Below are 57,184 nucleotides of genomic sequence, written 5' to 3'. Positions count from 1 at the left end.
TGAGCAAGACAATACTTCACATAATAATAACCATGATATGCAAGAGCATCTAGGCTCTAATGATGAGGTTATCAATAAAACAAAATGGACACCTCTAGTTGGTGGTGGACAATCAAATAAAAGTCATCGTATAGTCAAAATAAGCGATGAACGTATCGCTTTTAAAATCAGTCTTTCATCCATTTTCGCTTACTCAATTTTTATCTTTGCTGGGGTAGTGGCAATAGTTAGTATAGTATTTGGTCCTGCACTTGGTTTGCATGGAACAGTAAATCATCCTGCCCTTGGTTTAGGTATGGGTGTGCTTTTTATAGGTGTTGGTATATTTCTTCTTTATAAAGGGAGTATACAAATAAGATTTGATAGTCGATTAAAGGCTATGTGGCACGGTAAAGTAGACCCCGATAGTATACTAAATAAAGGGAGTATATCTCATTACACTTCATTAAAAGAGTTACACGCTATACAAATTATTCAAGAGTTTATAAAGGGTGAATTTAATGGAGATTCTAGAAAACAATCTTTTTACAGCTATGAACTTAACCTTATCATGCATGATGGTAAACGTGTCAATGTACTCGATCATGGAAATAAAAAAGCTATTTTCAAACAAGCCAATGCTATTGCCCAGATGTTTCATGTACCCATTTGGGATGGATGTAGAAGCTTCCCATCTACTCAAAGAGGTTTAGGTGGTATAGCGGGTAAAATTTTTAGATTTGGAAACATGGTAAGGAACTTAATGTGGATAGCTAGTGCTATTTTTTTTGTATATGGATTTTATTACTTATATACTAAGTATGTTGAAGCCCAAAACGATGAGAAACAATTTAGCTCTTTAACACAAGAACAAAAATCTGCATTAGCACAAACACTAAGCTATGAGCTTGTAACAAAAGCAAAAGAGAACAAACTCTCCATGGGTATGCTTGATAACTCTATACATAAAGGTGCATATGTTAATGAAAAAGATGAGTTAGGCAGAACAGCACTTTTTTATGAAGTGATGTACAAGAATTTTGATATGATAAATTCATTGATTAAAAAGGGTGCAGATATAGATGTCGTTGACAATGAAGGAAAAGGTTTAAAAGATTTGCTAGACCCAATCAAAGATAAATTTTTATATTACTACATAGTTGATGCACAGCTGAGAAAAGATGCACAAAGTAGAGGAAAAATGCTTATCTCTGTTGATCGAAAATTTGATCCTGCGGGTAATCTGATTTCGCAACAAGTGCATGAACGGTAATTTTGCAAATTTCTATAAAAAATTGTCAATTTGTCATATTATTTTTTTAAAATGATTTTTTAGATAGAATTTGTATCTATATGGAAAAGCTAGGGAATTAAATGCACAAATACAACACCATAGATTTATTTGCAGGAATAGGTGGGATCAGATTAGGTTTTGAGCAGACAAATAGAGTTAAAAATGTATTTTCTGCTGAAATTGATCCCTATGCTTGTAAAACTTATGAAGCAAATTTCCATGAAAATCCATACTGTGATGTTACCTCTTTGGACGAAGAAAAAATAAACAATATTGATAACTTCGATATTTTACTCGCTGGTTTTCCTTGTCAAGCTTTCTCTATTGCTGGAAAAAGAGGTGGGTTTGAAGATACACGAGGGACACTTTTTTTTGATGTTGCACGTATTATAAAACAGAAACAACCTAAAGCATTTTTGCTTGAAAATGTAAAAGGGCTTATGAGCCATGATAAAGGGAAAACTTTTAATACAATTATAAATGTACTGAAAAATGAGCTTGGGTATACTGTGTACACACAGGTATTAAATGCTAAAGATTTTAATGTACCACAAAAAAGAGATAGAATTTATATAGTCGGTTTTAAAGAGAAAATCTCTTTTTCTTTCCCACAAACAAAAATACTCCAAAAAAATATACAAGATATTTTAGAAAAAAAAGAAGTTAGTAGTAAGTATTATCTCTCCAACACTTATCTAAATACATTACGAGCTCATAAGGCAAGACATCAAGAAAAAGGTAACGGTTTTGGTTATGAAGTTTTAAAATACAACGATATAGCTAACACTTTAGTTGTAGGTGGTATGGGCAGAGAGAGAAACCTTGTTGTTGATCAAAGATTAACTGATTTTACACCAAAGACAAATATTAAAGGTGAAATAAATCGAGAGTACATAAGAAAAATGACACCAAGAGAGTGGGCGAGATTGCAAGGTTTCCCAGATACATTTACTATACCTGTTTCAGATGCACAAGCGTATAAACAATTTGGTAACTCAGTGAGTGTTCCAGTCATTAATGCAATAGCTAAAGAGATAATTAACCAACTTGACATTAGATATTTTGAAAATCTAAACTATCATTTACCAGAGATAAACCTTCATCATCATGTGAACCAACAAATGACAATAGGTGCGTAATGGCATTAAATAAAGGTGAATGGAGTGAAATTTATACCTTTTTGAAGTTATTGGGAGATGGGAAACTTTATGCTGCCGATGCAAATCTCAATAAAATAGAAGATATTTATTATCCTATCATCAACATTTTAAAAGAAGAACCATCTCAAAACTTAGAATTTCACTATGGTAGTGTCATAAAAGTTTACAACCAAAACAAAGAAGAGATTTTAGCTCTGCCTATAGAGGAGTTTCAAAAACAATCATTATATTTATTGGAGCAGATTCGATCAAACAAGTCAAAAGATGGTGCTTTTGATATTCCAGAAGTTATTGATTTTTTAGAGTCTATAAAAATAACAAAACTAAAAGCAAAGTCAAAAGAAAAAAGAGACATAACACTCACTGTTCACGATATAAATACAGGGCTTAATCCAACGCTTGGTTTTAGTATAAAATCATATCTAGGTAATAGCTCTACGATCATAAATGCAAGTGGAAAAACAAACTTCCTTTTCAAGATAGAAAATACAGAAAATCTCATACAAACAGAGATACAAAGAATTAACGCTTTAGTAAATAAACGTCAAAAAGCAGATATAAAAACAAGAGTAAAAGAGCTTTATAAATTTGGATGTAAATTAGTTTATAACGATATGGATGATAATAACTTCAAGCAAAACCTTACAATGATAGATAGTTTGTTTCCAAATATAATGGGTGAAATATTGAAAATATACTATAGTGCTGAGGCAATAACCGTAAAAGATCTTTTAAATACGGTAACCACTATAAACCCATGTAACTATGATCTTTCATCCCAGCATCCATTTTATGAATACAAACTAAAATCATATCTTACAGATGCAGCACTTGGAATGACTCCAGGAACAAAGTGGAGTGGAAAATATGATGCAAATGGCGGATACATTATTGTAAAAGAGGATGGCGAACTTGTTTGTTATCATATCTATAATCGTAATGAATTTCAGGAGTATTTATTAAACAATACAAAGCTTGAAACCCCGAGTAGTTCAAGAAATGGATTTGGAACTATTTTTGAGAAAGATGGAGAGTTTTATATAAAACTAAATTTACAAGTTCGATTTCTCTAGTTCTATGCTAAGTCGCAAAATTCCAAATTTGGAAGATTAGGACACTCTAGTGAGTTGTCATTGATATAGAGATTTTTTAGTTTTGTGAGTTTTGTAAAAGAGTCTGGGTACTCTTTAATCTCATTTTCTTCAATATCCAACTCCAAAAGGTTTTCTAATTCCCCTATACACTTTGGTAACTCTTTGAGTTGATTTGCACTCACACTTAAGTGATTGAGTTTCTTGAGTTTACAGATATTATCTGGTAAATATTCAAGCTCGTTATTATCGAGTGTAAGGATTTGTAAATCCTCTAAAGCCTCCAGATCAAAGTTTATTTTTGAAATGTTATTATCGTTGAGGTTGAGTTTTATGAGCATATCATGTGCTTCAAGCGATGGAAGATCGTTGATCTCATTTCCCTCTAACAGTAAAGTCTCCAGCTCTTCAATCTGTCCTATAGAAGCAGGAAGCGTTGTAAAGTTATTGTATGAAAGATCAAGGTAATAAAGTGAACGCATATCGCCAAATATTTCAGGTAACGAATCAAGATTGTTTGTATCTAGAGAGAAGTAAAGCAATTTTTTGAGCTTTTTCATCTCAGAAGGTAACTCTTCGATCATATTTGCAGCCATTGTAAGACGAGTGATTGAAGTAAGTTTACAAAACTCTTGAGGAAGCTTTTTTAATCTGTTCCCATTAAGATTTAGGATCATGAGTGATTCTAGTCCACCTATGGAGTTTGGTAAAGCAGTGAGAAGATTGTTTTCACACTGTAAGTTTTTTAGTTTTTTTAAATTTCCTATGCTTTTTGGAAGTTCAGAAAGCCTGTTGTTTGAGAGTTTTAAAACCATCAAATTTGGTAAAAAGCCTATGCTTGGAGGAAGCTCTCTTAGTTTACATTTTGAAAGGTCTAGTATAGATAGATTTGCTAATGTATCGATATCTGTGGGAACTTTGGACTGAAGCCCTTTACTTTTAACCCACCGTGCAAAATCTTTGAGTATATCTTCCATCATCTCTCCTAATTTGCATTCATTTGATCTATGAGAAAATCTATCTCTTCGTAGTCGATCTCTCCAAACTCTATCATTTGAAATAGAGCCATGAGAGGACGTCTGCAACAGGTTTTATTACACCCAGTTACTAGTTTTTTTGCTTTTTTATAGGGAAGATCAGTAGCGCGCAAAATCTCCTCTGCTTCGATGACAGTTTTAGAACCGCACTCGCAAATAATTTTGCTTTTCATCTCTTCCAAGGACATATTATACCCCTATTTTAAAAAGTCGTGCTTCGCCTTAAAGTCAACAACGTCTTTCATTGCAACTTGAACTGATTCGCTGAGTGTTAAAAGTCTTTCATAATCAGTCCAGATTGTATCTTCAACTATATCATGAATTTCACCAGCTAATTCTACCACTTTTCTTTTGTAACCAGCATACTCTTTTTTGATCTCTTTTTCTTGTTCATTTGATGACATTTGTTTGTTCTCCTTAATTGTAAATTTAAAATCCGTACACCATCTCTAGATCGATGTTGGGTTTGTTGTTTGTATATAAAAGTGAATACTCTTCACTCAGGTCAAAATTGTACGACTTGTACAAATTTGTGATCTCATTTACATCGCTTGGCACATACGCCATGATCTTTTTAAGACCTCTATGATAGATAACACCACGTAGTATTTTTTCAGCATCTATATACGCTGCATCTTCCATAACCCATGGAGAGATTTTAATAAGCGTTTTATCGATCGCATAAGAGTGTTGGTACCCAAACTCTGTTGAGAGAACGAGTGATGACTGTTTAAAAAGCACATCTTTTATATAGTCTGATCTCGCTTCATTAAAAGCACGTTTATCTAGTTTTGTCACAGTTGGCATATAGTTCTCTTGAGCGATGCTTTTTGCTGTTGCATTTGAGAAGTTAAATGCAGGTGCTCCACCGCTATAGATTGCTTTTTTGAACTTCGCATACTCTTTAAAGCCAAAAGCCATAAGCATAGTTTTTTCATCTTTTTTACTCATAATACAGATCGATTTACTCTCATCGTTTATGTTGTTGAGTAAAAGCTTTACAAGTCTTTTTTTTATATCGTCTTTGATGTTTGGCATATAGTGAAAATTGTTAATCAAAATAGTATTTTGCATCTCATAAGCCGATATAAAAGCAACAAGTGTTTTTTCATCATACGCCCCAAAACATAAAGACTGGTCTTGATGAAAAGTTTTAAGTACAACAGATTTGTCTATTGTAACTACATTGCTAAAAGCTTCCAGATCTGCACTGAAGCTCTTAGCTCTGATCCATCCTATGAACATAAATACAACTCCACTAATTCACTTGGTTCTAAAACACTTTTTCGTCCAGTTACGATCTCACGAACTTTCGGTAAAAGGTTTTGCACTTTAGATGCAACTGGTGTGATCCCAAATGCTTTTAGGTGATAGTTGATCGTAGATGTACCAGAGTGTTTTCCGATCGGGAAAAATCTGTGAAGTCCAACCATCTCTGGCTCAAATGCTTCGTACGCGTTAAGAGATTTTATCATCCCATTTACGTGGATGCCAGACTCATGTGAGAATATATCGCGTCCAACGATCGGTCTGTTATGACCTATTTGTCTATTTGCTGCATGTGCTACGCTTTGTACTAAAGTTTGCAGTACCAAAGGATCTATATAACGCTCCTCTTTAAACTGGTGTTTTAAACTCATAAGCACCTGTTCAAACGATGCATTTCCAGCGCGCTCACCAAGACCAATAACAGTAGTGTTTGCACTGACAGCTCCAGCTTCAAATCCAACTATAGAGTTTGCAGTAGCCATGCCAAAATCGTTGTGCATGTGCATCTCAATATCAAGATCGGAGTGTGTTGTAAGGTAGCTGATCTTCTCATACGTTGTGTGTGGAGTAAGAATTCCCACTGTGTCACAGTAACGAAATCTGTCAGCTCCAAGAGAGCTTCCAAAGTTCATGATCTCAGCTAAAAAACTCTCATCTGCGCGTGATGAATCTTCACCACCGATGCACACAAAAAGACCCTCTTTTTTTGCGAGTGTTACAACCTCTTCAAGGTTTCTAAAAAGTCTCTCTTTATCACCGCCTAGTTTTACATCGATCAGAGTTTGTGAAACAGGAACTGAAAGATCAACTGCTTTTACTCCGCACTCTAAAGAGGCTTCCAAGTCACTAAGTGTAGCTCTGTTCCAAGTCATGATGCGAAGCGGAAGGTTAAGAGCTAAAATCTCTTTTATATCTTCTTGCTCTTTTGAGCCCATAGCAGGTATGCCAACTTCTAGTTCATCTGCTCCAGCGGCATATAAAAGTCTAGCAATTTCAAGTTTTTCTTGCGTATTAAATGCAACATAAGGAGCCTGCTCGCCATCACGAAGTGTAGTGTCATTGATCAACGCCATAAGAACTCCTTGCATAGTAATTGAGTATATATATACAGAAAGTGTTCCGTTATTGCATTTTTGATATATATTGAAGAAAATGTAAAGTAATCGTTAAAATGATATAATAATGTAAAAATTGTAAAGCTTTGTAGAAGTTGTAGGAAAGGTAGTAATGTTTTATTCACCGTTAAGATATCCTGGTGGGAAACACAAATTATCTGCTTTCATTGCTAGGATTTGTATTGATAATGATATAAATGGGCATTATGTTGAGCCTTATTCTGGTGGAGCATCAGTGGCATTATTTTTATTATTGGAAGGTTTTGTAAATAAAATTACCATTAACGATAGAGATAGATCTATATATGCTTTTTGGTATTCAGTGTTAAATAGAACAAACCAATTATGTGAGTTGATTGAAAAAACTGATATAACAGTTGAAGAATGGAGAATACAAAAAGAAATACAAAAAAGAAAGAAAACTGCAGATTTACTTGAACTTGGTTTTTCAACATTATTTTTAAATAGAACAAATCGTTCAGGCATTATAAATGCTGGAGTTATTGGAGGTCTTAAACAAGATGGACAATATTTGATGGATTGTAGATTTAATAAAATAGAACTTATTAAACGGATAAAAAAAATTGCAACAAGAAAACAAGATATAAGGCTTTATAAAAAAGATGCTATTAAACTAATCGAAAAGATAGAAAAAGAGTCTCAAAGTTCGAATGTTATATTTTATTTTGATCCTCCATATTTTTTAAAAGCAAATACTTTGTATATGAATCACTATAAAGAATCTGACCATCAAAAGGTAAGTAAAAAAATTCAGCAAATAAAGAGTATAAAGTGGGTTGTTTCATATGATAATGTTGAAGAAATTAAAACACTTTATTGTAATTATGAAAAAAAGGAATATTCATTTAAACACACTGCGTATAAAAGTAGAGAAGGACAAGAAGTTTTATTTTTTAGTCCTGAATTACTACAACCAAAAATTCCTGAATGGGATCCTTTGAAATTTTATTATTCTACTTCTGTAGAAACATCTAAAATTATGTATAAAAAATAACTTTTTATATTTAAACTATTTAAGATATAATAAGAAGAAAGATATATTATTTAATAAGGTAATTTATGAGTTGTAGATTTTGCAATATTGTAAAAAAACAATACACTTATGCAGAAGTTGATAAACCATTTTATGAAAATGATGACTTTATGGCATTAGCTTCAATTGGTTCAATGGTGAAAGGGTGGTCTTTGATCGTCCCGAAAAAACATACTTTATCAATGCAAAATTGTTATGCATCTCAAAACTTTCAAAATATTCTTGCAAAAGTTATACCTACGATGAAAAAAGAGTATGGAAACCTTGTAGCATTTGAACATGGTTCAAATGAAGAAGGTTCAATAACGGCTTGTGGAACAGATCACGCACATTTTCATATCGTGCCTTATAAAGCAAGTTTAATACCTTTTTTAAATGACTCAGAACTTTTTTGGGAAAAGTGTTTAGCATCAGAGATTCAAGAAAAGACACAAGGAAAAGAGTATCTTTTTTATATGGATATACATGATGAAGATATAGAATCTAAGTATGGTTTATTGCATATTTTAGAAAAACCAATTTCTCAATATTTTAGAAAATTGTTAGCAAGACTTATTGGAAAATCTAGTCAAGCGAATTATAAAGACCATCCTTTTTTAGAAAATTCTGAAAGCACTTCAAAAGTATTAAGTCGTCTTATAGCATAGAGGTATGATTATGGGAAAAGCAACTGTTGATAAAGAATGTGTTACACAAGTTGTTGATAATACAGTTGTAGATAATACTGATAATCGTTCAAGATACGAATATGAAAGTCAGTATCCTTTTAAAATAAGAATAGAAATATGGTGTGAGGCGATATTTCTATTTTTTATTATGATTCTTTCTATTTTACTTATTTTTTTAAATTGGAAAGGTGTTTTATCGAGTTGGTTCTCTTTAACACCAGAAGAAGCAAAAATCTTTAAAAAATACTTATATTATTCTGCTAGTGGAATGTTGGGTGGAATTACTTTTGGAACAAAATATTTTTATAGAGTTGTAGCAAGAGGTTGGTGGCATCAAGACCGAAGGGTATGGAGGATAACATCACCTTTTCTTGCTACTATAATAGCATTTATGACAGGTACATTAATTGAAGCACAATTAATTAACTCAACTAATTCCTTTTCAACAGCTTCAATAGTGGCAATAGGTTTTTTAGCTGGATATTTTGCTGATGAAGCAGTGGGTAAAATGTATGAAGTTGCAAATGTTATTTTTGGTACAAACAATACAAAAAAAACAAGTTGAGCAAAAAGGGTAAATAATAGAAGGTAAAAAAACTTTTCAGCCATCAAATTCTATTGTTTATGTGACTAAATCTAACATTAAGATTCTTTCTAAAGAAGATATATCTATAGATTTAGTTGGAGAAAAAGCTTATGGGCTTTCTTGTATACCAAAAAATTGGACGCTACCTTTTATCGTTTTATCCAAAGAATTTGTTTCAAGTAAAACTTTAACAAAGTTTGATATAGAAAACATTATCATAGCTCTAGAAAAAGTACATTTTGCTGGAAATGATATTATTATAAGATCTTCAGGATGTGTAGAAGGACTTGAGGAAAGAGGGCAGCTATATTCAAGTGATGGTAAGCTTGAATATATCAGTAATGTTTTTTTATCACTTTTAGAATTATTTTATAAGGATAAAAAACTTGATACTAATAATATACCATTAATAATTCAAAAACATATAGCTATATATTCTGAAAAAGGGCATTTATCAAACGAAAGAAGGGTTAAAAAAGATCCTAGAGATTGGATGTTAGAGATTGAAGATTTTAATTCACACGACACAATAAGTTCAATAGCAATAAGAAATTGGAGAGATGAGACTTCAATTGTAGCTTTTACTAATAAGCCTTTATATTGTGTTTTTGAAAATCGCTTAAAAAATGTATTAAGAATAGTTGCAAAATGGGGATTTGAATTTAATAAAAGATTACATTTTGAATGGGTATGGGATCATTATAATATATATATAGTTCAAGCAGATCAAGAAAAAAATATCAATGGTATAGACCCTACCAAACAATTTCAAAATTTTAGAAGTATGCAAAGTCAAAAACTAAACTTGATTGAACAAATTGAAGATAGGCATGCTATAAAATATCCAAAAATTGATAATGTATTAATATACAGAAAGCTTGAATTACCAAGTGTGCCATTATATATTTTAGAAGACCAAGCCATTATTAATAAGCTCTCCAAGGATGAATTACCTGAGCAACTTAAAAAAGATTTAGAAGAATTACTTCAAGAGCCTTTAATTATTAGAACAGATATAGCATCGGCTGATAAATCCAAAAGACAGATGTTACCAAGAGATGAAAAGAGAGATTTAGATAGTACAGTAAAATGGTTGCAAGAAACTTCCAAAACATTATTAGCAGATTCAAAACTTCATAATATAGATATAGCATTTATATTTCATAATTTTATTCCTGCTGTTTCATCAGCCTTTGCTTATGCAAAACCAAATGATAGAAATGTACAAGTAGAATCATTATGGGGATTGCCTGAAGGTTTATATTTCTTTGCTCATGATAAACATGTTATTGATACGAAGAATAATAATATAGATAAAATTTCGTTAGATAGTTTTGAAGTTAAATCTAAAGAATATTATAAAAATTTTTTTGTAGTTCCTAACTCCAAAGGGAAATGGAGTACTGAAAAGGTCGCTGTGCCATATGATTGGAAAGAATCTATACAAAATAATAACTGGATCAAAAAGATTGCTTTGCATTCGAGAAAAATAGCTGAGAATGTCGGTAAACCTTTAAGTATAATGTGGTTTGTAAATGTCCCTCAAGATATTTGTCCTGAATATATCTTTCCTTGGCATCATGAAACGTTTACTTTACAAAATAAGACTAAAAATAAAAAAAATAGAACTAAAACGCCACATGATGAATTATTAACAATTAGGACGAGCGAAGATCTATTAATATTAGAAAAAGAAACTAATAAAGAAAACTCATTTATTAAAAAAATAAATATACAACCAATGGATGATGCTTTGTTAAGGGATAAAGATACTTTGCAAAAAATTGGTTTATATGCAAAAAAACTTAATGCCTTTGTAATACTTGAAGGAAGTTTATTATCACATGCTTATTATCAATTAAAACAAACAGGAGCAATAGTTGAAACATATCATGGTTTTGAAAATTTTGAAGATACACAAGAGTTTAATAAATTAGTTAGAGATAAAATTCCAGAAAATATTGAAAGTGGTGGTGAATCTGTTAATGTTATAGAACTAGAACAAGAGTCTATTATAAGAGCTTTAAAAGATAAATTAATTGAAGAGTCGTATGAAGTGTTTGATGCAACACAAGAAGAATTGCTAGGAGAGCTAGCAGATGTGTATGAAGTAATGGATGGACTATTACATCATTTGAACATAAAGAAAGAAGATGTTTTAAAAAAACAAGCACAAAAAAGAGAGAAAGTTGGAGGTTTCAAAGAAGGTTTGGTATTATTAGAGACAAAAAATTTACTGCTACCTCACACAGAAAATATTCAACCAACTCTTTTTAATGAAGATGAAATTTCTCCATCAAAGAGAAAATATGAAAACATACCATCACAAGAGTTTAGCCAGTATCGAGATAAAAGAGATTTGTCTAATAGTGAACAAAATATCATTCGATTTTCTATACCATATACTACGGCTTACTGGACTACAACAATGAATGAAATGTTTATAAATAAGCAAAATTTTGATATTAAAGTCTCAGGAAAAAGAATTGATTCTAGTTATCAAATTGAAATTGATATTTTTTCAAAGAAAAATACTTCAAAGCAAAAGAAGTTTGAATTTTAATTGAATTAATAACAATTTAAATTTTATGCTGATGTAATATTACATAGAATATATTTTACATATAAAAAACATTCTGAGCTTTTATACTCTCCATATCCTCATCTTCAAGTCCGCCGTAAGCGTAGAGGTAGCACATATTTTCTGGTTTTATTTTTTTTGAGATGTTCCAAAAGTTTATGAGGTTTGTGATTATGGTTACATTCTCAGCCCGTAAAGATTTTAGTGGAAATCCGATCGCTCCGTGTGAAGTGGTTACTGGGTATAGCTCCATAAGTTCGTTGTTTATAGATATAGGACCGTATCCATTTAGTAGTACAATTTTTGGTTGTTTTTTCATTGTGAAGTAAAAAAGAGTGTAGGGGTTACCCTAACTCTTTCTCGTTAAAAAAGTATTTTTTTGCAGCTTCGTGAACTGAGATCTCGATCGGCTCATTTGCATAGCTCTCATCACAGATAAGACCTATCTCATTTAAGTCGTTCATTGGACACTCACCGATTTTTGCAGTTAAAAGAACATCTACGTCTTTTAGTGTAACTTTGATCTCGTCAATTGGGTTGTAATCTTCTGCAACTTCTGCACCAGAGTATGAACTCTCGATTTTTCTGTGCATTACAAATTTGATCGCTTTATCTCCAGCTTCGTAGATCAAGAACTCTTTAGCACTTCCAAAGTGTTGGTTGATCACACCTTGACCAGCAGTTGTAATAGCGATGAGTTTAGTCTCACCAGTTGAGCTTAGTTGATCTTTAGCAGCTTGCTCAATTTTAATGCGTTTGTTAGCCTCTTCAAGGTGACTTCTCCAACTCTCAATCATCTCGTGTTTTTTCATACGAGCATCCATGTTGTACTTCTCTTCAAGAGCAGTAAAAGTCATGTTCACAAAACTTTCTTTTGTAAACTCTTCCCCTCTATCTTCACCAATCAGACCTACAGCATCCGCGCGACATTGACGACAGTGGCTCATTAGTTTCATATCCATACCACACGCTTCTTGTGCAGCCATTGTTTCTTGGTCAGTTGCACTAGGCACTCCATCAAGTCCAAATTTTGTACCAAATTCTGGAGCTGAAAGTAAAGGCATGATGTTATGTAAAAATACATTCATTTCTTTAAGTTTTTTAGCAACATTTGGAAGTTCTTTATCGTTAACACCTGGAATTAAAACAGAGTTAGCTTTTACTAAAATACCACGATCAGTAAGCATTTTAATACCTTCAAGCTGACGCTCTAAAAGAAGTTTTGCACCCTCTTTACCCCAGATTTTTTTGTGATCCCAGTGTACCCATGGGTAGATTTTAGAACCAACTTCACCAGTTGCATCAACACTATTGATAGTAACTGTAACGTGGTCTACATTGTATTTTACGATCTCTTCGATGTAGTCAGGTAAACGAAGACCGTTTGTTGAAAGACACAGTTTAAGGTCTGGTGCTTTTTCTTGTAACATTCTAAAAGTATCAAATGTCTTTTTAGGGTTAGCTAGTGCATCACCAGGACCAGCTACACCAACAACAGAAAGCTGTTGAATGTCCCCACCAACATAGAGTACTTTTTTTACTGCCTCTTCAGGAGAAAGTTTTGAACTTGTAACTCCTGGGCGTGACTCGTTTGAACAGTCATATTTTCTATTACAGTAGTTACATTGAATATTACATGCAGGAGCAACTGCAACGTGAATCCTTGCATAGTGTTGGTGAGCGCCTTCACTATAACATGGGTGATTGTTTATTTTTTCTTGGATGGCCATAGCTTCAGGATTGTTTGGATCAAATCCCATATCGCTATGTGTACCACATCCTCCAGTCGAACAACTCATAAAAAACTCCTTTGTCGTGTTTTGTTTCTTACGACTATAGGATTCACAAAGTGTTCCTTTTGGGGATTATTTGAAGTTGATTGCGCTCTCTTTTAATACATCGTTCGCATTTACCGCGCTTCCAGCATATTTTACAATTTTAACACCACGTTTTGCCATAGCGTTTGCTGTATTTTTACAAGCACGATTTACTACAATATAGTCACAATTGTCTAACACTACACCCATTTTGTCATGTTGTGCAATGTGCTCTGCATCATCATGGTCATGATCACATACATGATCTTCATCAGCATGATCGTGATCGATGTCAGTACGAGGGTTGTTTTTGATCTCATCTAAAGTGAAAGAGCGAAACATTCCTCCACCTTGCATAGTAAAAATGGCAAATTTTGGAGTGTGTCCAGCATTACCAAAAAACGTTAATGATTCATCTTTTACAGGGATAGCTATCTTCATTTTTGTATACCTTATTTTTTAATTTTGGAAAATTGTAGCAGGAATTTTGTTTAAAAAAACTTTAGAAAAAAAAGTATAAAAAGGGCGTAAAAAGCCCTAATTTATACCTCTACAGCCATAGACTCTTCTCTTTGCGCTATAGATATAGATTCACGAAATGGACGGGGTTGATTTGCAGGTGAAAGCAAACCATTTTTCTTGTGAGTTCTAATGAGGTATGTTCCATTTTCATGACCTTGAACATAGTACTCATCAAACTCTTCAGTATAAGGCATATCCCAAACTATACATCCCTCTGTTGGACATACATCCGCACATTTTGGTATAGTTGAGTCTACACACTCTATACATTTTTCAGGTTTTACATAAGTGTACTCACCATCTGCAAGTGGAGACTCATCGGCACTCACTATTGCAGTTGCTGGACACTCTTCGATACATGCATCACAGTTAATACACAGATCAGTTATACGTACTGACATCTTATGCCCAACGACCTATATTTGCATGAGACTCTCTATCTTCCATAGATACATCAGAAATGAATGGCATCTCTTTTTGATCTGGAAGCATAAGACCTTTTTTCTTGTGCTCACGGATTTTGTAAGTACCAGATTCATTACCTTCTTTATAGTACTCGTTAAATTCCATAGTGTATGGCATATCCCACACTAAAGCACCTTCAGTTGGACAAGCTTCAACACAACGTGGAGAATCAGCGTGACCTACACACTCAACACAGCTCTCAGGTTTTACATAAAAGTAAGAACCTGTTGGATTTTTTTCATTGTTTTCATCTAAAATTGCTGCAACTGGACACTCTGGTGCACACGCGTCACAAGAGATACATTCATCTGTAATCATAACTGCCATAATAAGCTCCTTAATAAATTATAGTTTTGTATATACAGTTAATGTTCCATTCAAAGAAAATATAAAGGTATGGTATCTGTATATATAATATTAATGAATACATTATTGAGGAGAAAACTTGGAAGTTCTTGTAGATGGTAAAAAACTGGCTTTAGGAAAGAAAGAGCGTAAAGTAGGGGGTGAAGCACCCTCAGCTAGAGTAAAAATGTTAAACGGTGAGACAAAAGTTATAGGTATGATGGCAGAGAAAGTTCAATGTATGATCACACTTGCAAATTCTTACGATCTCAATGAAGCACTTTTAAATGTTATCAACAAACATAAAGAAAAAGCGAACATTTATGTAGTATCTTCAAGTGAACTTGAAACAAATTATGACGATGCAATGACATCGTACGACTTTAAAGACTTTACTTTAAAATTTGGTGTAAATATTGATGATAATGCATGTGCAAAGTCGATCTTTATCATTAACAAAGATGGTGAGATCGAGTACAAAGAGCTTTTAGCTGATCTAGTAAGTGAGTTTGATCTTGCAAAACTTGACGAAGAGTTAGATACTGCGATCAAGTTCAAAAAACAAGGGCATACGCACGAAAACTGGATGGGTGTGTAATGTTAAGCGAAACTACGATCACTTGGATGGAAGAAAACGACTACGATACAAGTGACATAAACAAAGTTGGTAAACACGGAAACTCTGCACTTATGAAAGCTGTACGTGAAGCAAAAAGCGAGATTGCATCAGAGCTTATCGCCTCAGGTGCTGACTTAGAGATTAAAAATGTAGATGGAAACACTGCACTTTGGAACGCTTGTTTTGGGCAAGATTACAAATGTGTAGAGTTGCTTGTAAAAGCTGGGATCAAACTTGATAGTATGAATGACAACGGTGTAACAGCATTGATGTACAGTGCGAGTGCTGGAAAACTTGACATGGTAAAACTTCTTTTAGAGTTTGGTGCAGATACACAGCTGGTAAATCTTGACGATTTTAAAGCGATCGATCTTGCAGCTACTCCAGCTATCTATAAGGCACTAAAAGCAAATGCTGCATAAAGCCAAACTAAAAGATTTAGAGAGTTTAGAGTTACTGCTAAAAGAGCTTTTCACGCAAGAAAAAGAGTTCAAGTACCAAAAAGGCTTACATGCTAAAGCGCTTAAAAAAATTCTCAAAGATAAAAAACTCGGACGCATTTTTGTTTATAAAATTGAGGACAAAATTGTAGGTATGGTGAGTTTGCTTTTCTCTTACTCCACAGCTTACGGAGCAAAAGTGGGGACGATCGAAGATATGATCGTTTTACGCGAGTTTCGAGGTATAGGTGTTGGCAACGCACTTTTAGATCATGTGATGAGTTATGCGAAAAAGAAAAAGCTCAAACGCCTTACTCTTTTAACAGATAGTGACAATAAAGTAGCACATAAAATGTACAAAAAATTTGGGATGAAAAAGTCAGATATGGTGGCTTTTAGAAAGGTTTTATAAAATGGGTATGATAGAAGATAAAATCAAGGAAGATTTACTACAAACTGTGTATGCAGATAGTATTGCTATTTATGAGTTTATAGAGAGTAGATTTGCTTTAAGCGAAGAAGATCGTAAAGCTGTGATCGAGAAGATTAACACTATGAACGATGGTTTAAATCTTGTACTAAAAAAAGTAAAACTCTCATGATAACACCAGCCATAGGTACACAAGAACTTTATAAACATCTTGAACTTTTGATCCAAAGCGATACGCCTGTTTTTATTCACGGAAGTCCTGGGATTGGGAAGTCTTATATAGTTAATGACATCGCACAAAAGCACAACTTTGAGATTCGCGATATTCGTCTCTCACAACTTGATGCAGTTGATCTAAGAGGTATCCCCTCGATCGAGAACTCACAAACAAAATGGATGCCGCCTGTATTTTTACCAGATGATGAAAACTCTGAGGGGATTTTATTTTTAGATGAGTTAAATTCAGCACCACTTTCTGTTCAAGCTGCTATTTACCAGCTCGTACTAGATCGCAAGATCGGAGAATATAGCTTACCAAAAGGGTGGCGTATCATCTGTGCGGGAAATAAGATAGACGATAAAGGGATCGTATTTAAACTCCCTTCACCTTTGATCAACAGAATGGTGCATATTGTTTTAGAAGCAAAGTATGATGACTTTAAGGTGTGGGCTATTCAAAACAATATCCACTCTTATATTATAGGTTTTTTAGGTTTTAGACCTGACCTTTTAAGTAGTGAGATGCCAAGTGCAACAGAAGCAAACCCTGCTTTTGCAACACCTCGTGCATGGAATATGCTCTCAAATATTTTAGATATCTCTCACGATGCTAGTGCTATAGCTCCGATCATTTACGGAACTGTTGGATATGGTGCTGGGATCGAGTTTAGCTCATTTGTACAAGTGTATAAAACCTTGCCAAATATTGATGCTATTTTAGAGGGGCAAAGTGAACAAGTACCAGAAGAACCAAGTGCTCTGTATGCACTTTGTGCAGCACTCATTGAGAAGTATAAAAAAGATGAACATGGGGAAAATATATTTACTTATGCAAAAAAACTCCCAGTTGAGTTTAACGTAATGCTAATCAAAGACCTTATAGTTAAAGATGAGTCCATAGCAGAACTGGAGAGCTTTGAAGAGTGGCTAGAGAAGTATGAAAACTTCATCTTATGAGGAACTTTTTCAAAAAGTTCGCATCCACTTTCTTTTTCATCATCCCTTTTTATCTGTTTTAGCGCTTTCAATCCCTACCGTTTTTACAACCAACGCAAAGAGTGCTTTTGAGACAAACGGAAGTGCTTTAGAGGTTGATCTGCAAAAGCTTGATCGTTACAGTGAAGATGAATTGACATATTTGTATGCCCATGCACTTTTGCACATTGTTTTAAAACACCCTTACAGACAAAAAACAAGAGAGTTAAAACTGTGGAATCAAAGCTGTGACATAGTGATCAACAACATCATGGCAACGTTTAGCGATGTTGGAGCAATGCCAGAAGATGAAACTTTTGATGAAACACTAAAAGACAAATGTGTCGAAGAGGTGTACGAGATCCTTTTCAAAGAGCAAGAGGAAGAAAACCAAGGTTCCAGCGAAGAGAAAGAGGACAATGAGGCAAAAGTAACTTCCGATGAAAAAGGGAAACTTCAAGCGCACATCTACGATGAGAGTAAGCAAGATATACAAGAAGTTGCTGATGAAAAAACTTCAAGCGGTGAGCAGGAAAAATTAAACGGCATCATCATCCAAGCACTTTCAATAGCACAAAAAAATACTACCCAATATGCAGGGATGTTGGTTGAGATCGACACGCTTGTAAAACCTGAGATCAGCTTTTATGATGTGCTCAAAGAGTACCTTGTAACTTCCGCATTTGAAAAAGAGACAACATTTTCAAAACCAAATAAACGCTTTGCACACATGGGATTGTATCTGCCAGGTACAAAGAAAAAACAAGAACAACTTGAAGTGGTTGTAGCACTTGACAGCTCTTCAAGTGTAACGATGGAGGAATACAAAAAATTCCTTGGTGTAATCGCCGAAGTTTGTGCAGGTTTTTACGAGTACAAGATCGAAGTACTCCCTTTTGATGTAGATGTCAAAAAAGAGCTTATAGTGAGTTTTGACAGTTTTGCATCGCTTGATACGATCGATTTTCACATACCAAAAAGTGACGGAGGGACAAACTTCGATGCCGTGCTGCGTTACCTAAAAACAACCGAGATCCGATCAGATGATCTGCTCTTGGTTTTAAGTGACGGAGAATTCGAGATTAGCGAACACCTAGTGTGCCAAACACTTTTTGTAATTAATGAAAAAAAGAATATGAGAAAATTTGAGCAGTTTGGTCGGGTAATTGAGTTTTCTATTTAAAGGGGTTAAATAAAGATTAAGATGAAAAATGAAATAATAACCTTTGTGGTTTTATTTTGTTTAATATAGATATGATTACTCTATGGAAGTTCTTAGAAACTAAGAGGAGTTAAAAATTGAATTATCAAATGTCTTCATCTTTTTCTAGTATTATCGCTTTACCGCCAAATATAAAATTTAATATACATTCGGTAGTACGTCCAGCTACTTGGCGAAGTAAGCCATATACACTCTCATACATTTTAATTGATCGAGAGATAGATTCAAATGAATTAATTAGTATATTACAATGGGCTTATTATCATCAAATGCCAAATCCAAGAGTCATTACTCCAAGTATTATTCAATGGTCATCTTTGTTCCATCCACGTTTTTTTAAATCAGTTCAACAAAGTTTTCCTTTATCTATTCCTTCTTTAACATGGACTAACAATAATATATCTGAAGACTTTCAAGAACTTTCGCGTCATTGGTTACAGTCTGTACTCTTTTTATCAGGAATAACATTATCAGCTGCAATTATCCAAAATCGTTTTTCATCTGGAACTATAGGCAGTAAATTCGATCGTTTATGGGATGCAGGAACATTAGCTACTACAGCAGTAGCTCCTGAACTAGAGTCTTTAAAGCTACATCTTCAAATTAATGCTTTAAATAAGGATAACTGTGATGATATTGAAAAACTTTTAGCTATTCGAAAGCTTTTTATGGAAGCTTTAAAACGAATTGCACCTACATCAGGATTGATAGAAACAATACGAAAAGAATCTACATATTTTGCAGATGGTAGATTTGAATTTATTCATAACTTACGAGAACAGTTAGGGGATGCTTTACAGGCTGTTATTGTTTATGGATCAAGTGTTTCTGGTAATCAGTTTGCAGATATTGATGCTGTAGTCATTGTAGATGATCCTGAAGCAGTGTTGTTAAAACTTGCAGGAACATCACCAACTTGGCAAGGTAAAGAGTTAAATCTTGGGATTTATTCACCATCTGAATTTTTAATAATGCAACGTTTTTCAGGCGACAATCTTTCAAATTATGGCATATGTATCTGGGGCGAAGTTGATGTTGTTCGTAAACCTCTTTCAGAATTGATGGTTCGCAATTTTAGTTTTGGCACAATTCGACAAAGACAACAATTTGGTATGTTAAGCCGAGCAATCTCAACAAAAGAACAAGCATCTACTGAAGACGATAAAAAAAATCTTTATGAGTATTTTGTAAAGATTCCTGCAAATGTTGCAAAAGGTACTTTTGGAGCTATTGGTGATCAACCATCAAAAGAAAAAATTCATGATTGGCTTTTTTCCTCTATTGGTTTTGATACTCCAAAAATGCAAAAACAAGCACTTTTAGGTGATGTTGTTAAAGCATTGGCATCATCATCTTTAGCTACAGGAAAAGTTTTATCTCAATTAAATAAAAAGTTTCAAATAGTTGAAAATTCTACTAAAAATAGGAGGTTATTAAATGAAAACAGAGTGTGATTATTTACTTGATATATGTTCAGACCTTGAACTTGATGTTAAACTGAACAAAGATGAAACTAAAGGAGATAAGATAGTTCTTTTAGGTCCAAAAAATGAATCAATAACAGTTGATTTTACAAATACTGAGAGAAGTTTGATTGAACAGGTATTATCTCAGATCGATATTGAATTTGAAACATTGCCGCTTTTTGTACAAGGGGATAGTAAAGAGATTCGTCTTTTAACACCAAAAATAGCTCTTGCAAGGTTAGTGCCAAGTGTTTATTCATACACATATAATCGCTATGGTATGGCTCCTGGAACAGATGAAGTTCGTGCTCGTTTTTCTGCAGATATTTTTCGTAAAATGAATGATGAACCCGGTCCATATCGTTTAGCATCGGCATTTTTAGGACTTATAGATACAAAAGATGGTGTACTTCTTGCAGAACAGGTAGTACAGACATGTAATCTTGAAGTACGAGTTAAACGTTTTCATATAGGTTCACCACTTCATCGTTATTTATATATTGACAACCATTCAACATCTGAAAATGGACCACCACTACAACGTTGGAGTAAGTTTGAAAAACCAGTTGTTTGTTTTGATTGGCGCCATCCTTTACATGATGAAGATGGGAAACGTTTGGCTGATGAGCCACTTCCAGATGATTATGCGGCATTATGGCTTGATAACATCGAAGCAGCAAAAAAATTGGCACGAGATACATTCTTATGGTTAGAACAAAAGTTTGCAGCAGCAGGTTTACTTTTAGTTGATATATGTTTTTTTATTGACCGTACGGGTCAAGTCCTTTATGGTGAGATAAGTCCAGACTGTATGCGGATTAGAGATGGGACATCTACAAACGCAGCAGCCTTGGATAAAGACGTATGGAGGTCTGGTGGCAAACCTGAAGAGGTTTTAGCTAACTATATGAAGCTTTATGAGCTAGTATTTGGCAAAAAGCCATATTAATTTTTTAAAAAGGAAAAAATTATGAATCAAACATCTAAACCAACAATGGTAAAAAATCGTCGACTTAAAATGTCTCCAGGAGGAATGATTACATTACCTGTTTCAGCACGAAAAGCGTTGCAAATGGAAAAAGGCGAAGGCGGAAGAGTAACAATTTCTATAGAAAACGGTTCAATTAAAATGAGCCCAACAGAAAAAACAGGTGGCTTTAGAGTTTCTCCTAAAGGGCAGTTACAATTAAGAGGAGATGCTCGTGATATACTTGCGACTAAAAGTAATAACCAGCATTATTGGATTGAATTGCAGGATGGATTGTCAGTAACATTAAAGCCTTTTGAATGACAAAGCGCTTGATTATTGCTTTAGACGGTCATGATGGTGCTGGAAAAACAACTTTAAGTGTACAACTTGCTAATGCACTTGAAGGCACTGCAATTCGACCGTTTGGAGGTTCTATTGGAACCAAGCTGATGAAAGCTGGAGAAAATCAAAAGTTTGAAGAACTTCTCAAAATTGGCACAGAAGCTATACAGACAGCTATTGCATCCGTTGAAGGGAATAATCCTATTATTCTTGATCGAGGATGGATGACAGTAGCTTCTTTGATTCCTGAAATTGATTTCTTTTTTGAAAATTGGCATCAATGGGTTCCGACAGCATTATGTTTTGCAAATATAGATACTACACTTTCTCGTTTATCTAAGCGCACTTATGAATCGGCAGAGCCAATTGCATGGCATCAACACTATTTGAGTGTTTATAAAGCACTTGCAAAACGCTCTGGTAGTTTTATTTTACATACTGATCAAATGGATGAGAAGGTTTGTGTAGAACAATTGCTTAAATGGACAAAAAATTTGTGAAGTTTAGTAAGCTAATTAGAAGTTAATTTAAATATTATAAAACTAAAAAATTATAAGACTCTACCTTCGGTACAAAACTTGTAAATACTCCTATTATTAAAGGAGTGATGATGAATCCACAAAGTGCTAAAAGAGCTATTGCCCATCTAGTTGATAGAAAGGTGCCTATGTTTGTATGGGGGCCTCCAGGGATCGGGAAGTCTTCGATCGTAAAGCAGATCGCAAAAGAAAAAGAGTTGGAGTACATCGATCTTCGTTTGTCACTGCTTGATCCGACAGATTTGCGCGGTATCCCGTTTTTTGATGCAAAAAATGACAAAGCTGTTTGGGCACCTGCCTCGTTTTTACCGACAGATGAAAACTCAGAGGGTATTTTGTTTTTAGATGAGTTAAACACGGCAGCTCCTATGGTACAAGCTTCGGCGTATCAGCTGATACTAGATCGTAAAGTTGGAGAGTACACACTTCCTGATGGTTGGGCGATAGTAGCAGCGGGAAATCGTGAGAGCGATCGCGGGGTTGTATTTCGTATGGCGGCACCCCTAGCAAACCGTTTTATACACCTAGATATGGAGTCAAACGTAGAAGACTGGAAAACATGGGCGCAAAGCTCAAACCTGCGTCACTCGATCATCGCTTTTATCTCGTATAGACCAGATGCACTTTTTACTTTTGGGATAAATGCAGAAGCAAAAGCGTTCGCAACTCCTAGAACTTGGGAATATGTGAATGAGATTCTAGAGAGTGAGCCAGAAGATGACTTGCTGTTAGCGATGCTCAGCGGTGCGATAGGCGAAGAACTTGCAGCTTCGTTTTTAGGGTTTTTATCGGTTGAGAAATCTCTACCAGACATAGAGGCTATTTTAGCAGGTGAATCAAAAGAAGTTCCTGAGGAAACATCAGCTCTGCACATCCTTTCAACTGCACTTACTATGCGTATAGATGATGAGACACGTTCACAAGAGTTAAACAATTTACTTGCATACACGCTCAACCTTCCAGCAGAGTTTGCTATCATGATCGTTCAAGACTTGCGTGGGCGTAACATAGAGCTAGATTATCTTGGTAACTGGCCTCTATGGAGTAAAAACTTTACGAAAATTCTTCATAAGTAATGTAAATAATGAATGCCGAAGAACTCCTAACAAAAGCAAAAAGTCAGCTCATAAATAAACACCCGTACTTTGGTATGTTAGCTTCACGTCTTAAACACGAGGAGAGTGAAAAAGTAAATCACTATGCGAGTAATGGAGTTCGCTTTTTATATAACTCTGAGTTTATAGAAGATTGCTCGATCGAGGAGTTGCAGTTCATACTTACAAATGCAGTAATGCACCATGTACTAGCACATAAACAAAGAAAACTTGCACGTCGCGGGGCACTTTGGCAACTGGCAACCGATTATGCGATCAACAATATGCTTGTAAAAAATAAGTTCAAACTCCCCAAAGGTGTGAACTACAACAAAGAGTTTAAAAATATGTATGCCGAAGAGATCTACGATGAGCTAAAAAAGCAACTTATAGCTGAGGGTGTGAACTTGTACGATGATCTTGATGTGCTCGATGAGGTAACAGGTGGAAAAAACGAGTACTCCTTTTTTAGTCGCATCAAGCGGATAGAACAAACTCCAAGTGAGAAAGAGGAAGAGGAGTGGGCTTATGCCGATTCACTGGCAAGTGAAGTTGCACAAAAAAAGTCACTGCTTCCCTCAGGCTTTGATCGTTTTGCAAAAAAAATGGTTGCCAATGACATAGACTGGAGGTTTGAGCTTTACAATGCGATCAACCGTCACATGAGAAATAACTACGCTTTTATGCCACCAAACAAAAAACATCTTTACCGCGGTGTAGCTTTGCCCTCACTTGCAAGTGATACACTTTCACTCATCGTTGCGATCGATACTTCTGGATCGATTAACGAGTCGCTTTTGGGTGTATTTAAGTCTGAGTTTGAGTCAATCATGCAAAACTTTCCATCAATTCGGATCGAGCTCTTAATCGCAGATGCAAAAGTGCACCACCATTACACTTTTGTAGGTGCAGATGAGTTAGACTTTAAACTCACAGGTGGTGGTGGGACTGACTACCGTGTAGTATTTGACTATGTAGAGCAAAATTTACCGATGAGTACTATGCTTTTATATTTTACAGATGGGGAAGGGATATTTCCTCGCATACCTCCAGCGTATGAAGTTTTGTGGGCGCTTTCAAGTGGACGTGCACGTATCCCTTTTGGAAGAAAACTTTTAATTCTCTAGGAAAATAGCATGGAAGAGTTGTTTAATCTCACATACAAAGATGAAGTAGAAGCACTTAAAGATGAGGAAAATTTCGAGGCTTTGGGTGATGCAAAGTATATAAACCATGAAGATTTTGAAGCAAGACTTTACTGGGCATTTTGCCGTCCATCTGGCTCACACGCTGATCAGATCAAAGATGAACACCCACTTGTCTCGATCATGGCGTTTAATCACTCACGACTTGGAGCATTTGAGCGTTTTTCTCTACTGCATAAAGAGGTGATCGAAGATGATGAACTGCGTAAAAAGATCCGAAACCGTTCCCGTATGCTTTTTCGTGATCTGGTAGATAATGATTTTAACGAATTAAACAAAGTGCTAGATATGGTGCCTATGTACATAGATGTAGCAGTCGATCAGCTGATCAATGGGCGAATGTGGAATGACATCGTTGCTAATGAATATGAAGCGACAATCTTTTTAGAAAAAGCAAAAGATTTTATAGATGATCCTTTTATGGAAGCTTTCTATGAAAAACTGCAAAAGTTTGAAGAGTTCGACATCGCAGAAGTAAAAGAGTTTTTAGAGCGCTTAGTACCACAAAAAGAGCAACTCTCATCCATAATACTAGAGTTTTACTACGATCAGGCTATGGAGTGGCTTGATGAGAGTGACCTGCATATATTACAAAAAAAGACGTTAGAAAAATTAGCTAAAAAATTAATCTAAAATTACAATATAATACTAGTTAGTAATATTTATAAGATATTAGTACTAGTTAGTAGTATAATTTTTCCAAAGGCTAAGTTATGAAATTGAAAGTTAAATCTTACGGAGAACATCAAGACAAAGTTCTTAGAACTGTTTTTCAGTTGCATCGTACACAAAGTAAGATCGCTTCTTATGAGGCAAAATTTTTCTTGGAACATGGTCTAACGTACAATCAGTTTAAGGTTTTAGAAGTTCTGTACCATCGCGGTGATCTCTCAATAGGTGAGATTACAAAATTGACGCTTTCTACACCAGGAAACATTACTGTTGTAGTGAAAAATCTCAAACGAGATGGTTGGATAAGCTCTATAGTGAATGAAAAAGATAAAAGAAGTACTTTTTTATCTATAGAACAAAAAGGGATAGACATTATAGAAGGTGTATTTTCTGATCATATTCAAAATCTCGAAGAGAAAATGAGTGTCTTGAATGATGAAGAGTTAGACACCCTTTGTAAACTCCTTAGAAAAGTTCAAAAAAATGATTAAAGGATAAGTTATGAAAAAGTTAGTTGTCGCTTTTATAGCAATGTTTTTGGGTGCAAGTGTAGTATTTGGCGGAACTTTTAAAGTTGATTCTGTGCATACGACTGTTGGTTTTAAAGTGAAACATATGATGATCTCTCATGTAACAGGAAAATTTGAGAAATTTAGTGGCACATTTGATGTTGAAGATAACAAGGTAGTAACGTTACAAGGTGTAATCGAAGCTGAATCGATCAATACAGACAAAAAAGAAAGAGACGAGCATTTACGTTCAGCAGACTTTTTTGATGTAGCAAAATATCCTCAAGTAACATTTGTGTTGGATAAAGTGGATGGTGATAAAGCGTACGGAAAACTTACTATCAAAGATGTTACGAAAAATGTAGTTTTGGACTATGAATTTGGTGGAGTTGCAAAAGACCCGTGGGGACAAACACGAGCTGGTTTAACGTTAGAGGGAAAAATCAATAGAAAAGATTTTGGTCTTAAATGGAACAAAATGCTTGAAACTGGTGGTGTCCTTGTTGGAGATATCGTAAAAATGGAAGTAAACATTGAGGGCGTATTGGAGAAATAATGCTGAGATATATTCCAAAAGAACAACTGTTCTTATCCAACAAAGGGTGGTTGCAAAGTAGATTTCATTTCTCTTTTGCAGAGTATATAAACCATGACAATGTAAACTTTGGAGTTTTACGCGTTCTTAATGATGATATGATAGCTCCCAAAAGTGGTTTTGATATGCATCCGCACCGTGATATGGAGATAGTAACTTATATCATTGATGGAGAGCTTACACATCGAGATTCGATGGGGAATGTTGAGACACTTAAACGTGGAGAGGTACAGTATATGAGTGCTGGAAGTGGAGTATTTCACTCTGAGCATAATAATCATCCAACAAAAGAACTTACACTTTTGCAAATCTGGATACTTCCTCCACAAAAAAACTTACCTCTTTTGTATGGCTCACATAGATATACAGATGAGGAGAGAAAAGATACACTTTTGCATATTGTTTCAAATGAAAATGACGATGCAAAAATAAAACTCCATCAAGATGTAAACTTTTATGTAAGCGAACTCTCAAAAAATAAAACTCTTACTTTTAATATTGCACCAAATAGACAAGTGTATTTTGTTGTGATTGAAGGGAAGTTAGAGTTAAACAATACACTTTTAAATGCACATGATGCTTGTGAGTGTGTAGATGAGAAAGTATTAGAGATCAAAGCAAAAAGTGATACACATTTTCTATTTATAGAGATGGCAAATGGCTAGGCACACTTTATGTATACATTGCATAAAATTTGCCTATAAAGAGTGATAATGAACGAGTGTTTACACAATATTTGCCAAACTTTTGAAGAAACAAGTGACTTTTTAAAAGATCGAACCCCAGAGAAAGAGAAGATAATTACAAAACTTTTTTTCGATTTTTTAGAATGTTTTTCATCATTAAAAGCTGAAAAATTAGACTTTCCAAAAGAGTTTCAACATGATGTGCAAACATACTTAAGGGGTAATCTTGCACTTCATAAAAAGTTTGAAGATGTAGAGATCAGATACTTAATGCTTAGTGACTTTTACGATTTTTGTAGACTTACAAAACGTTATATAAAAGAGAAATAGAACATGCCTTTATGCCACCAGCAAACAAAACATTCTTATATGAGTGTTCGCAAAAATGCAAACTTTTTAGATTGGAGAAGTCAGCCTACAAACTCTAAAGTGTATCCCCATTTTTATCAACGTTTTGCGATCTCAGATTATGAGGAACTTCAAGACCTTAATTTAATCGGTGGTATCACTTTTGAGAAAACCTATCCTGATGGTGTATATCATTTGCGCAGTGTTCCAAGTGCTGGTGGACTTTTTCCTTGTGAAGTTTACATCCAATCAAGAGGTATTAAAGGGCTGTTAAATGGGATATATCATTATGATCCAAAAGAAGCGTCATTAGTACTACTGCAAGAAATAGATAAAGATGGTGTAGAGCATTGCTTTGATGAGGGAAAAAAACAAAAAGGTTTAATGTTTCTGATCTCAAGTGTATATTTTCGCAGTTCTTGGAAATACAAAGATAGAGCGATCCGTTATGTGCTTTTGGATGCTGGGCATCAACTTGGAGCTATTTACGCTGGACTTTGTGTGATGGGCAGGGAGAGTGAGTTTGTTTTTGAGTTTGATAAGATAGCACTTAATGAGATGTTTGGTTTTCGCAAAGATGAGTTTTTTACATGTGCGATTAAAAGCGCTGAAGAAGTAGATACAACCGTTAATAAATTGAGACAAAATCTCTCATTTGTAAGTGGATGTGATTATTTGGAGACAAATGAGTTTATAGAGAATGCTTACACTCAAACTGTAAACTACGAAGAACAAAGTTTTAATCCAACGCCTTTTTTTGCAAATATTCCAAAAGAGCAACTTAAAAATGCGATCATAAACAGACGCTCGATCCGTGCATTTCGAGCTTTAGGGATGGAAAAATCGGAGTTTGAAACCATCCTAGATGGGATCTTTTTGTTTGCCATGAAGCACAATATAGATATATACTACACAACTCATCTAGTTAACGATGTCCAGCAGGGACTTTACAAAAATGATGAGCTACTGCAAGAGGGTGATTTTAGATCAAAATCAAGGTACCTAGCACTAGAGCAAAACCTTGGTGGACAAAGTGGTGTAACATTTTACTTTACCTCAAACGATGTCCAAAAGTATCAAAAAGTAAATATATTGAGCGGTTTTCTTGCACACATTATTTACGTAAAAAGTGAACTTTTAGGAATAGGATGTAGTGGAATAGGCGCTTATTATGATGATGAGTGTAAAGAGTTTCTGCAAACTAAAAATAATATCTTATATCTACTTGCTATTGGTCGCTAAGGAACACTATCTGCATTGTCCTTTTTATTATTTAAAAAAGGATACTAATGTCTAAAGTATTAGATTTTATCAAAGAAAATGAATTAGCATGGCAACCGTCATACACAGGTGCTGTAGGTTCTCTAGAGGGTTATCGTGGAGCACTTATCGTAGAAGAGGGAAAACAGCTTTCTCCAGATAGAAAATTACCTCCAAAAATTCAAGCAAAACAAGTTATTTTAGTTTGTGACGATGACAAAATGAAATTCTTAACTTGTGAACTTGACAGTTTCAATGACTTTGCTGTAATGTTTGCAAAATACAAAGAGTATTTTTCAGCTGATGGAATTTATGTTTTATATGTAACAGATTTAGAAGGTGAAGGAACTTTTGAATACGAAGGTGTTACATTTACTGCATATCCTCTTGATGAAAGTTCTGTATGGAATGAGATTTTAGAGTTAGTTGATCTTGAAAAAGGTGACATGAAAAAACTTGATGCTGAAGAAAAAATCGAAACACTTTATGATGAGGTACTCAGTGCAGATGTTACAGATGCTTCAAAGTCTTACGATGATATGTGTGCGCTTATCGGTGAGAGTTCAAAACAACTTATGGGTGCAGTGTAAAACACTACACTAAAAATTGAAGTAGTTCAGGGTCCAACTCTTTTTTGATACCTGCTACTTCATCTATACTTTTGAGATTGAAACCATTTTTGTCATAACAAATTATGGACTCATTAACTCCGTCTAAAAGAGCTTTCATAGCATAGTTTACAAATTTGTAAGCCATAAGTCTATCGTATGAAGTTGGATTCCCTCCACGTTGGATATGTCCAAGAACAGTTACACGAGCTTCAATACCAACTTTGTCTTCAAACCATGTAGCGATACTAGCTGAATCATCCTTAATCCCTTCCGCAACAACAGCTAAAAAATAACGTCTACCATGATGGAGTTGTGTTTGAAACTCATCAACATAATTATCTAGGTTATATGCTACTTCTGGGATAAGACAAAGTTCACTCCCTGAAGTTAAGTGTGAAACAAGCGCTAAATATCCACAATCTCTCCCCATTGTTTCAATCACAAAAGCACGTTTAAAACTCGATGCAGTATCTCTTACAGAATCTATAGCATTTCTTATCACATTTAAAGCTGTATCTACCCCAAGGCAGTACTCTGTTCCATTAATGTCATTGTCAATAGTTGATGGAATACCGCAAAATTTTACACCATGTTCTTTGTAAAAAATATCTAAACCACGAAAAGAACCATCACCACCTAAAACTACTAACATTTTTATATCATGGAGATCGAGATTTTGCTTTGCTTGTGTTCTATACTTTTTTTCCATAAAGCGTTTACTTCGTGCACTACCTATCTTTGTACCACCTTTTGTGATAATTCCAGCAACATCTGCATATGTCGCTTCTGAAATATTGTCATCGATTAAACCTTCATACCCATCATAAATAAAATAGGGTTTTAAACCATGTTTGTATGAAAATTCCACAAAATGTTTAAGTGCAGGATTCATCCCAGACACATCACCACCCGAACATAAAATACCTATATGTAACATTGAAAATCCTTGTTAATAAATATTAGAGTAATTATACTTAATTATAAGGTATTATTTATATTATAAGCTGTACTATTAAGTAAATATTTATAAAAGGGGTAGAAATGGGCATTGTTCGTATATTAATTGCATTGTCGTTAATGGCTTCTTTCGCATTTGCTGGTGGTAAAGACTTAGCGGTTCAGTTGGGTTTAAATGCTAGTTCAAAAGCTATAAAGCAGTGGGAAAAAGTGTTTCAAAAAGAGAAAAAAATGAAAAAGCTTGGTATAGACAAGCTCTCTGACGCAGATAAACAAAGTTTAAAAGAGTATTTAATAGGGCATGCAGCTGATTCTGATCATCCAGAAGCAGCAGGTATGTAATGAAAGGGGAAACAATGAATAAAACAATTAAATTAAGTCTGTTAGCTTCACTAGCAGCATTCTCTTTAAATGCAGGGACTACAAACGAAGAATTACTTAAAAAAATAGATGCTATGCAAAAGCAAATCAACGCCCTTGAAGAGGAACAATCTGATAGAAGTGATGAACTTGAAGATAAAATCGATAGAGTTGAAACAGCAACTTTGGTAGATAAAATCAATTTTGGTTTAGATTTTAGAACAAGAGTTGATGGGTACAAAAGTAAAGATGGTGCTGGAACTAAAGGGAGTGATAACAATATTTGGTCGAATCGTTTAAAACTCAATATGGGTGCAAAAATTACAGATGATATGAAGTTCACTGGTCGTTTAACGATGTATAAAAACTGGTCTGATTCTAATATCAACCAATTTTCTGGAATGGATCCAATGCAAGGTCGTCGTCCAAATGATAGTGGTTTGTTTGTAGAACGTGCGTATATTGACTGGACTGTACTCAAAGGACAGTTACCAGTTATTTTAACAGTTGGCCGTCAACCAAGTTCTGATGGACCATCACACCAATTTAAAGAAAATACGGTTCGTAAATCAACATATTCAGCACTTAGTTTTGATGGGGCAGCAGATGGTATAGTTGCAACTTTCCCATTAAATAAACTCTCTGGTATAAACGGAATGGCTTTAAGAATTGGATATGGAAAAGGGTATCAAGATAGTTCAAGTATGAGCTATGTAGGAAATCCTGCGGGTATTAAAGATTCAAATGTTTTAGGTGCTTTTTTTGATACTGGATTAGGATTAGATGGATCATTATTACAAGTAAGTGCAGTAAGTGCTAAAGATATAGTTTCAAATACTTCAGATGGAACAAGCTCAACAAATACAAATATTGGTGATATGATGCTTTACACTGCAATGGTAGAATTTACAAACTTAATGAATTCTAATGTTGATTTGTTCGCTCACATTGCATCTTCACAAGCAAAACCAAATGGTGTAGTAGCTACACAATATGGAATGGGTGATGTAGGGTTGCTTACAAGTACATCTGGTGATACAAAGACGAAAAAAGGATCAGCATACTGGTTAGGTGCTAGATATACTTTAGACCTTGAAGCACTCAATAATCCACGCATAGGTGTTGAGTATAATCATGGAACTAAATACTGGTTTAGTTTTACTCAAGGCTCAAACGATTTAACAAATAAACTTGCAACTCGTGGTGATGCTACGGAAGTGTATTATATTCAACCAATCAATCGTTATGCAGAATTACGTTTAGGTGCAACTATGATAGACTATAAATTTACTGGTTCAGGGTATCAAATTGGTGCACCTATGTTTGTAACAGATGCTGGTAGTAATGCAATTGATAAACTTACAAACTACTATTTACTATTTAACGTAGCATATTAATAACTAAATAAGGAGAGGGAGGATGATGAAGTTTTTTAGTGATTTAACGATCAAGGTGAAAATCCAAAACATAGTTTTTTGGGGACTCTTTTATTTAGCTGTCATTACTTTTATAAGCTTTCAAGCATTTAGTGCATCAAAAGGACAATTTGAGCAACTAAAGTCAAAGCAGATTCATCTAATCTCTCTTTCTAATCAAATTAGTGAAAATATTGCTTCATTGCAAAATACTTTTTTAACAGCTGCCTCTTCACAATTAAAACTTCAAAGTGACTATAAAGAGAAAAATACAAAAATCCAGCAGGAGATTCAAAAAGCTATTGAAGATTTGGAAAAACTTTCTTTAGAGCCAGAGTTTGAAGAGCTTAAAGAGGTTGTGAAAAATATTGAGCTTAGAACAAAAGCTTTGGGAACTATAGGTGTTGGAATGGTTGGAGATTTTACGGATCAAGATGCTGATATAGATGATAAAGTAGATGCAATTAGTTCTTATAACTCTGTTGCAATGAAAGCAAGAGATGAACTACAACAACTCGTTGACATTTCTAAAAAATCATTAAACGAACACATGTTACGTTTTGCAGATGATTTGAGTGGATATCAAATACAAGTTCTTTTAATTGCACTTATTGCGTTTGTTTTACAAGTACTTTTTGGATTAACTTTAGGTACATCAATTCAAAAAGCAATAAATAAACTTCAATCAAGTGTAGAACAGATTGATGAAAATAAAGATTTTACATTTCAGTGTACAAAACTTGGTAAAGATGAAGTGTCACAAGTTTATACATGCTTGAATAATCTTATTGCTTCTACATCAGAAGTTATAATCGAATCTAAAAATAGTGCAAATAACAATCAAGCTATTGTAGATAAAGTAAAACTACAATTTTCAGAAATATCAAAAGCAGTAGATAAAACATCTGAGATTATCAGTTCTACAACAGAGTATGGTGAAAAAACAGTACTTTTAGTACAAGATGCAACACATGATGCAGATGTTGTAAGAGCTGATATCCAAAAAATGGCAGATATACTTGATACAGCTACGAGAAATATTGTAGAGATGATTGAAGAGGTAAACAATAATGCAGAAGTTGAGATGGAACTTGTTGGAGATTTATCACGTTTAAGTAGTGATGCACAACAAATTACTGATGTTTTAACAGTTATTGGTGATATTGCAGACCAAACAAATTTACTTGCACTTAATGCCGCTATTGAAGCTGCACGTGCAGGTGAACATGGACGTGGTTTTGCTGTTGTTGCTGATGAAGTAAGAAAACTAGCTGAGCGTACACAAAAAAGTCTTAGTGAGATAAACGCTACAGTAAGTGTAATTGTGCAATCGATCAATGATGTAAGTAGTAAAATGGATGACAATGCTGCAAATATTCAAAAACTTACAGATATTTCATCAAATGCAAAAGAACAGATAGAACTTACTGTTGAAACTATGAATACAACTTCACAAGCGATGAATGTATCTTTAGATGCACTCTTTAAAACTGGAGATAGTACAAACTATATTATCTCTCAAATTGGAGAGATTAGTAAAGAAGTAGATAAAAATGCTACTCATACAGAGAGTATCTCAAATGAGATTCAATCCCTTTCACAAAATGCTCTCGTTTTAAGTGAAAAACTATCTCAATTTAGAACATAGTAATTTTTCTATGTTCTAAACCCTTTCATCTAATCATAATATAAGTTTTAGTACAATTCCAAAAAATTAAATTCTCTTACATCATCAATTTCTTGCCGAAAGGCAAAGCACAAGTAGAGAGGAATTTTATGAAGCTTTGCTTCAGAAAAAGGAGACAAGTATGCAAAAAAGAGCGTTAGTAAGTGTAAGCGATAAAACTGGTATAGTTGACTTTTGTCAATCATTAGTAAAAAATGGTTATGAGATTATCTCAACAGGTGGTACTTTTAAACTATTACAAGAGAGTGGTGTTGCTGCTATCGAGATCGATGAAATCACAAAATTTCCTGAGTGTTTTGAAGGGCGTGTTAAAACCCTTAACCCTTATGTTCACGGTGGTATTTTACATAGACGTGATAAACAGTCTCACTTAGATCAAGCAAAAGAGTTAGGCGTTGAACCAATTGATCTAGTGTGTGTAAATCTTTATCCATTTAAAGCGACTATTGAGCGCACAGATGATTTTGATGATATCATTGAAAACATAGACATTGGTGGACCTGCAATGGTGCGTTCAGCTGCTAAGAACTTTGACTCTGTTTTAATTGTTACAAATGTTGAAGATTATACTGTCGTAATTGATGCAATCGAAAATGAAAAAAATACAAAAGATTTCCGTCGTGGTTTCATGATTAAAGCATATGAGCATACTGCTGCGTATGATTCAATGATTGCAAATTATATGAATGAGCGTTTCAACGAAGGTTTCGGTGAGAAACAATTTATCGTTGGAGAGAAAGTTATGGATACACGTTACGGTGAAAATCCACATCAAAATGGTGCGCTTTACGAGTTTGATAAACACTTTTCAAACAACTTCAAAACGCTAAAAGGTGAAGCAAGTTTCAACAACTTAAATGACTTAAGCGGTGCAGTTAAAATTGCTTCTGCTTTTGGGGAAGATAACGCTGTTTGTATCACTAAGCATGGTAATCCATGTGGTTTTGCTATCCGTGACAATCTAGTTGACGCTTATGTTGAAGCGCTTAAATGTGATCCAGTTTCAGCATTTGGTGGTGTTGTAGCGGTAAATGGTGTTGTAACTAAAGAACTTGCAGAAAAAATGAATGAGATATTCTTAGAAGTTATTATCGCTGGTCGAATAACTCCTGAAGCTCAAGAAGTATTTGCTAGTAAAAAACGTATCAAACTTTTTGAAATGGGTTCAGATAAACTTGTTCTTAGCCATGACAAAAAAGACTTCAAACATGTTGATGGCGGTTTTGTGTACCAAGATGCTGACAAAGTAAATGACGATGAAGTTAAAAATGCAAAACTTATGTCTACAAATGCTGCAACATTAGAAGAGATGAAAGACCTTGAAATCGCTTACAAAGTGGCAAGTCTTACAAAATCTAATTGTGTAGTATATGTTAAAGATGCTGCAATGGTTGCTGTTGGTATGGGTATGACAAGCCGTGTAGATGCCGCTCAATGTGCGCTTAAAAAAGCTAAAGAGATGGGGCTTGATGTGAGTGGATGTGCGTTAGCATCTGAAGCGTTCTTCCCATTTCGCGACTCAATTGACGCTGCTGCTTCTGCTGGTGTTAAAAATGTGATCGAACCGGGTGGTTCTATACGTGATGATGAGGTTATTGCAGCTGCGAATGAGCATGGTATGAGTCTATACTTCTCAGAGATTCGCCACTTTTTACACTAACACTTCAATGATAGTTTTATCATCATAATTTCTTATGGTTGATAAACTATCAATCTTTTCTTTACTTTTTAACCTTGATTGACTTCCACTCAACTATTGTGATATAATCCTCCTAAGATAAACAAACATATTTTATAAAATAGGATAAATACAGATGAGTAAATCATTATATGATACATTAGAAATTACACAAGGTGCAAGTGAAGCAGAGATTAAAAAAGCATATAGAAAACTTGCACGTCAATACCATCCAGATGTTAACAAAGCTCCAGAAGCAGAAGAGAAATTTAAAGAGATAAATGCCGCGTATGAGATACTAAGTGATAAAGAGAAAAAAGCACAATACGATCAGTTTGGTGATAGTATGTTTGGTGGACAAAATTTCCACGATTTTTCTCGCTCTCAAGGTACAAATGTTGATCTTGATGAGATTTTACGTCAAATGTTCTCTGGTGGCGGAGGCTTTGGAGGTTTTGGCGGAAGCAGCAGCTTTGGTGGTGGCAATCCGTTTGGTGGGGGCTTCGGCGGTGGAGGTTTTCACCAAGAGCCAAATCTTGACCTTGAAACAAGTGTCACTATCCCTTTTAACGTCTCTATACTTGGAGGTAGTCATTCTGTTAGTGTACAAGGAGATCGTTTTGATATTAAAATCCCAGCTGGTGTAAAAACTGGTGAGAAGATGCGTGTACGTGGTAAAGGACATGCACAGGGTGGACGTCAAGGAGACTTGTTTTTAAAAATTACAGTAGCTCCATCGCCTGAGTATACACGTGAAGGGGACGATCTTACAAAAATGTTTGATGTACCACTCCATGCAGCACTCTTTGGGGATAAAGTAAGTATCCAAACTTTAGAAAAAGAGATTAAACTTAAAGTACCACAAAATACAAAAAACAATCAAAGTTTCCGTGTTAAAGAGATGGGAGCGATGAACAGAAAAACAAAAACTAGAGGGGATTTGTATCTTAAAGCAAACATCGTACTTCCAAAAGTTGAAGAGCTTGATAAAGAGCTTGTTAAAGCGATGCAAGAGAAACTGCCAAAACAATAGTAAGGAGAGAAGATGCACCATTATGATGAACCCGTATATCTAATAAGTATCGTGTCAAAAATGTTGGATATTCATCCACAAACTTTACGACAGTATGAGCGTGAAAACCTTATATGCCCATCACGATCAGATGGTCGTATAAGGCTTTACTCTCAACGTGATGTAGATAAAATTAAGTTAATTCTTCGACTAACTCGAGAACTCGGTGTAAATATCGCTGGAGTTGACATTATTTTACGTTTACGTGAGAGTGTTGATGGGATGGAAAAAGAGATAGCAGAATTACGCCATGAAGTACAACGTGCACAAAATGCACGCTCAGTTTCGCCAGATAAGGCACTTGTTACAAAAAGAAGTACTTACGAGATGATAATATTTGAAGAGAAGTAATATACTTCTACTCCTTTAACCTTTGAACTTTAGCTCCAGCATTTTGGAGTTTTTTCTCTAGTGAATCATACCCACGATCAAGATGATAGATACGGTGAATATCTGTCTCACCTTTTGCAATAAGTCCAGCTAAAACTAGTGCAGATGAAGCTCGTAAATCTGTTGCCATCACATCAGTACCACTAAGTTCAGTTTTGCCTTTTACAGTTGCTATATGACCATTTAAAGAGATATCTGCACCCATACGCTGTAATTCACTTACGTGCATAAAACGGTTTTCAAAAAGTCTCTCTTCAATGATGGAAGTTCCATTTGCTTGAGTCGCCAGAGCCATAAACTGTGCTTGCATATCTGTTGGAAAAGCTGGGTATTCTTGAGTGATTATTTTTACAGGTTTGATCTCATTTGCTGGATAGATAGTGATAGTATCTTTGGTAAGTGTAAAACTAAATCCCATCTCTTCAAATTTTCTAATAACTGCATCAAGATGTTTTGGTTCAACATCTGTAATAGTAAGTTCAGAGTTTGTAATCGCTGCTGCACAAAGATATGTTCCAGCTTCAATTCTATCAGGGATAATTGCAAAATCTTTTATATCTACAAGTTTTCCATTTGTACCCTTGATTTTTAAAACAGAAGTTCCAATCCCTTTGATTTTAACACCACTATTGTTTAAAATTTCACACAGTTGGACAACTTCTGGTTCACGTGCAGCATTTACTATAGTAGTAGTTCCTTTTGCTAATGCTGCTGCCATAACAATGTTTGCAGTTCCAGTTACTGTGATCTTATCGAAGATAATCTCACACCCTTTTAAACCATTTGGTGCTTTTGTTTCTACATAACCAGCTTTTATATCTATCTCTGCACCCATTTGCTCTAAAGCTTTTAGATGAAGATCGATCGGGCGCTGACCAATGGCACAACCACCAGGCAATGAAACTTCACAATGCCCAAAACGAGCTAAAATTGGGCCTAGAACTAAGATGGATGCACGCATAGTTTTGACTATATCGTATGTGGCTCTTGTTTCGTGAATATTTTTAGTATCTACAGATACGTGATGCTCTTCAAATGAACACTGTGCACCAAGATTGGTTAAGAGTTTTAAAAGAGTTTTTATATCTACAACATCTGGGAGATTTTCTATGTTTAACTTGTTCTTAGCGAGGATTGTCATCGCTATAAGAGGAAGCGAAGCGTTTTTCGCACCAGCTATTTTTATACTGCCTTGAAGGGAATCAATCCCTTTTATTTTTAAATAATCCATCTTGCTCTTTATATCTTTGGGGGAGGCCCTTTATTTAATAAAGTAATTATAGCTGAAATTAGATTAACATTAGTGAGTAATAAGTGAGTGGACATAGTTGCTAAGGAATAGATAGTGTAAGAGAGTTTTTTTTAAATACGAGGAGATATAATGGGTTTTAATCCTGATGATTTTTTTACTATCACAACTGTTGAAGATATAGTGCCTAAGTTTCCTCATTTAAGTGCGCTTGATTATTCAAAAATTAGTTTGAATGAGGAACTGATAAAAGTAAATTATGAAGTGACATCACCTGAATATAAAGATTTTATGGCGAGTGATATAAAAGAGTATTGTCATTTTGAGGTAGATACTATAGTATAATTCTACAAGAAGGAATTATACATGAGCTCAGCACTAGACAGATTAAAAGATTTATCAAATAAAATTTCTATCTCAAACTATGAGTTAGCAAGAAAAGAAAACCTCTCAAAACTCAAAGCACTTTATAAAGAGATAGGTGTAGATGCAAAAGTTGATGTGTTTGAAGAACTTTTTGAATTTAAAGCTATTAATCTTTCTGGTGCATCCCTGCAAAGTGAAAATTTAGGTGAGATTAAAGAGGGGCGTTACTTACAGATTTTAGCTATTGCTTATGATAAAGAAGCGGCTATAAAGAGTAAAAATATTTCACTAGGATATTTTGGTAGAGCCGAAAATGTAGATGTTGAGTTCAAAAACAAAGTTGTTGAGTTTATCATCCGTTACAGATTTGAGAAAAGTTTTATGACACTCGAGCATTACTATGAGATGTTAGGACAATTTTCGTAAGGGATGAAAAAGTTTTACTTACAACTTTGGTTTTTCTGGGCTTTAAGAGTTGTTCTTTGTAGTGTAATTTCAGCTGCCATTCTCTCAATTCTCATCACTGTAGTACTTTATATAAAACAGGGCTTTGTTTCATTAGACCAAGAAGTTTTTCAAGCTCTTTACTCAATCTTTAGTTTTTGGTTTATGATAACACTCAATATCACTGTTCTTTTTGCACTTTTTCGTAGTGTAAAGTACATCTTTAACAGATGCCACAATGGTTATAGTTTCAAACTGCTTACTTGCCCCAAAGAAAAAACTTATATAGAAGTGATTGGGTATGGTGATCTTGTAAAGTTCTGGCGTAAATGGTTTATGCTTTTAATTTGGCTAAGCGCTGTATTTATGATTATCGATTTTGTGTTTTTTGCTTACTACAACATCTATCTTTTATATGGAGTTATATTGGTATCTGGGTATTTTTCATTTATCTTTATAGGGGCTCGATGTAAACAAGTAAGGATTGTAAAATGTTAGTGTTTTTAGATATAAAAACAACTGGAAGTGAAATAGATGACAAAATTTGTGCACTCTCAACATTGCATGATGACACACTAAGCAGTGAACTTATAAACGATGGGAAAAAGATAGCTTCAGAAGCTTCGGCATCACACCATATAAGCAATGCAGATATTAAAGAGAAAAATAGTTTTACACAATCAAAAGGGTACAAATTTCTACAAGAGTTAAGTGTTGATGATATACTCGTCGTACATGATTACGATTTTGTTTATAAAATTTTACAAAGTTATGGTGTTACAGTTTATGCAAAAATTGTAGATACAAAAAGGGTCGTAAAGCATATAGTAGAAGATATTGAGCGGTTTGATTTGCAGTATTTACGCTATGAATTACAACTTTTAGATACAAATGATATAGTGTATAAGCCATTAGAAGATGTAGTTGTGATAAAATCCCTTTTTGAATATCTACTCCACAGTGTAAGCGAAGAGGAGATGTTTGAGCTGAGTTTTACAAATGTCTTACTTCAAAAGTTTAACTTTGGCAAGTATAATGGGCGTTATATTGAAGAGATAGTAAATATTGATCCCCAATATTTGCACTGGATGCTTTCACTAGATAATTTGGATGCAGATTTACAATATACAATACAGTACTATTTACAAGGATGACTTTATGAGAGTTGCAGTTGAGTGTTCATCACCATTATTACAAAAATCTTTAGAACTATTTTTAGGCACATATCTTGATTCAAGTAAAAAAAGCGATATTGTAATCCGCGATACTAAATGTCTTAACGATCCAAAATGTTTTTATATCTCAAATAGTGCAGAGGCTGATTTGATGAAACCCTTTTCAAAATCGCAGCTTATTTTGGCACTGGAGAAAAGATACGATTCTATAAAGCCGAAACAAGAAAAAGTAGATGAGTTTGAAGAGGGTGGACTGGACTTTTCAATCTTAGAAAAAAGAATAGAATTTTTAACAAATGAGTACAAAGAAAACGTTTTAAGAGCAGTAAAAGCATTTTATGAAAAATAATAAACTTACAAAAAAAATAATAGCTGGAAAATATAAAGGCAAAATTTTAGAACTCCCATCAAAAACTACTACAAGAAGCTCTAAAGCGATCGTACTGGAGTCGTTTTTTAATACTTTGCAGTTTGATGTAATTGATAGCAATTTCGTTGAGGTATTTAGTGGAAGCGGTTCGATCGGACTTGAAGCACTCAGCCGTGGAGCGAAAAAAATCTACTTTATGGAAAAAGATAGAGACGCTCTAAAAGTACTCAAAAAAAACATAGCCCAAACCGATCCAAGCAAGTGTGAAGTGTTTGGCGGAAACAGTTTTGAAAACATCAATGCAGTTGTAGCGTCACTTAAACGATCAAATGAAGATGCGTACATCTATATCGATCCTCCATTTAGCTACCGCGAGGGAATGGAAGATATTTATGACAATACCATGCAACTTATAGAAAACCTCCCACAAGAAGTTGTTAAGATGATTATAATAGAGCACATGAGCACTCTAAAAATCCCAGAACAAATTGGAATCTACACAACTAAAAAAACTAAAAAGTTTGGAAAAACGAGTCTGACCTATTTAATATCCCCAGATATGGAATAATCTTTGCTTTACTCCCCTTACAACTAGGGGAATAAATGAGAATATTTTTATTTTTTGTACTTTTTTTATCATCACTTTATGCTACTAAAGTAACGGAAGTCTCCAATATTGTGGGCGTTCGTGAGAATCAGCTTATCGGTTATTCTCTTGTAGTTGGTTTGAAAAAAACAGGTGATGGTACTACTTCAAAATTTACACTCCAATCAATTGCCAACATGTTAAAAGCGATGAATATTGACATGAATGCAGTAGATATCAAATCTAAAAACGTTGCAGCTGTTGTTATTACGGCAAAACTTAAACCTTTTGCACGTCAAGGGGATAAGTTTGATGTTACTGTCTCATCGATCGGGGATGCAAAAAGTTTAGAGGGTGGAACTTTACTTATGACTCCGCTTAAAGGGGTAGATGGAAAAATATACGCTTTAGCACAAGGACCATTGAGTATTGGTGGTATGAACTCAAAAGGTGCAGGTTCTGAGTCGCATCCAACTACTGGTATAGTTTTTAATGGTGGGCTTGTTGAACGTGAGATAAATATTGATCTTTTTCATCAAGAGTATGCAACACTTTCACTCAAAGAAGCAGGTTTTTCAAATGCTGTAGGTGTGCAAAATGCAATCAACCAACATTTTAATACTCAAGTTGCAGTCGCAGTTGATTCAAGAAGTGTAAAACTAAAACGACCACAAAATCGCTCTATGATTGAGTTCTTAGCGGAAGTACAAAATGTAGATATGGAGTATAAACCAAAAGATAAGATTGTTATAAATGAGCGAACAGGCACCATAGTCGCAGGTGTCGATATAGAGCTAAAACCTGTAATGCTTACTCATGGAGATATTACAGTTAAGATTGTTGAAGCAAGTGAGATAACTGCACCTGAAGGTTCTATGGCAGTTGATAAAAATATGGTGATTGGGATAAACGATAACCAACTTTACACAAAAGAGGGGACTACTACAGTAGCTAACTTAGTACGCTCTTTACAAAAACTTGGTGCGACTCCAAAAGATATCATCGCAATTTTAGAAGCGATGAAAAGTGTTGGAAGTATCTCAGCTGAGTTGGAGGTGATCTAATGAGTTATGGATTAAATACTTTACAAGCACAGTCACAACTTATCACTGACAATAAAGCTGTACCTACAATCAATACAAATGTAGAAAATGAAGCTTTAAAAAAACAAACAGATGCTTTTGAAGCTATCATTGTAAAAATGTTAATGGATAATGCAATGAAAGATGAAAAAAATCTTTTCTCATCTCAAAATGATCCAGGAGATAAGATATATAAATCTATGTACAGAGAGGAACTTTCAAAGGCAAGTGCTGGTAGTTTTGGATTTTCTCAGATGTTATACGATTATTTGTCACAAAAAAAGTAAAACTAGTGTTTAGAAAATCATAATTTTGTCGATTTGGTAGTTATGAAAATGTTTTTTAATACAAAGGAAAAGTTATGATTTCTCAAGTGAATAGTTCTGTTGCGCAAAATGTTTACGCAAATAGTGCATCAGAAAGTAAATCAAATAAAAATGTTGGTACTCAAAATGCTAAAGATACTGACAAAGTTGAACAACTCAAAGAGGCTATAAACTCTGGTGAGTATAAAGTGGATTTATCTGCATTATCTGAAAAAATGGCAGATGAACTACTTTAAAATCTAATTTTATGTAGGGGCAAGTTATGTTGACGCATCATTTACAAAGTGCTTTAGAAGATTTAAGAGATTTAATAAAAATTACAAAATCAGATATAGAAGATATCAAACAAGCGCAACATAATCCTCAGTTTGAGCGACTATCTATCAAAGATGAAAAGTTAAAAAACTTCGAGTCAAAAAAAGCAATGATCGATCATGAAATCTCTTTACTTATGACACAAAATCCAAATGCAGAGCTACCTAAATTATTAAATGATGAGCAACATCAACTTTTAGATGAGTTAAAAATTCAACTATCAGAGCTAAGAGAAGTAAACAAAGAGTACGCAAAATTAGTTGTTATAGTTAGTAATTTATATAATAATTTTTTAGAACAGATCGTTCCTGTAGAGATGCAAGGGTACAATAAAGTTGCCTCTAAAGACCCTTCAGTTTTGGAAGTGAGAGTGTAAGATGGCTAACCTTTTTAACACATTAGGTATTGGTTACTCTGGACTCTCAGCTGCACAAGTAGGGATCAATACAACAGGGCAAAATATTTCTAATGCTGAAGTAGAGGGGTATTCTCGTCAAAGGGTTATCACTTCTGCAGCAACACCATTAAGTACAAGTGTAGGTAATGTGGGCAATGGTGTACAAGTTCAAGATATAAAAAGAGTTTTTGATAATTATGTATTTAGTAGATATACAAGTGTGTCTGCGCAAAAAGAGTATAGTGATTTTGAACTTCAAACACTTGAAGAGCTTTCTAGCTACTTTCCTGAGATAGATGGGGTAGGGATTAAAGCAGATTTGGCGGAATACTATGATATGTGGCAAACTTTTGCTGATAATCCAGATAATGATGCAATTAAAATTGCTTTAGCAAATCAAACGCAAACATTAACTGCGCATATTCAAGATACACAAAATCAGATTTTAACACTACAACAAGAGGTAAACGATCAACTCTCTGTAAATATAGACCAGGTAAATGAGATAGCACAGCAAATTGCTGACTTAAATAGGAGTATAGATACTGCTGAGACTGCTGGTATGTATGAAGCAAGTGATCTAAGAGATAAAAGAAATGTGTTAGAGAAAAATTTAGCACAACTTATTGGTGCTGATGTAAATCAAGGGCAAATACAGTCAAATATTCAAATCGATAGCAATTCAAATACAAGAACAGGGAGTTATTCAATCTCTGTCAATGGTTTTAATATTGTTGATGGAACTTCATATCATCCACTTCGTATAGACAATTCTAGTAACGAATATGGTTTTTATGAAGTTTCTTATGAAAGACAAGATGGGACATTGATTCCACTGGAAGAAAAGATAACTAGTGGTAAAATAGGTGCTATACTTGATCTTCGTGGTCATGCTATAGATGAAACAACAGGGATGCCAACAGATGGTATTTTACAAACGACTGTTGCCGATCTTGATGCTTTTGCAAAAGGTTTGATTGAAACTACAAATAATTTATACGCACAAAGCAGTACTACATCTATGCAGTCAAATAGTATGACATTAAGTGCTACTGACCCAATTTTAAGTTCAAACCTCAATGTTAACGATGGTTCATTTGATATCATCATTTATGATATTGATGGAAATGAAGTTGCTCGTAGAACAATTGATGTAAATGTACAAACTACAATGTCTGGTTCAGCTGGAACAAACTCTATAGAAGGGCAAATCACACAAAATCAAGATGACAATGATGACTTAAATGCTAACAATGATATTGATGATTATTTACAATTTAACTACCAAGCATCTGCAACAGGTGATTTGCGTTTAGAGTTAAGTATGGAAGCATCAGCTAAATCACAAGGGTATACCTTTGCAATAGCAGATAATTTGACAAGTGATGATTTTGCATCAGGTACAAACTTTGCAGGTGCTCTAGGTTTACATAGATTTTTAGATGGAGAGAATGCAAGAGATATTCAACTAAATTCTGATCTAGAAAATAATCCGACAACCATAAAAGCAGGTTATTCAACTGCAAGTGGAGATAATGGAGTAGCACTTGATATGGTGCAACAACAGTTTGAAAATTATGATTTTTATGTTGGGCAAGATACGTATAATACAACTGTTTATGGGATGTTTGATATTACAGCAACATATGTTGGGATAAGTACAAACTCAGCTACATCGTATAATGAAACAGTCACTACGCAATATAATTCTACAGAATTAGAATATAACTCTATTAGTAAAGTAAGTATAGATGAAGAGTTGACAAACCTTATCAAATATCAAACATCATATGGAGCAGCTGCAAAATTGATAACGACAGTTGATCAGATGATGCAAACATTACTTGGAATAAAACAGTAGTATATATGCCAATTTTTAGTATATTGGTATTACTCTTTTTATTTCTTTTTTCTTTTTTTGGTTCATATATTTATGGTGTAGACCCTTATGAACTTGACTCTCAAGCTATTTTACTCTCTCCTTCTTTTGAGCATTTACTTGGTACAGATAGACTTGGTCGTGATCTTTTAGCACGATTGATTGAAGGTGGACAAGTCTCTTTAACTATCGGTGTTGGAAGTGCTTTAATTGCTTCATTTATTGGACTTATTTTAGGTTCAATTGCGGGATATTTTCGTGGCAGTGTAGATAAAGCTTTTGTGATAATGGTTGACTTGTTTTTAACATTTCCAACATTCTTTTTATTACTAGCTATGGTGAGTTATATGAATGCTTCTATTTTAGTTTTAATCATAATTATTTCTATAACTGGCTGGATGACAACTGCAAGACTTATCCGTGCTGAGAGTTTTAAGATAGGCTTTCAAGGATATATAAAAATCCTCAACATTGCTAAAGTATCTAAAGTAAAAATACTTTTAAAATATTATGCTCCTATTTTAGCACCAATCTATTTTGTAAGTTTTACATTTGGGGTTGGTGGTGCTATTCTTTCAGAATCAGGACTTAGCTTTTTAGGTCTAGGGATAGTTGCACCTCAAATGAGCTGGGGGACAATTCTTAGTGGTGGTAGAGATGTAGTTGAGATTGCATGGTGGGTAAGTTTTTTCCCAGGACTTATGATATTTTTAGTAACATTCTCACTTATAAATATTTCAAACTATTTGCAACAAAAAACAAATCAAAAAGATATACAGACAAATTAAAGGAAAGAAGATGAAAGAAAAACAGATAGGGTACTATTTTATTGTCCTAGCTAGTGTTGTAGTGGTTTTAGCAGGGATAAAAAGTGCATCTTCTATTGTAGTTCCTTTTTTACTCTCTATATTTATAGCTATTATTTTAGCACCTACATTTGCTTATTTAAAATCAAAAAAAATCCCTGATGCACTCTCTTTAGTTATTGTACTTGGAGTGTTTTTACTGATTGTAGTGCTTGTTGTAAAACTTATCTCAACATCAGCGTATCAATTTAGTAATAACATAGATGATTATGCAGTAAAACTTAATGTGTATTATCAAGATATAGTTGATATTGCTAATAAAGTTGGTTATACCATTACAACTCAGTCACTTTCAGATATGATGAATGCAAAACAAATCATGAAGTTTATCTCATCAATGGTACAAGGGGTAGGTGCACTCTTTACAAATGGGTTCGTTGTGATTTTAACTGTTGCATTTATGTTGCTTGAAGCGGATGTTTTTGTAAAAAAAGTTCAAATTGGATTTGCAGATTCATTAGAACATATGGATGAGATATTTGAAAAAATAAAACACTATATGGTTATAAAATCAGGTATGTCATTTGCAACTGCATTTGTAATCTATATAGCACTTGAAATTATAGGAACTGATTACGCTTTTCTTTGGGCAGTTATCGCATTTTTACTCAACTTCATCCCAAATATAGGTTCGATCCTCGCAGCAGTTCCAGCAGTGCTCATAACACTAGTTCAACTGGGTTTTGTAAGTGCAGCTTTAGTTGCTGGAGTTTATGTTATAGTAAATGTTGTAATAGGCTCAATTATAGAGCCAAAAGTGATGGGAAAAGGTTTAGGTGTTTCAACACTTATCGTCTTTTTATCATTAATTTTCTGGGGTTGGTTACTTGGCATAGTAGGGATGTTTCTCTCAATTCCACTTACGATAATGGCAAAAATCATTTTCAATGCAAATGAGAAAACAAAATGGATCGCACTTATGCTTGGGGATGGGGAGAGTTTAAAAAAGTAATTATTTTTTTAAAAACTCTTGTATATATGTATAGTATTTTGGTGCTAATTGTATATCGTTGTGTCCGTAACCCTTTAAAATTTTTTTATCGACTTTTGTTGCTTCAAAAGTATTATTAAGATTTAAACTATTTTGTTGTGGAATAATTTTGTCTTCTCTTGCTATCAATATAAGTGTTTTTGCATTTATATCTTTTACTCTTGCTATTGAATTATAAGTATCAAAGAGCATTAATTCTACAGGATAAAAAGGAAAATGTATTTTAGCAACTGCTTTTAGACTATCAAAAGGAGTAATTAATATTAGTTTATTTACTCTACGCTTAGAAGCCAAATAAGTAGCAACACCACTACCCAAACTTCTTCCAATAACAGTGATATTTTTATGTTTTGTTTTTAATGTATCATAGATAAGTAAAGCATCTTCATAAAGTGCTTTTTCAGTTGGAATTCCACTACTCCCACCATAACCGCGATAGTTGACAAGATAAAAAGTTTCATTTTTAAAATAATGAGAGAAATCATTATAATTAGCATATACAGCTTCAGCATTTCCTCCAAAGTATAAAATTGCATTTTCGAATTGTTGTTTTGATGAAATAATGTCTAAATGTTCTCCATGGTTTTGTAAAACTATTTCTTTCAAACCATGTTTTACAGCTTTTGAAGGGAAATATATAAAAGAACGTTGAAAATATGTTAAGAGCACAGCAGTTGATATGTAAACACCAATAGTTATCAAAATACTATATTTTAAAATTTTGAAAAGAGTTTGTTTATATCTCATTATTTAAATCTCCTATGTGACAATGATACCATGAAATATAAAATTAAAACTTTGATTTGGCTCGTATAACTTTATATGTTACAATGAAAAGCAAAAGGAGTTTGATATGGAGATTTCTCAAACGACGTTTGATGAAGTAAAAAATATAGCCAGAAAATGGCAAGAGAAAATAGAAACTTCCCGCGAAGCTAAAGAGCAAGAGTTTCACGATATGATGCTCAAAATGCTCAAAAATCCAATAAATAAAGTTTTTCTAATCGAACTGCTCGATCAAAGTTTTCGCTCAAATGATCCTAAGCGTGTAGCTGATCAATTAGAGTACATTTTTGAGAAATATGGTACTACCGATTTTTTCTCAGAGTTTGAACAGGTGTTAATCTGGTTATTTCGTGATGTAGGGATTTATATAAGCTCCATCTCCATCCCTTTATTTGTCAAATACTTACGTAACGATATTAGTTCGATTGTCATTCAAGGGGAAGATGAAGTTTTAGCAAAACATCTACAACGTCGTAAAAAAGAGGGTACACGTGTAAATGTAAACGTGATTGGCGAGATAGTGCTTAGTGAAGCAGAAGCACAAAAGCGTGAAGAGAAATATATAAAAATACTACAAAATCCCGACATTGACTACCTCTCCATAAAAATTTCCAATCTTTTTTCTCAATTTATTCCACATGCTCACGAGTACAATGTTGAAAAACTTTCAGCAAGACTAGAAAAAATTTACCAAACTGCTGTAGATAACGGCAACAAATTTGTTAATTTAGATATGGAGGAGTATAAAGATATTGAGACTACAATCGATCTTTTTAAAAAGCTTTTATCAACTGAAAAGTTTCATAATTTATACGCAGGGATCGTAATACAAAATTACCTTCCTGAATCGTTAGAGTACATAAAAGATTTAGCAGCTTTTGCAAAACTAAGAGTAGACAACAGTGGAGCACCGATCAAGATACGAATAGTAAAAGGTGCAAACCAAGAGATGGAAATGACTGAGGCGAGTTTAAGAGGGTGGGCAAATGTAACACTCAATACAAAAGCGCAAAGTGATGCAAACTTTAAGGTGGCTATGAATTATCTGCTTGATCCAGATGTTGCACCGTATGTACACACAGGTGTTGCTTCACATAATCTTTTTGATCAAGCACTTGCACTGATTTTAGCACGAGAGCGTGGAGTAGAGGAGTATTTAACTGCTGAGATGTTAGAGGGTATGAGTGAAGCAGCCTACCACATCTTAAAAGATGAGGGTATAAATGTTGTACTTTACGCTCCAACCGCTACGAAAGAGACATTTACAAATGCCATAGCTTATTTGGTACGCCGTTTCGATGAAAATACGGCTGATCATAACTTTTTACGCCATAGTTTTGGACTTACGGTAGACTCTCCGAAATGGGAAACACTTTTGCAAAGCTATGATGATTCGATTGCACTTTTTGGAAAACTTGATCAAAAGCCTACACGCATACAAGATAGAAATAAAGAGATCGAAAAACAAGAGATCGATCTAAATAGTTATCATTTTGAAAATGAACCAGATACTGACTTTGTTCTACCGCAAAACAGAAGATGGGCTGAAGCTATTCGCGATAAATGGATGAATATTGGTGAAAACAGAGGTGTTCATGCGTATCCTGTAGTAGCAGGTATAGAGAAAAAACATAAACTTGAACAAGTAGAAGTGATCGACAAGTCACAATACCACGAGGGTAAAAAAGTGGGTTCATTTATACGAGCTACTGAAGATGATATGAAATTAGCGATTAAAACTGCTGTAGCTGATCCTGATGGTTGGAGAAAACTTTCACATCAAGAGCGACAGAAAATTTTAATGAATGTTGCCGATGAGTTTAGAAAAGCTCGTGCAGATTTGATCGGAATTGCAGCAGCGGAAGTTGGAAAAGTGTTTACAGAAACTGACGTAGAGGTGAGTGAAGCGATCGACTTTTTAAACTTTTACCCGTATAGTGTGACAAAACTTGCAGGTTTAACAGGAGTACAAGCTACACCAAAAGGTGTAGGACTCGTTGTAAGCCCTTGGAACTTTCCAATTGCGATTCCAACAGGTAGAGTTGCCGCTTCACTTGCAGCTGGAAATACCGTCATCTTAAAACCTGCAGACGATGCAATGCTTTGTGCATATATGTTGTGTGAATGTTTCTGGAAAGCCGGAGTGAGTAAAAATACTCTGCAGCTTATAACTGCAAGTGGTAGTGAAGTTGGAAAGCACATCGTACCAAGCTCAGATATAGACTTTGCGATCTTTACAGGTGGGGAAGAAACAGCATACCGCATTATAAAATCGCGTCCGGATATAGCGCTGAGTGCTGAGACCGGAGGAAAAGATGCAACGATAGTTACAGCGATGTCCGATCGGGAACAAGCTTTAAAAAACGTAGTGATTTCAGCATTTCATAATTCAGGTCAGAAGTGTTCAGCAACTTCACTTATGGTACTAGAAAAAGAGCTGTATGACGATCCAAAATACAAACAAGCAATAAAAGAAGCAGTAGAGTCACTCGAAACCGGTTCAGTATGGGATTTTAAAAACCGAGTAGGAACACTTAGTAATCTTCCTCAGGGTAATTTGAAAAAATCACTCTCATATCTTGATGACGGCGAGGAATGGTTGGTAAAACCGACATATGCCAATCAAGGTAACCCGTATATGTTAAAACCATCTGTACGATGGGGAACAAAAGCGGGAGATTTTTGTCATATGCATGAGCTTTTTGGACCAGTACTTAGTGTTATAAGAGCTGAAAATCTTGAAGATGCCGTAAATATTGTAAATGAAACGGGATATGGACTCACATCGGGAATAGAGAGCTTGGATGATAGGGAAGTGGAGTATTGGAGGGAAAATATTATTGCAGGAAACCTTTACATTAATCGCGGAACTACAGGTGCGATTGTCATACGTCAGCCTTTTGGAGGGATGAGAAAATCGGCAATCGGAAGCGGTAAAAAAGCGGGTGGATTTAACTATGTAAGTCAGTTTATGAACCTAGAATACCACGATACAAACTTATATGAGAGTTGTTCAACCGACTTTATCGATCACATGCGTGTATTTTTCAGTAGAGATACTCTGTTTAATGAAGAGTGTGAAACAGCACTGCGTTACGGATGTCATTTTGCACACTGGTACGAAGCGGAATTTTTAAAAGATCATGATTATGCACATATTCGCGGAGAAAGCAATGTAATCAGATACCGACCTGTTAAAAGTGTATTGCTTCGTTTAGAGGATAACGATAAATTTGAAGAGGTTCTAGCGAGTATACTTGCTATTAAAATGGTTGGAGCAAAACTCCATATTTCATTACCGAAACGTTCACGAAAAGCAGAGTATATATGGCTTGAAGCAAAGAAAAGTGCTATTTTAGAAAATACTGATCTTATAGTTCGAGAAGATGAGGATGAACTAGTAGAATCAATGGCAAAATATGAACGTATACGTTTCTTGGCAAAAAAGAATGTAAGTCAAAATATTTATGAAAAAGTAGCTCCAAAAGCAATCTACATAGCGATTACACCTTTTGTAGCTCACGGTAGAGTTGAGATGATGCACTATTTTGTAGAACAAAGTGTGACAAACTCTTATCACCGTTATGGAAATTTAGGTATTCGAGGTTTAAACTTTTATACTAAACAAATTCAAGAGTAGGTATAATGTCATTATTGAACAATTATACGGGATAAATAGATGATTTTAATGATAGATAATTATGACAGCTTTACGTACAATATTGTGCAGTATTGTCGTGAACTTGGAGCTGATTTAAAAATTATTCGTAATGATGAGATGAGTGTTGCAGAGATCGAAGCATTGCATCCTGAAAAGATCATTATTTCCCCTGGTCCAGCATCACCAGATGAGGCAGGGGTGACACTAGAAGTGATCGATTATTTTAAAGATAAACTTCCAATTTTAGGGATTTGCTTAGGGCATCAAAGTATTGCGCAAGTTTTTGGCGGCGATGTAGTTCGCGCAAAAAATATGATGCATGGAAAAACTTCAACAATGAAACAACATATCTCTTGTGAGATTTTTAAAGATTTGCCAGAGGAGTTTATAGCTACACGTTATCACTCTTTGATAGTAGATAAAAACACTTTACCAGATGTAATTGAACCAACTGCTTATTCAACAGATGATAACGAGATTATGGCACTTAAAATTAAAGATAAAGATATATACGGTGTTCAGTTTCATCCAGAATCTATAATGAGTCAGTACGGACATGAGATTATAGGAAATTTCTTAAAGATATGATGCAACATCTCATCTTTTTCTTTATATTAGGGATAGATGTAATTGTACTTTTTTTTCAGATAGACAACTTGTCTATCTCCTCCTCAGAAACTCATATACTTTATGAAGAAAATTCTTTTTTGAGTTATGTTTTTAATTTTATTCTTTCAATTTTTGGCAACAATGACTACGCACTAAGAATACCTATAATAATTATTCACTTAATGAGTGCAGTACTTTTTTATTCGATTTCAAAACATTATTTAAAAACAACAAGAGATCAGCTTTGGTTATTACTTTTATTTGTAATGTTGCCAGGAACTTTAAGTGCTGCAATTGTATTTAGCCATGCTTTTTTAGTTTTATTGGGACTTTTACTTTATATTTATCTAGATCAAAAATATCCAGCCAAATATACAAATATTTTACTTCTCTTTTATACATTTATAGATGGAGGTTTTGCATATCTTTTACTAGGGATTTTAGTCTATAACATTTTTGTAAAAGATTATAGAAATATAGCGTTTAACTTTGTATTATTACTCATATCAGCTTATCTCTATAGATTACAGATTTATGGCATTCCTAGCGGACACTTTTTGGATACAATAGGTGTATATAGCGCTATTTTTACACCGATTATTTTTGTATACGTTGTTTATTCACTTTATAGAAAATATTTAGCAGATAAGATAGATAAAGTGTGGTACATCGCAACAACTACACTCATTTTCTCTCTTTTACTTTCTTTTAGACAAAGATTAGATATAGAGTATTTTGCACCGTACCTGATAATAGCTTTACCATTAGCTGCACAAACTTTTGTTCACTCTTATAGGGTTAGACTCAAAATGTTTAGAAAAAGGTATAAAACTATTTTTGTACTCTCTTTTATCTTTCTAATCTTAAATACTTTAGTAGTCCTATTCAATAAAACAATTTATGCTTATTTAGAAGATCCAAAAAAACATTTTGCGTATAATATGTATGTTGCTAAAGAGTTAGCACAGAACTTAAAAGAGATGAATATTGAGTGTGTAGATACAGATTTAAAAATGCAGCAAAGGTTACAATTTTATAATATTTCAAAGTGTGCCACTAATTTTCTAGAAGAGGTCTCATTATCACATGAAAATCACTCAGATGTAACTATAAGTTACAAGAGCCAACCAGTTTATAGAGCAAATGTTACAAAAATAAACATAAAAGACCCTAATTAAAGATTTGAACCCTTTTTGAAATAGAATTGTTAGCAACTTTATGCTACAATCACACCCAAATATCAAACATAGGGAGTTTCTATGGCTCAAAAAGCGATACGAGAATATGACGCGAAGTCGATTTTAGCGAAACATTGGAATAAGTACTTTCCAGACTTTACTTATGCATATGAAACAGTTATGGTTCAAAATGGGGCTGAACTTAATGCTGCTGCAAAAGAGAAAGCTTGGTTAAATGAAAAACCATTAGTTGCAAAACCAGATATGTTATTTGGTAAACGTGGTAAAAATGGTTTAGTTTTATTTAGAGACCAAAAACCAGGTGATGTATCTTTAGCAAAAGCTGCATCTTGGATTGATGAAAAATCAAGTGAGAAACAAGGTGTTTACTTTTCATTTGATGGTGATACTCCAACTGGTGAGCCAAAAGTTGATATGTTAACTCACTTTGTTGTTGAGCCTTTTACTCCACATGACCAATCTGAAGAGTACTATATTTCTGCTACGTGTGTTGGCGATAATGATGTTCTTTACATGTCTGCTGAAGGTGGTATGGAAGTTGAAGAAGGTTGGGATGAAAAAGTTACTGAAGTAGCATTCCCTATTACAGCTACTGAAGAAGAGATAGCTGAGAAGATTGCTGCAAATGTTCCAGCTGATGTAAAAACAGAAGATAAAGAAAACTTTGCAAAATTTGCAATTGGTTTTTTCAGAGCATACCGTGAATTAAATTTTGCTTACCTTGAAATCAACCCATTTGTTATGCAAGGGAACAAAATTGAGCTTTTAGATATGGTTGCAAAACTTGATGATACTGCAGGTTTCTTAATGGTTGAAGCTTGGGGTGATGTTGAATACCCAACTGCATTTGGTATGGAAGAAAAATCTCCAGAAGTATTAGCTATTGAAGAAGCTGACTCTAAAACTGGTGCGTCTTTAAAACTTACTCTACTTAAACCGGATGCTAGAATCTGGACTATGGTTGCTGGTGGTGGTGCTTCAGTTGTTTATGCTGATACTATTGCAGATATGGCAGGTATTGATGACCTCGCTAACTATGGTGAATACTCAGGTGGTCCAACTACTGGTGAGACTAAATTCTATGCTGAAACTCTTTTAGATTTAATGACTAGAGCTAAAGATGCTCAAGGTAGAGATAAAGTTCTTATCATTGGTGGTGCGATTGCAAACTTTACAGACGTTGCAAAAACATTTACAGGTATCATTCAAGCGTTTGAAAACTATGCAGACAAAATGAAAGAAGTTGGTGTTAAAATTTACGTTAGACGTGGTGGACCAAACTATGAAAAAGGTTTAAAAGACATCAAAGAAGCTGCTGATAGACTTGGTTTATGGATCGATGTTTACGGACCAGAAACTCACGTGACTGACATCGTAAGAATGGCTGTAGAGGCATAAGGAGAAGAAATGGCACAATTATTTACTAAAGATACACAAGCAATTTTTTGGAATAACAACTCAACTGCTATCCAAAGAATGTTAGACTATGATTACACAATCAAAAGAGAAAAACCATCAGTTGCTGCGATTGTTGCTCCAACTGCTTCTGGTAAATTTGAGAAGTTCTTCTGGGGTCCAGATGAAGTTATGATCCCAACTTACAAAAACACTACAGAAGCAAAAGCTGCTCAACCTCAAGCTGATGTACTTTTAAACTTTGCATCATTTAGAACTGCTTACGATGTAACTATGGAAGCTTTAGAGATTGGTGGATTTAAAACTATCATGATTACTGCTGAGGGTATCCCTGAAAGATTAGCACGTAAAATGAACCAAACTGCTCGTGATGCTGGTGTTGTTGTTATCGGACCTGCTACAGTTGGTGGTATCGCTCCGGGTGCATTCAAAATTGCTAACGTTGGTGGTACAATCGAGAACATCGTAAACTCTAAACTACACAGAACAGGTTCTTGTGGTTTAGTTACTCGTTCAGGTGGTTTATTCAACGAGCTTTCTAACATCATCGCTATCAACGCTGACGGTATTGCAGAGGGTGTTGCGATTGGAGGGGATCGTTTCGTAGGTTCTGTTTTCATCGATAACTTACTTCGTATGCAAGACAATCCAGATGTAAAATATATGATTCTTCTTGGTGAAGTTGGTGGTACTGAAGAGTACAAAGTGATCGAAGCAGTTAAATCTGGAAAAATCACTAAACCAATTATCGCATGGTGTATTGGTACTATCGCTAAGTACTACGATAGTGGTGTTCAATTTGGTCACGCTGGAGCTTCAGCTAATGGTGACATGGAAACTGCTGAAGCTAAAAACAAAGCTATGGCTGAAGCTGGTATTCACGTACCTGCAACTTTCAATGACTTACCAGCTAAGATCAAAGAAGTTTATGAGTCATTAAATATTGCTCCAATCCCAGAACCAGAAATGAACGTAGTACCAAAAGTTAGACGTTCTAAACAATTTATCTGTACTATCTCTGATGATAGGGGTGAAGAAGCTACTTATGCTGGTTTCCCAATTTCATCTGTTGCTTTACCAAGTACAGGTAAAGGTATCGGTGATGTTATTTCACTTCTTTGGTTCAAAAAACAATATCCAAAATGGGCTACAGACTTCATCGAGACTGTAATCAAAACTGTTGCTGATCATGGTCCAGCAGTTTCAGGGGCACATAATGCTAAAGTAACTGCTCGTGCTGGTAAATCAGTAGTTGAGTCTTTAGTAACTGGTCTTTTAACAATTGGACCAAGATTTGGTGGTGCTATTGATGGTGCTGCTGAGCATTTCAAATATGCAGATGACAATGGTTTAACTCCAGCTGAGTTTCTTAACCACATGAAAAAACAAGGTATTCCAATTCCAGGTATCGGTCACCGTATTAAATCTCTTAAAAACCCAGACCTTCGTGTTAAAGGTTTAATGGACTTTGCAGCGGAAAATTTCCCTAAAACTCCATTACTTGACTATGCTAGAACTGTTGAAGCGCTAACTACAAGTAAAAAAGAGAACTTAATTCTTAACGTTGATGGTACTATCGGTATCTTAATGGTAGATATGTGGAGAGCACTAGGTTATCCTGAAGAAGAGATCAATGAATTTATCGCTTCTGGTACACTTAACGCATTCTTCATCGCTGGGCGTACGATCGGTTTCATCGGTCACGTACTTGATGAAAAACGTCTTGCAATGCCAATGTATCGCCATCCAATGGACGATATCCTTTACGATGTACAAAAAGCAGAAGAGATTTAATCTCTTCGCTTGAACTTTCTTTAAACCCTTTTACTTTTTTTCTTCCAAATTCCAAAAATTTACGATATACTAAAGCTATGAAAAAAGCTTTTACTATGTTGGAACTCATCTTTGTACTTATTGTTGCTGGCATTTTAGCTGCCCTTATTATGCCGAGGATGGAGCGTAATCCAACTTACGAAGCAGGAGTTCAACTACTTTCTCATATACGATATGCTCAACATTTAGCAATGATAAATGACCAATATGATACTGGAGATAATCAATGGTATCTAGAAAGATGGCAAGTTTATTTTCCAGTAGGTGGACAGACTTATACTGTGTATAGTGATACAGATCATAATGGTCAAGTTGATCAAGTTGGTACTTATACTAGTGTGGAAGCAGCTATCAATCCTACAACAAAAAATACATATTTAATTGGAAGTGCAAATGGTACTTTTACAGATACAAACAGACTATCTAAAGAACTGAATTTAAATACAAAATATGGAATTACTACAATACATGTAAATGGTGGTGCAGTTGGAACAAACGCAAGAAGAATTATATTTGATAATCTAGGTAGGTTGTATCAAGGGACAACAAATGCAGGTGACCCAGGTGTAATAGTTTCACCGACTGATAGTGTAGCAACAGGAGCAATGTTTGTGAAACTATGTTCTGAAGATGCAGTATGTAACAATAATGATACACCAGCTAATAGTGATAATGAAGTTGTTATTCGGATAGATAATGAAACAGGATATGCATGTTTATTACAGCAAGGGAGCAATGTAAATTGTCTTGATTAAACGCATTTTAAGTTTAATTTCTCTATAATTCCCGTCCACAAACGAAGAGAGACTTCGAGTTGAAGTCAGAGAAGACGTTTGAGATCATTGAAAACTAAGCAAGCGGAAGCTTGAATAATACAAAAAACAACAACC

64 protein-coding genes (1 of these 64 cut by a window edge) are annotated in these 57,184 nt (G+C 34.5%); 51 read left to right on the top strand and 13 right to left on the bottom strand.

Going from position 1 to position 57,184, the window contains the following annotated elements; translation table 11 throughout:
* From ACQY56_RS10615 to ACQY56_RS10605, 3 genes are all read left to right on the top strand, one after another.
* A protein-coding gene (locus tag ACQY56_RS10615) for a hypothetical protein (RefSeq protein WP_428738231.1) crosses the window boundary here: on the top strand, positions 1–1,252 show its 3' portion. It extends 29 nt beyond the left edge of the window; 1,252 of the gene's 1,281 nt are visible here — the last part of the coding sequence; its start codon lies off the left edge, out of view; the stop codon is at positions 1,250–1,252.
* Between the two features lie 101 nt (positions 1,253–1,353).
* Positions 1,354–2,412, top strand: coding sequence for a DNA cytosine methyltransferase (locus tag ACQY56_RS10610; protein WP_428738232.1), 1,059 nt, complete (start codon positions 1,354–1,356; stop codon positions 2,410–2,412).
* A complete protein-coding gene (locus tag ACQY56_RS10605; protein WP_428738233.1) occupies positions 2,412–3,506 on the top strand; it encodes an HpaII family restriction endonuclease in 1,095 nt (364 codons plus the stop codon). Before ACQY56_RS10610 ends, ACQY56_RS10605 begins: the two co-directional genes overlap by 1 nt.
* Positions 3,507–3,508: 2 nt before the next feature.
* Here the strand turns inward: ACQY56_RS10605 and ACQY56_RS10600 are convergent, their stop codons facing one another.
* The 5 genes from ACQY56_RS10600 to nifV are packed head-to-tail and all read right to left on the bottom strand — an operon-like array spanning position 3,509 to position 6,903.
* Positions 3,509–4,501: a leucine-rich repeat domain-containing protein gene (locus ACQY56_RS10600; RefSeq protein WP_428738234.1), complete on the bottom strand. Its 993-nt coding sequence runs from the start codon at positions 4,499–4,501 to the stop codon at positions 3,509–3,511.
* An 8-nt stretch (positions 4,502–4,509) separates the two neighbouring features.
* The gene (locus tag ACQY56_RS10595; RefSeq protein ID WP_428739938.1) at positions 4,510–4,749 is read right to left on the bottom strand and encodes a hypothetical protein; all 240 of its coding nucleotides are present in this window, start codon (positions 4,747–4,749) and stop codon (positions 4,510–4,512) included.
* A 9-nt stretch (positions 4,750–4,758) separates the two neighbouring features.
* Entirely contained in the window at positions 4,759–4,965 is a 207-nt protein-coding gene (locus ACQY56_RS10590) for a CCE_0567 family metalloprotein (protein ID WP_428738235.1), read from the bottom strand.
* 25 nt (positions 4,966–4,990) lie between these two features.
* The gene (locus ACQY56_RS10585; protein ID WP_428738236.1) at positions 4,991–5,806 is read right to left on the bottom strand and encodes a hypothetical protein; all 816 of its coding nucleotides are present in this window, start codon (positions 5,804–5,806) and stop codon (positions 4,991–4,993) included.
* On the bottom strand, positions 5,797–6,903 hold the full coding sequence (gene nifV, locus ACQY56_RS10580; RefSeq protein ID WP_428738237.1) for a homocitrate synthase: 1,107 nt from the start codon (positions 6,901–6,903) through the stop codon (positions 5,797–5,799). The genes ACQY56_RS10585 and nifV overlap by 10 nt, the downstream gene beginning before the upstream one ends.
* A gap of 154 nt (positions 6,904–7,057) precedes the next feature.
* Here nifV and ACQY56_RS10575 point away from each other — a divergent pair, with 154 nt between their 5' ends.
* The 4 genes from ACQY56_RS10575 to ACQY56_RS10560 all read left to right on the top strand — a co-directional run bounded on the left by ACQY56_RS10575 (position 7,058) and on the right by ACQY56_RS10560 (position 11,816).
* Positions 7,058–7,960, top strand: a complete 903-nt coding sequence (locus ACQY56_RS10575) for a DNA adenine methylase (RefSeq protein ID WP_428738238.1) — start codon at positions 7,058–7,060, stop codon at positions 7,958–7,960.
* 65 nt (positions 7,961–8,025) lie between these two features.
* On the top strand, positions 8,026–8,646 hold the full coding sequence (locus ACQY56_RS10570; protein ID WP_428738239.1) for an HIT family protein: 621 nt from the start codon (positions 8,026–8,028) through the stop codon (positions 8,644–8,646).
* A gap of 10 nt (positions 8,647–8,656) precedes the next feature.
* Positions 8,657–9,232 carry a hypothetical protein gene (locus ACQY56_RS10565; RefSeq protein ID WP_428738240.1) on the top strand — a complete coding sequence of 192 codons (576 nt, stop codon included), beginning with the start codon at positions 8,657–8,659 and terminating at the stop codon, positions 9,230–9,232.
* Positions 9,233–9,293: 61 nt separating this feature from the next.
* Entirely contained in the window at positions 9,294–11,816 is a 2,523-nt protein-coding gene (locus tag ACQY56_RS10560) for a hypothetical protein (protein WP_428738241.1), read from the top strand.
* A 55-nt stretch (positions 11,817–11,871) separates the two neighbouring features.
* On the opposite strand, the gene ACQY56_RS10555 is transcribed toward ACQY56_RS10560, so the two are convergent.
* From ACQY56_RS10555 to ACQY56_RS10535, 5 genes are all read right to left on the bottom strand, one after another.
* Positions 11,872–12,153 carry a hypothetical protein gene (locus tag ACQY56_RS10555; protein WP_428738242.1) on the bottom strand — a complete coding sequence of 94 codons (282 nt, stop codon included), beginning with the start codon at positions 12,151–12,153 and terminating at the stop codon, positions 11,872–11,874.
* Positions 12,154–12,178: 25 nt separating this feature from the next.
* Positions 12,179–13,633: a nitrogenase cofactor biosynthesis protein NifB gene (gene nifB, locus ACQY56_RS10550; RefSeq protein WP_428738243.1), complete on the bottom strand. Its 1,455-nt coding sequence runs from the start codon at positions 13,631–13,633 to the stop codon at positions 12,179–12,181.
* A gap of 66 nt (positions 13,634–13,699) precedes the next feature.
* Positions 13,700–14,092, bottom strand: a complete 393-nt coding sequence (locus ACQY56_RS10545) for a NifB/NifX family molybdenum-iron cluster-binding protein (protein WP_428738244.1) — start codon at positions 14,090–14,092, stop codon at positions 13,700–13,702.
* Positions 14,093–14,193: 101 nt separating this feature from the next.
* Entirely contained in the window at positions 14,194–14,574 is a 381-nt protein-coding gene (locus ACQY56_RS10540; RefSeq protein WP_428738245.1) for a 4Fe-4S dicluster domain-containing protein, read from the bottom strand.
* 1 nt (position 14,575) lies between these two features.
* The gene (locus tag ACQY56_RS10535; RefSeq protein WP_428738246.1) at positions 14,576–14,965 is read right to left on the bottom strand and encodes a 4Fe-4S dicluster domain-containing protein; all 390 of its coding nucleotides are present in this window, start codon (positions 14,963–14,965) and stop codon (positions 14,576–14,578) included.
* Positions 14,966–15,083: 118 nt separating this feature from the next.
* Here ACQY56_RS10535 and ACQY56_RS10530 point away from each other — a divergent pair, with 118 nt between their 5' ends.
* The 19 genes from ACQY56_RS10530 (at position 15,084) to ACQY56_RS10440 (ending at position 29,164) form a co-directional block, all read left to right on the top strand.
* Complete coding sequence (locus ACQY56_RS10530; protein WP_428738247.1) at positions 15,084–15,581, top strand: hypothetical protein; 498 nt, start codon at positions 15,084–15,086, stop codon at positions 15,579–15,581.
* Complete coding sequence (locus ACQY56_RS10525; protein WP_428738248.1) at positions 15,581–16,024, top strand: ankyrin repeat domain-containing protein; 444 nt, start codon at positions 15,581–15,583, stop codon at positions 16,022–16,024. Before ACQY56_RS10530 ends, ACQY56_RS10525 begins: the two co-directional genes overlap by 1 nt.
* Positions 16,014–16,454, top strand: coding sequence for a GNAT family N-acetyltransferase (locus ACQY56_RS10520; protein ID WP_428738249.1), 441 nt, complete (start codon positions 16,014–16,016; stop codon positions 16,452–16,454). Before ACQY56_RS10525 ends, ACQY56_RS10520 begins: the two co-directional genes overlap by 11 nt.
* Position 16,455: 1 nt before the next feature.
* Positions 16,456–16,644 carry a hypothetical protein gene (locus ACQY56_RS10515; RefSeq protein ID WP_428738250.1) on the top strand — a complete coding sequence of 63 codons (189 nt, stop codon included), beginning with the start codon at positions 16,456–16,458 and terminating at the stop codon, positions 16,642–16,644.
* Positions 16,641–17,648: an AAA family ATPase gene (locus ACQY56_RS10510; RefSeq protein ID WP_428738251.1), complete on the top strand. Its 1,008-nt coding sequence runs from the start codon at positions 16,641–16,643 to the stop codon at positions 17,646–17,648. The genes ACQY56_RS10515 and ACQY56_RS10510 overlap by 4 nt, the downstream gene beginning before the upstream one ends.
* Positions 17,629–18,849 carry a vWA domain-containing protein gene (locus ACQY56_RS10505; protein ID WP_428738252.1) on the top strand — a complete coding sequence of 407 codons (1,221 nt, stop codon included), beginning with the start codon at positions 17,629–17,631 and terminating at the stop codon, positions 18,847–18,849. Before ACQY56_RS10510 ends, ACQY56_RS10505 begins: the two co-directional genes overlap by 20 nt.
* Before the next feature lie 116 nt (positions 18,850–18,965).
* Positions 18,966–20,342 (top strand): hypothetical protein, encoded by a 1,377-nt coding sequence (locus ACQY56_RS10500; protein WP_428738253.1) that lies wholly within the window; start codon positions 18,966–18,968, stop codon positions 20,340–20,342.
* On the top strand, positions 20,326–21,303 hold the full coding sequence (locus tag ACQY56_RS10495) for a phosphoribosylaminoimidazolesuccinocarboxamide synthase (RefSeq protein ID WP_428738254.1): 978 nt from the start codon (positions 20,326–20,328) through the stop codon (positions 21,301–21,303). The genes ACQY56_RS10500 and ACQY56_RS10495 overlap by 17 nt, the downstream gene beginning before the upstream one ends.
* 21 nt (positions 21,304–21,324) lie before the next feature.
* Complete coding sequence (locus tag ACQY56_RS10490) at positions 21,325–21,645, top strand: hypothetical protein (RefSeq protein ID WP_428738255.1); 321 nt, start codon at positions 21,325–21,327, stop codon at positions 21,643–21,645.
* The gene (locus ACQY56_RS10485) at positions 21,642–22,166 is read left to right on the top strand and encodes a hypothetical protein (RefSeq protein ID WP_428738256.1); all 525 of its coding nucleotides are present in this window, start codon (positions 21,642–21,644) and stop codon (positions 22,164–22,166) included. The genes ACQY56_RS10490 and ACQY56_RS10485 overlap by 4 nt, the downstream gene beginning before the upstream one ends.
* 110 nt (positions 22,167–22,276) lie before the next feature.
* Positions 22,277–23,281 (top strand): AAA family ATPase, encoded by a 1,005-nt coding sequence (locus ACQY56_RS10480; RefSeq protein ID WP_428738257.1) that lies wholly within the window; start codon positions 22,277–22,279, stop codon positions 23,279–23,281.
* An 8-nt stretch (positions 23,282–23,289) separates the two neighbouring features.
* A complete protein-coding gene (locus ACQY56_RS10475) occupies positions 23,290–24,426 on the top strand; it encodes a vWA domain-containing protein (protein ID WP_428738258.1) in 1,137 nt (378 codons plus the stop codon).
* Between the two features lie 9 nt (positions 24,427–24,435).
* Positions 24,436–25,137, top strand: a complete 702-nt coding sequence (locus tag ACQY56_RS10470; RefSeq protein ID WP_428738259.1) for a hypothetical protein — start codon at positions 24,436–24,438, stop codon at positions 25,135–25,137.
* An 80-nt stretch (positions 25,138–25,217) separates the two neighbouring features.
* Entirely contained in the window at positions 25,218–25,667 is a 450-nt protein-coding gene (locus ACQY56_RS10465; RefSeq protein ID WP_428738260.1) for a MarR family winged helix-turn-helix transcriptional regulator, read from the top strand.
* Between the two features lie 10 nt (positions 25,668–25,677).
* Positions 25,678–26,241 carry a YceI family protein gene (locus ACQY56_RS10460; RefSeq protein ID WP_428738261.1) on the top strand — a complete coding sequence of 188 codons (564 nt, stop codon included), beginning with the start codon at positions 25,678–25,680 and terminating at the stop codon, positions 26,239–26,241.
* Positions 26,241–26,945, top strand: a complete 705-nt coding sequence (locus ACQY56_RS10455; RefSeq protein WP_428738262.1) for a pirin family protein — start codon at positions 26,241–26,243, stop codon at positions 26,943–26,945. The genes ACQY56_RS10460 and ACQY56_RS10455 overlap by 1 nt, the downstream gene beginning before the upstream one ends.
* Before the next feature lie 48 nt (positions 26,946–26,993).
* Positions 26,994–27,296 carry a hypothetical protein gene (locus ACQY56_RS10450; RefSeq protein ID WP_428738263.1) on the top strand — a complete coding sequence of 101 codons (303 nt, stop codon included), beginning with the start codon at positions 26,994–26,996 and terminating at the stop codon, positions 27,294–27,296.
* A gap of 39 nt (positions 27,297–27,335) precedes the next feature.
* Positions 27,336–28,556 carry a SagB family peptide dehydrogenase gene (locus ACQY56_RS10445; RefSeq protein ID WP_428738264.1) on the top strand — a complete coding sequence of 407 codons (1,221 nt, stop codon included), beginning with the start codon at positions 27,336–27,338 and terminating at the stop codon, positions 28,554–28,556.
* 47 nt (positions 28,557–28,603) lie between these two features.
* Positions 28,604–29,164, top strand: coding sequence for a hypothetical protein (locus tag ACQY56_RS10440; RefSeq protein ID WP_428738265.1), 561 nt, complete (start codon positions 28,604–28,606; stop codon positions 29,162–29,164).
* Positions 29,165–29,168: 4 nt separating this feature from the next.
* On the opposite strand, the gene ACQY56_RS10435 is transcribed toward ACQY56_RS10440, so the two are convergent.
* Positions 29,169–30,122 (bottom strand): 6-phosphofructokinase, encoded by a 954-nt coding sequence (locus tag ACQY56_RS10435; protein WP_428738266.1) that lies wholly within the window; start codon positions 30,120–30,122, stop codon positions 29,169–29,171.
* A gap of 104 nt (positions 30,123–30,226) precedes the next feature.
* On the opposite strand from ACQY56_RS10435, the gene ACQY56_RS10430 reads away from it, so the two are divergent.
* The 6 genes from ACQY56_RS10430 (at position 30,227) to ACQY56_RS10405 (ending at position 36,705) form a co-directional block, all read left to right on the top strand.
* On the top strand, positions 30,227–30,484 hold the full coding sequence (locus tag ACQY56_RS10430) for a hypothetical protein (protein ID WP_428738267.1): 258 nt from the start codon (positions 30,227–30,229) through the stop codon (positions 30,482–30,484).
* A gap of 14 nt (positions 30,485–30,498) precedes the next feature.
* Positions 30,499–31,899 carry a DUF3373 family protein gene (locus ACQY56_RS10425; RefSeq protein WP_428738268.1) on the top strand — a complete coding sequence of 467 codons (1,401 nt, stop codon included), beginning with the start codon at positions 30,499–30,501 and terminating at the stop codon, positions 31,897–31,899.
* Between the two features lie 22 nt (positions 31,900–31,921).
* The gene (locus ACQY56_RS10420; protein WP_428738269.1) at positions 31,922–33,565 is read left to right on the top strand and encodes a methyl-accepting chemotaxis protein; all 1,644 of its coding nucleotides are present in this window, start codon (positions 31,922–31,924) and stop codon (positions 33,563–33,565) included.
* A gap of 160 nt (positions 33,566–33,725) precedes the next feature.
* Positions 33,726–35,264, top strand: coding sequence for a bifunctional phosphoribosylaminoimidazolecarboxamide formyltransferase/IMP cyclohydrolase (gene purH / locus ACQY56_RS10415; RefSeq protein WP_428738270.1), 1,539 nt, complete (start codon positions 33,726–33,728; stop codon positions 35,262–35,264).
* A 154-nt stretch (positions 35,265–35,418) separates the two neighbouring features.
* On the top strand, positions 35,419–36,315 hold the full coding sequence (locus tag ACQY56_RS10410) for a DnaJ C-terminal domain-containing protein (RefSeq protein WP_428738271.1): 897 nt from the start codon (positions 35,419–35,421) through the stop codon (positions 36,313–36,315).
* A gap of 12 nt (positions 36,316–36,327) precedes the next feature.
* Complete coding sequence (locus ACQY56_RS10405) at positions 36,328–36,705, top strand: heat shock protein transcriptional repressor HspR (protein WP_428738272.1); 378 nt, start codon at positions 36,328–36,330, stop codon at positions 36,703–36,705.
* Between the two features lie 7 nt (positions 36,706–36,712).
* Here the strand turns inward: ACQY56_RS10405 and murA are convergent, their stop codons facing one another.
* Positions 36,713–37,975 carry a UDP-N-acetylglucosamine 1-carboxyvinyltransferase gene (gene murA, locus ACQY56_RS10400; RefSeq protein WP_428738273.1) on the bottom strand — a complete coding sequence of 421 codons (1,263 nt, stop codon included), beginning with the start codon at positions 37,973–37,975 and terminating at the stop codon, positions 36,713–36,715.
* A 150-nt stretch (positions 37,976–38,125) separates the two neighbouring features.
* Between murA and ACQY56_RS10395 the strand changes: the two genes are divergently transcribed.
* The 13 genes from ACQY56_RS10395 to ACQY56_RS10335 all read left to right on the top strand — a co-directional run bounded on the left by ACQY56_RS10395 (position 38,126) and on the right by ACQY56_RS10335 (position 46,751).
* Positions 38,126–38,338, top strand: a complete 213-nt coding sequence (locus ACQY56_RS10395; protein ID WP_428738274.1) for a hypothetical protein — start codon at positions 38,126–38,128, stop codon at positions 38,336–38,338.
* Between the two features lie 21 nt (positions 38,339–38,359).
* The gene (locus ACQY56_RS10390) at positions 38,360–38,785 is read left to right on the top strand and encodes a hypothetical protein (RefSeq protein ID WP_428739939.1); all 426 of its coding nucleotides are present in this window, start codon (positions 38,360–38,362) and stop codon (positions 38,783–38,785) included.
* Positions 38,786–38,788: 3 nt separating this feature from the next.
* Positions 38,789–39,301 (top strand): hypothetical protein, encoded by a 513-nt coding sequence (locus ACQY56_RS10385; RefSeq protein WP_428738276.1) that lies wholly within the window; start codon positions 38,789–38,791, stop codon positions 39,299–39,301.
* On the top strand, positions 39,295–39,957 hold the full coding sequence (locus ACQY56_RS10380; RefSeq protein ID WP_428738277.1) for a 3'-5' exonuclease: 663 nt from the start codon (positions 39,295–39,297) through the stop codon (positions 39,955–39,957). Before ACQY56_RS10385 ends, ACQY56_RS10380 begins: the two co-directional genes overlap by 7 nt.
* Before the next feature lie 4 nt (positions 39,958–39,961).
* Positions 39,962–40,327: a hypothetical protein gene (locus ACQY56_RS10375; RefSeq protein WP_428738278.1), complete on the top strand. Its 366-nt coding sequence runs from the start codon at positions 39,962–39,964 to the stop codon at positions 40,325–40,327.
* Positions 40,317–40,916 carry a 16S rRNA (guanine(966)-N(2))-methyltransferase RsmD gene (gene rsmD, locus ACQY56_RS10370; RefSeq protein ID WP_428738279.1) on the top strand — a complete coding sequence of 200 codons (600 nt, stop codon included), beginning with the start codon at positions 40,317–40,319 and terminating at the stop codon, positions 40,914–40,916. The genes ACQY56_RS10375 and rsmD overlap by 11 nt, the downstream gene beginning before the upstream one ends.
* Before the next feature lie 35 nt (positions 40,917–40,951).
* Complete coding sequence (locus ACQY56_RS10365) at positions 40,952–41,998, top strand: flagellar basal body P-ring protein FlgI (RefSeq protein ID WP_428738280.1); 1,047 nt, start codon at positions 40,952–40,954, stop codon at positions 41,996–41,998.
* Positions 41,998–42,303: a rod-binding protein gene (locus ACQY56_RS10360; RefSeq protein ID WP_428738281.1), complete on the top strand. Its 306-nt coding sequence runs from the start codon at positions 41,998–42,000 to the stop codon at positions 42,301–42,303. Before ACQY56_RS10365 ends, ACQY56_RS10360 begins: the two co-directional genes overlap by 1 nt.
* Positions 42,304–42,377: 74 nt before the next feature.
* Positions 42,378–42,578, top strand: coding sequence for a flagellar biosynthesis anti-sigma factor FlgM (locus ACQY56_RS10355; protein ID WP_428738282.1), 201 nt, complete (start codon positions 42,378–42,380; stop codon positions 42,576–42,578).
* Positions 42,579–42,604: 26 nt separating this feature from the next.
* Positions 42,605–43,033 (top strand): hypothetical protein, encoded by a 429-nt coding sequence (locus tag ACQY56_RS10350; protein WP_428738283.1) that lies wholly within the window; start codon positions 42,605–42,607, stop codon positions 43,031–43,033.
* Between the two features lies 1 nt (position 43,034).
* Positions 43,035–44,915 carry a flagellar hook-associated protein FlgK gene (gene flgK, locus ACQY56_RS10345; protein WP_428738284.1) on the top strand — a complete coding sequence of 627 codons (1,881 nt, stop codon included), beginning with the start codon at positions 43,035–43,037 and terminating at the stop codon, positions 44,913–44,915.
* A 5-nt stretch (positions 44,916–44,920) separates the two neighbouring features.
* A complete protein-coding gene (locus ACQY56_RS10340) occupies positions 44,921–45,721 on the top strand; it encodes an ABC transporter permease (protein ID WP_428738285.1) in 801 nt (266 codons plus the stop codon).
* A gap of 10 nt (positions 45,722–45,731) precedes the next feature.
* Complete coding sequence (locus tag ACQY56_RS10335; protein WP_428738286.1) at positions 45,732–46,751, top strand: AI-2E family transporter; 1,020 nt, start codon at positions 45,732–45,734, stop codon at positions 46,749–46,751.
* Here ACQY56_RS10335 and ACQY56_RS10330 read toward each other — a convergent pair whose 3' ends face one another.
* On the bottom strand, positions 46,752–47,537 hold the full coding sequence (locus ACQY56_RS10330; RefSeq protein WP_428738287.1) for an alpha/beta hydrolase: 786 nt from the start codon (positions 47,535–47,537) through the stop codon (positions 46,752–46,754).
* A 106-nt stretch (positions 47,538–47,643) separates the two neighbouring features.
* On the opposite strand from ACQY56_RS10330, the gene ACQY56_RS10325 reads away from it, so the two are divergent.
* The 6 genes from ACQY56_RS10325 (at position 47,644) to ACQY56_RS10300 (ending at position 57,049) form a co-directional block, all read left to right on the top strand.
* A complete protein-coding gene (locus ACQY56_RS10325) occupies positions 47,644–51,216 on the top strand; it encodes a proline dehydrogenase family protein (RefSeq protein ID WP_428738288.1) in 3,573 nt (1,190 codons plus the stop codon).
* Positions 51,217–51,255: 39 nt separating this feature from the next.
* On the top strand, positions 51,256–51,825 hold the full coding sequence (locus ACQY56_RS10320) for an anthranilate synthase component II (protein ID WP_428738289.1): 570 nt from the start codon (positions 51,256–51,258) through the stop codon (positions 51,823–51,825).
* On the top strand, positions 51,822–53,024 hold the full coding sequence (locus ACQY56_RS10315; protein ID WP_428738290.1) for a hypothetical protein: 1,203 nt from the start codon (positions 51,822–51,824) through the stop codon (positions 53,022–53,024). Before ACQY56_RS10320 ends, ACQY56_RS10315 begins: the two co-directional genes overlap by 4 nt.
* Positions 53,025–53,105: 81 nt before the next feature.
* A complete protein-coding gene (locus tag ACQY56_RS10310; RefSeq protein WP_428738291.1) occupies positions 53,106–54,443 on the top strand; it encodes an ATP citrate lyase citrate-binding domain-containing protein in 1,338 nt (445 codons plus the stop codon).
* Positions 54,444–54,452: 9 nt separating this feature from the next.
* Positions 54,453–56,255: a citrate/2-methylcitrate synthase gene (locus ACQY56_RS10305; RefSeq protein ID WP_428738292.1), complete on the top strand. Its 1,803-nt coding sequence runs from the start codon at positions 54,453–54,455 to the stop codon at positions 56,253–56,255.
* Between the two features lie 77 nt (positions 56,256–56,332).
* Positions 56,333–57,049 (top strand): pilus assembly FimT family protein, encoded by a 717-nt coding sequence (locus tag ACQY56_RS10300; RefSeq protein WP_428738293.1) that lies wholly within the window; start codon positions 56,333–56,335, stop codon positions 57,047–57,049.
* Positions 57,050–57,184 lie beyond the last annotated feature (135 nt).

The sequence above is a fragment of the Sulfurimonas sp. genome, assembly GCF_050296975.1.
In the GTDB taxonomy this organism is placed as follows: Bacteria; Campylobacterota; Campylobacteria; order Campylobacterales; family Sulfurimonadaceae; genus Sulfurimonas.
This window is presented reverse-complemented; position numbering and strand designations above follow the sequence as displayed.

Coding starts and splice junctions, on each gene's coding strand:
- ACQY56_RS10610 (WP_428738232.1), top strand. CDS start 1,354: ATGCACAAATACAACACCATAGATTTATTTGCAGGAATAGGTGGGATC.
- ACQY56_RS10605 (WP_428738233.1), top strand. CDS start 2,412: ATGGCATTAAATAAAGGTGAATGGAGTGAAATTTATACCTTTTTGAAG.
- ACQY56_RS10600 (WP_428738234.1), bottom strand. CDS start 4,501: ATGGAAGATATACTCAAAGATTTTGCACGGTGGGTTAAAAGTAAAGGG.
- ACQY56_RS10595 (WP_428739938.1), bottom strand. CDS start 4,749: ATGTCCTTGGAAGAGATGAAAAGCAAAATTATTTGCGAGTGCGGTTCT.
- ACQY56_RS10590 (WP_428738235.1), bottom strand. CDS start 4,965: ATGTCATCAAATGAACAAGAAAAAGAGATCAAAAAAGAGTATGCTGGT.
- ACQY56_RS10585 (WP_428738236.1), bottom strand. CDS start 5,806: ATGTTCATAGGATGGATCAGAGCTAAGAGCTTCAGTGCAGATCTGGAA.
- nifV (WP_428738237.1), bottom strand. CDS start 6,903: ATGGCGTTGATCAATGACACTACACTTCGTGATGGCGAGCAGGCTCCT.
- ACQY56_RS10575 (WP_428738238.1), top strand. CDS start 7,058: ATGTTTTATTCACCGTTAAGATATCCTGGTGGGAAACACAAATTATCT.
- ACQY56_RS10570 (WP_428738239.1), top strand. CDS start 8,026: ATGAGTTGTAGATTTTGCAATATTGTAAAAAAACAATACACTTATGCA.
- ACQY56_RS10565 (WP_428738240.1), top strand. CDS start 8,657: ATGGGAAAAGCAACTGTTGATAAAGAATGTGTTACACAAGTTGTTGAT.
- ACQY56_RS10555 (WP_428738242.1), bottom strand. CDS start 12,153: ATGAAAAAACAACCAAAAATTGTACTACTAAATGGATACGGTCCTATA.
- nifB (WP_428738243.1), bottom strand. CDS start 13,633: ATGAGTTGTTCGACTGGAGGATGTGGTACACATAGCGATATGGGATTT.
- ACQY56_RS10545 (WP_428738244.1), bottom strand. CDS start 14,092: ATGAAGATAGCTATCCCTGTAAAAGATGAATCATTAACGTTTTTTGGT.
- ACQY56_RS10540 (WP_428738245.1), bottom strand. CDS start 14,574: ATGTCAGTACGTATAACTGATCTGTGTATTAACTGTGATGCATGTATC.
- ACQY56_RS10535 (WP_428738246.1), bottom strand. CDS start 14,965: ATGGCAGTTATGATTACAGATGAATGTATCTCTTGTGACGCGTGTGCA.
- ACQY56_RS10525 (WP_428738248.1), top strand. CDS start 15,581: ATGTTAAGCGAAACTACGATCACTTGGATGGAAGAAAACGACTACGAT.
- ACQY56_RS10520 (WP_428738249.1), top strand. CDS start 16,014: ATGCTGCATAAAGCCAAACTAAAAGATTTAGAGAGTTTAGAGTTACTG.
- ACQY56_RS10515 (WP_428738250.1), top strand. CDS start 16,456: ATGGGTATGATAGAAGATAAAATCAAGGAAGATTTACTACAAACTGTG.
- ACQY56_RS10510 (WP_428738251.1), top strand. CDS start 16,641: ATGATAACACCAGCCATAGGTACACAAGAACTTTATAAACATCTTGAA.
- ACQY56_RS10505 (WP_428738252.1), top strand. CDS start 17,629: ATGAAAACTTCATCTTATGAGGAACTTTTTCAAAAAGTTCGCATCCAC.
- ACQY56_RS10495 (WP_428738254.1), top strand. CDS start 20,326: ATGAAAACAGAGTGTGATTATTTACTTGATATATGTTCAGACCTTGAA.
- ACQY56_RS10490 (WP_428738255.1), top strand. CDS start 21,325: ATGAATCAAACATCTAAACCAACAATGGTAAAAAATCGTCGACTTAAA.
- ACQY56_RS10485 (WP_428738256.1), top strand. CDS start 21,642: ATGACAAAGCGCTTGATTATTGCTTTAGACGGTCATGATGGTGCTGGA.
- ACQY56_RS10480 (WP_428738257.1), top strand. CDS start 22,277: ATGAATCCACAAAGTGCTAAAAGAGCTATTGCCCATCTAGTTGATAGA.
- ACQY56_RS10475 (WP_428738258.1), top strand. CDS start 23,290: ATGAATGCCGAAGAACTCCTAACAAAAGCAAAAAGTCAGCTCATAAAT.
- ACQY56_RS10470 (WP_428738259.1), top strand. CDS start 24,436: ATGGAAGAGTTGTTTAATCTCACATACAAAGATGAAGTAGAAGCACTT.
- ACQY56_RS10465 (WP_428738260.1), top strand. CDS start 25,218: ATGAAATTGAAAGTTAAATCTTACGGAGAACATCAAGACAAAGTTCTT.
- ACQY56_RS10460 (WP_428738261.1), top strand. CDS start 25,678: ATGAAAAAGTTAGTTGTCGCTTTTATAGCAATGTTTTTGGGTGCAAGT.
- ACQY56_RS10455 (WP_428738262.1), top strand. CDS start 26,241: ATGCTGAGATATATTCCAAAAGAACAACTGTTCTTATCCAACAAAGGG.
- ACQY56_RS10450 (WP_428738263.1), top strand. CDS start 26,994: ATGAACGAGTGTTTACACAATATTTGCCAAACTTTTGAAGAAACAAGT.
- ACQY56_RS10445 (WP_428738264.1), top strand. CDS start 27,336: ATGAGTGTTCGCAAAAATGCAAACTTTTTAGATTGGAGAAGTCAGCCT.
- ACQY56_RS10440 (WP_428738265.1), top strand. CDS start 28,604: ATGTCTAAAGTATTAGATTTTATCAAAGAAAATGAATTAGCATGGCAA.
- ACQY56_RS10435 (WP_428738266.1), bottom strand. CDS start 30,122: ATGTTACATATAGGTATTTTATGTTCGGGTGGTGATGTGTCTGGGATG.
- ACQY56_RS10430 (WP_428738267.1), top strand. CDS start 30,227: ATGGGCATTGTTCGTATATTAATTGCATTGTCGTTAATGGCTTCTTTC.
- ACQY56_RS10425 (WP_428738268.1), top strand. CDS start 30,499: ATGAATAAAACAATTAAATTAAGTCTGTTAGCTTCACTAGCAGCATTC.
- ACQY56_RS10420 (WP_428738269.1), top strand. CDS start 31,922: ATGATGAAGTTTTTTAGTGATTTAACGATCAAGGTGAAAATCCAAAAC.
- purH (WP_428738270.1), top strand. CDS start 33,726: ATGCAAAAAAGAGCGTTAGTAAGTGTAAGCGATAAAACTGGTATAGTT.
- ACQY56_RS10410 (WP_428738271.1), top strand. CDS start 35,419: ATGAGTAAATCATTATATGATACATTAGAAATTACACAAGGTGCAAGT.
- ACQY56_RS10405 (WP_428738272.1), top strand. CDS start 36,328: ATGCACCATTATGATGAACCCGTATATCTAATAAGTATCGTGTCAAAA.
- murA (WP_428738273.1), bottom strand. CDS start 37,975: ATGGATTATTTAAAAATAAAAGGGATTGATTCCCTTCAAGGCAGTATA.
- ACQY56_RS10395 (WP_428738274.1), top strand. CDS start 38,126: ATGGGTTTTAATCCTGATGATTTTTTTACTATCACAACTGTTGAAGAT.
- ACQY56_RS10390 (WP_428739939.1), top strand. CDS start 38,360: ATGAGCTCAGCACTAGACAGATTAAAAGATTTATCAAATAAAATTTCT.
- ACQY56_RS10385 (WP_428738276.1), top strand. CDS start 38,789: ATGAAAAAGTTTTACTTACAACTTTGGTTTTTCTGGGCTTTAAGAGTT.
- ACQY56_RS10380 (WP_428738277.1), top strand. CDS start 39,295: ATGTTAGTGTTTTTAGATATAAAAACAACTGGAAGTGAAATAGATGAC.
- ACQY56_RS10375 (WP_428738278.1), top strand. CDS start 39,962: ATGAGAGTTGCAGTTGAGTGTTCATCACCATTATTACAAAAATCTTTA.
- rsmD (WP_428738279.1), top strand. CDS start 40,317: ATGAAAAATAATAAACTTACAAAAAAAATAATAGCTGGAAAATATAAA.
- ACQY56_RS10365 (WP_428738280.1), top strand. CDS start 40,952: ATGAGAATATTTTTATTTTTTGTACTTTTTTTATCATCACTTTATGCT.
- ACQY56_RS10360 (WP_428738281.1), top strand. CDS start 41,998: ATGAGTTATGGATTAAATACTTTACAAGCACAGTCACAACTTATCACT.
- ACQY56_RS10355 (WP_428738282.1), top strand. CDS start 42,378: ATGATTTCTCAAGTGAATAGTTCTGTTGCGCAAAATGTTTACGCAAAT.
- ACQY56_RS10350 (WP_428738283.1), top strand. CDS start 42,605: ATGTTGACGCATCATTTACAAAGTGCTTTAGAAGATTTAAGAGATTTA.
- flgK (WP_428738284.1), top strand. CDS start 43,035: ATGGCTAACCTTTTTAACACATTAGGTATTGGTTACTCTGGACTCTCA.
- ACQY56_RS10340 (WP_428738285.1), top strand. CDS start 44,921: ATGCCAATTTTTAGTATATTGGTATTACTCTTTTTATTTCTTTTTTCT.
- ACQY56_RS10335 (WP_428738286.1), top strand. CDS start 45,732: ATGAAAGAAAAACAGATAGGGTACTATTTTATTGTCCTAGCTAGTGTT.
- ACQY56_RS10330 (WP_428738287.1), bottom strand. CDS start 47,537: ATGAGATATAAACAAACTCTTTTCAAAATTTTAAAATATAGTATTTTG.
- ACQY56_RS10325 (WP_428738288.1), top strand. CDS start 47,644: ATGGAGATTTCTCAAACGACGTTTGATGAAGTAAAAAATATAGCCAGA.
- ACQY56_RS10320 (WP_428738289.1), top strand. CDS start 51,256: ATGATTTTAATGATAGATAATTATGACAGCTTTACGTACAATATTGTG.
- ACQY56_RS10315 (WP_428738290.1), top strand. CDS start 51,822: ATGATGCAACATCTCATCTTTTTCTTTATATTAGGGATAGATGTAATT.
- ACQY56_RS10310 (WP_428738291.1), top strand. CDS start 53,106: ATGGCTCAAAAAGCGATACGAGAATATGACGCGAAGTCGATTTTAGCG.
- ACQY56_RS10305 (WP_428738292.1), top strand. CDS start 54,453: ATGGCACAATTATTTACTAAAGATACACAAGCAATTTTTTGGAATAAC.
- ACQY56_RS10300 (WP_428738293.1), top strand. CDS start 56,333: ATGAAAAAAGCTTTTACTATGTTGGAACTCATCTTTGTACTTATTGTT.